Below are 55286 nucleotides of genomic sequence, written 5' to 3'. Positions count from 1 at the left end.
CATCTCGTTCTCGCTCTCGTTCACTTCTGGACCCGCTCGACGTGGACCGCGTCGACCTGCGCGACGCGGACGATGGCCTCCGGCGCCCCGGCCGGCCCGACCACGATGTCCGTGGAGCACCCGCCGAACGGCCCGGGGTCGCAGCGGTGGACCTGCTCGCCGCCCGCGGGATCCGTCACCGTCACCGAGGAGACCGTCGCGGCCTCCACGCGCACCGTGGCGTCCGCGGGCACGATCAGGGTCGTCGGCCCGGGCCCTTTGGCGAGGTTCACCACGGGCGTGCCCGGGGCCGCCACGGCCCTCGTGAGGTCGATCGTGGTGTCTCCGACCGCCTGCAGGTAGTTCGCGCTCGCGGCCGGTGTCGCGGACAGAGTGCCCCCGGAGGTGACGCTCGCGTCCAGGCGGACCCCGGGTGACGTCGGCAGCAGCGCGGCCAGCGCGGTGAGCGTCGCCAGCAGGATGCCGAGGAAGATCAGGAAGCCGCTGCGGCGGCGGGCGATCCCCGCGATGAGCACCGTGATCCCGAAGACCAGCGTCGCCGCGGCGAGGGCGGCCGTCAGGGCGTAACCGGGCAGGCCGGTGAGCGGCCCCCAGAGCGCGCCGGTGACAGAACCGGCCACCAGCGCCAGGCCGACCGACAGCCAGCCGATCGCGGCCCCGACCCGCGGGTTCGCCGCGCGATAGGCCACGCGCCGGGACTCCGCCTCGGCGTTCGCGGCGGCGGCCTGCGCCCGGAGCTGGGCCGAACGCTGCGCCTTCACCGCGCGCATGTCTTCGGACAGCCGCTGCTTCCACTGGTCGTGCTCGGCCTTCCACTGCGCCTGGCGGGCGCGCCAGTCGGTGACCTCCTGCGGGGTCGCGCCGGCGCCGGGCGCGGGAGGTGCGGTCGGCTCGGCGATGGTGGCGACGGTGGGCGTCGCCGGCGGGGCGGAGCTCGCGCTGGTGGCGGAGCTCGCGGGGGCCGTGCTCGTCGGGGCGGCAGCGGCGGGTGAGGAACCCGCACCCGGCGCCGGCGCCTGCTCGGCCGTCGCTGCACCTCCCGTGCTCCCGGTCCACGAACGGCCGCCGGCCCGGTTGCTCGCGAACACGATCACCGTGGTGGCGGCCCCGAGGACGATCAGCGTCCAGACGACGCGCCCGACGGTGTCTCCCCAGCCCGCGTCGTGACCGAACCACCACACCCCGTCCGACCAGGGCAGCAGCGAGAGGACGACCAGCACCCCGATCGCGACCATCGGGGGCTCGAACTCGCCCTCGAAGAGCCGCTGCAGGTGGATGCGGCCGTCACGGTCCGGCAGCAGCGCCCAGGCGAGGGCGTAGAACAGGATGGCGGGCGCGCCGAGCAGCGCCGCCACGACCAGGATGCCGCGGACGATCAGGGGATCGATCCCGATGCGGTACGCGATGCCCGCGCAGACGCCGCCGATCCAGCCGTCGGTGCGCGTGACGCCGAGGCTGCGCATCCAGTCGAAGAAGCGGGTGCCGCGGCCGGAGAGGCCGGTCTGCGGTCCGCCGTACGGGGCCTGCGGGCCGCCGCGGGTGCCGCCGTCCGGCGGCGGGGTCGTGCTGTCGTTCACCATGACTCGATCGTGGCGCGCGGCGACATCCCGTCGCTATCCGGGGACACCCTGACCGCACCCTGATTCCCGTCGTCCGCGCTGTGCGGGAGGAGCCGGTTCTGCTTGGATTCCAGGTATGGCCACCACTCCCGCGACCCCCTCCGGCCGGGCGAACCCGGGGCGCATCCCGCGCCCTCCGCTCGCGCGCCCGCGCGACTGCCTGGTCGGCGGGGTGAGCGTGGCGCTGGCGGACCACCTCGGCTGGCCGGTCACGGCGGTGCGCTGGATCTTCGTCGGCACCGCGCTGATCGGGGGCGCCGGCGTGCTGTTCTATCTGTGGCTGTGGGCGCTGACGCCGCTGCGGGACGCGCCGGTGGACGATCCGGACGAGCGGGTCACCCGCCGGGTGAACGTGCCGTGGGTGCTCGCCGGGGTCGGCGCCGCGGCCGGGGTCGCCGCCGTCGTCCTGGTCGCCGCCGACGCGCAGGGGTCCGCCTTCGGCGCGGTCCTCACCTCGGTCCTGCTGCTGGTCGCCGCGGTGATCTGGGACCAGCTCGTGGACGACCAGAGCCTCATGCCGTCGCCGCTCGCGCCAGCGACCTTCCGGCTCGCCGCCGGCGGGTTCCTCGTCGCCCTGGCCCTCGTGCTCAGCGGGATGCAGGCCGGGCGCTCGTCGGGCTCCCTGTGGCTCGCCATCATCGGCGCCACCTTCGCGGGCGCGGCCGTCCTGGTCGCGCCGTGGGCGCTGCGGCTCTGGCGCGAGCTGATCGCCGAGCGCACCGCACGCGTCCGCGAGGAGCAGCGCGCCGAGATGGCAGCGCACCTCCACGACTCGGTGCTGCAGACGCTCGCCCTCATCCAGAACCGCGCCGGAGCCTCCAGCGAGGTCGGCCGGATCGCGCGCGCCCAGGAGCGCGAGCTGCGCGACTGGCTCTATGCGGAGGGCGCGGACGGCGTGGCGCCGGAGGCCTCCGACCTCGCGACGGAGCTCCGAGAGGTGGCCGCGGCGCTGGAGGTCGACCACGCCGTGCACTTCGACGTCGTGAGCGTGGGGGAGCCCGTGCTGCGGGCGCCCGCCGAGCTGGCGGCCGCCGCCCGGGAGGCGATGCTCAACGCGGCCAGGCACGCCGGCGGCGACGTCTCCGTCTACGTTGAGTCCGGCGCAGGCGCCGCCGACGTGTTCGTCCGGGACCGCGGCCCCGGCTTCGACATCGCCGCGCTGCCGGAGGGTCGGCTGGGCGTGCGCGAGTCGATCGTCGGGCGGATGCGCCGGGCAGGAGGCCACGCCACGGTGACCTCGCGCGAGAGCGGCACCGAGATCCACCTGACCGTCGAACTGCCCGCCGAGCGAGAATGAGACCATGACCGACGACACCGCAGCGCGCCCGATCACGGTCGTGATCGTCGACGACCACTCGATCTTCCGCTCCGGGCTGCGCTCCGACCTGGACGACCGGCTCCAGGTGGTCGCGGAGGCGCAGGACGTCGACGGCGCCGTGGAGACGATCCAGCGCACGCACCCGGACGTCGTGCTGCTCGACGTGCACCTGCCGGGCGGCGCGGGCGGCGGCGGCGCGGAGGTGCTCCGTCGCACCGCCGCGGAGCACCAGCGCACACGCTTCCTCGCCCTCAGCGTCTCGGACGCGGCCGAGGACGTGGTGGGCGTGATCCGGGGCGGGGCGCGCGGCTACCTCACCAAGGGCAGCTCAGGGCGGCAGGTCAGCGACGCGGTCGTGGCGGTCGCGGGAGGCGACGCCGTCTTCTCGCCGAAGCTCGCGGGCTTCGTGCTCGACGCGTTCGGCGCGGCGGCGGGGGAGCAGGCCGAGAGCACCGACGAGCTGGACCGGCTCTCCGCGCGCGAGCGCGAGGTGATGCGGCTGATCGCGCGGGGGTATGCGTACAAGGAGGTCGCCGCCGAGCTGTTCATCTCGGTGAAGACCGTCGAGACCCACGTCTCGGCGGTCCTCCGCAAACTCCAGCTCTCCTCCCGGCACGAGCTCACGGCGTGGGCGCTGGAGCGGAAGCTCCTCTGAGCCGCGGCGTCGCGCAAGGGGGCCGAGGCGTTTTTGCGAGGTGCTGTGGCGTCCCGTACACTTGGGTGCGGTGGTTGAATCCGCCAAGCTTTTCTGCGCCTATTTTTCGTAAATGCCAGGAGGGTTCTTCCGGGTTCACGATCCTTAGGGCGGTAGCTCAATTGGCAGAGCAGCGGTCTCCAAAACCGCAGGTTGCAGGTTCGATTCCTGTCCGCCCTGCAAACCGGCATCCCGGATGCCGGTCCACGAAAGGTGTAACGAGGTGGCCCGAAAGGTAATCGACGAGCCGAGCGAGGAAGTCGTCGCCAACGCCAAGAAGGACCGCGCCGCGAGGCGCAACCCCTTCGCGCGGATCGCCCTGTTCATCCGGCAGGTCATCGGCGAGCTCAAGAAGGTCGTCACGCCGACGCGCAAGGAACTGCTGAGCTACACCGGCGTCGTGCTCGTCTTCGTGGTGATCATGATGGCGATCGTGTCCCTGCTCGACTGGGTGTTCGGTCTCGGTGTGGTGTGGGTCTTCGGGCATCCGAAGTAATCCGCGCCTCCCGACCGGCCGCACGGCCATACCGACAGAAATGGAATGAATTCAGTGTCTGAGACGAACCGCGACGACGTCGACTGGGCGACCGCTGCCGAGCAGTCCTCCGAAGACGACGAGGCGCAGACGGGCAATGTCCTGGAGCGCGACGAGGAGTCGTCCGACCCCGCCGAGCACGAGGCGCTGCACATCGTCGCCGAGGACGGCACCGAGATCGACCTGGACGCGGTCCTCGACGCGATGGCCGAGGCCGTCGACCCCGAGGCCGACCGCGCCGTCGACGAGGCCCTCGAGGTCGACTCCGCCGAAGAGGCCGAGGCCGCCGAGGAGGCCGTCGAAGACGAGGACGAGGCCGCTTCCGACCCGTACGAGGCGTTCCGCGCCGAGCTGCGCGCCAAGTTCGGCAAGTGGTACGTCATCCACTCCTACGCGGGCTTCGAGCGCCGCGTGAAGTCCAACATCGAGAACCGCATGGTCTCGATGAACATGGAGGACTTCATCTTCGAGGTCCAGGTCCCCATGGAGGACGTGGTCGAGATCAAGAACGGCCAGCGCAAGATGGTCAACCGCGTGCGCATCCCCGGCTACGTGCTGGTGCGCATGGACCTCAACGAGGACAGCTGGTCCGTCGTCCGCCACACCCCGGGCGTCACCGGCTTCGTGGGCAACGCCCACAACCCGACCCCGCTGCGGTTCGAGGAGGCCTTCTCGATGCTCAAGAGCCTCGTGCAGGTCGAGCAGGCCCCGGCCAAGGGCGCCGCGAAGGGGCAGAAGGCCGCCGCGCGCGTCATCCCGGCCGAGGTCGACTTCGAGATCGGCGAGACCATCACCATCAAGGAGGGCTCGTTCGCGGGCCTGCCTGGCTCGATCAGCGAGATCAAGCCGGAGAGCGGCAAGCTCACCGTGCTCGTGTCGCTCTTCGAGCGCGAGACCCCGGTCGAGCTCAGCTTCGACCAGGTCACGAAGCTCTGACGGGAATCTTTCAGAGCATCCCCCAGTTTTGACATGACACCGGGTCTCGGAAGGGCCGAGAAACCGGGAGAGCGACGTGGGCCTCGCGCCCACCTGCTCGAATAACAAAGAAGGAAGAGACATGGCACCGAAGAAGAAGGTCACCGGTCTGATCAAGCTTCAGATCAAGGCCGGCGCCGCCAACCCGGCCCCGCCGATCGGCCCGGCCCTGGGTCAGCACGGCGTGAACATCATGGAGTTCTGCAAGGCGTACAACGCGGCCACCGAGGCGCAGCGCGGCAACGTCATCCCGGTGGAGATCACCGTCTACGAGGACCGTTCGTTCACGTTCATCCTCAAGACCCCGCCGGCCGCAGAGCTGATCAAGAAGGCCGCGGGCGTCCCCAAGGGCTCCGGCGTGCCGCACACCACCAAGGTCGGCAAGCTGACCAAGGACCAGGTGCGCGAGATCGCCGAGCAGAAGATGGTCGACCTCAACGCCAACGACATCGACGCGGCGTCGAAGATCATCGCAGGCACCGCCCGTTCGATGGGCATCACGGTCGAGGCGTAAGCCCGACCTCCCCGTCACCCCAGACATCACCGTGGCAGAGCCGGCCAGGCTCGCACCACATTCTCGTTAGGAGAAATCTCATGGCACAGAAGTCCAAGGCCTACCGGGCCGCGGCCGACAAGATCGAAGCCGGCAAGTTCTACACCCCCACCGAGGCCGTCACCCTCGCGAAGGAGACCGGTTCCGCCAAGTTCAACTCGACCGTCGAGGTCGCGCTGAAGCTCGGCGTGGACCCGCGCAAGGCGGACCAGATGGTCCGCGGTACCGTCATTCTTCCTCACGGTACCGGCAAGACCGCGCGCGTCATCGTGTTCGCGACCGGCCCGGCGGCTGAAGCCGCCATCGCCGCGGGCGCCGACGAGGTCGGCGGCTCCGACCTGATCGAGAAGGTCGCCGGCGGCTACACCGACTTCGACTCGGCCGTTTCCACCCCGGAGCTCATGGGCCAGGTCGGCCGTCTCGGCAAGGTGCTCGGCCCGCGCGGCCTGATGCCGAACCCGAAGACCGGCACGGTCACCCCGGACGTGGCGAAGGCCGTCTCCGACATCAAGGGCGGAAAGATCGAGTTCCGCGTCGACAAGCACTCCAACGTGCACTTCGTGGTCGGCAAGGCGGCCTTCACCGCCGAGCAGCTCGACGAGAACATCAAGGCCGCCCTCGACGAGGTCGTCCGGCTCAAGCCGTCCGCCGCGAAGGGCCGCTACATCCAGAAGGGCGCCGTGTCGACCACGTTCGGCCCCGGCATCCCGCTGGACGTCAACGCGATCTGATCGCATCGTTCCCTCGACGGGCCGGCACCGCTTACGCGGTGACCGGCCCGTCGTCGTCTGCTCTGCGGAGCGGGGGATGGCTACGCTGAGGGGATGACCGTCGTGATCCGTCCCGCGACCGCCGCCGACGCGCCGGCCCTCTCGGCCGTCGCCGCCGTGACCTTCCCGCTCGCGTGCCCGCCGCACACCACGGAAGAGGCCAAGGCCGCCTTCGTCGCGACCGTGCTGTCGGCGGAGCGGTTCGGCGAGTACACGACCGACCCCGCGCGCCGGGTGCTCGTCGCGGAGGATGCCGACGGCGCTGTCATCGGCTACACGATGGTGAACCTCGGCGAGCCGGCCGACGCCGACGTGCAGGCCGCGGTGCGGGTGCGTCCGACCGCCGAGCTCAGCAAGTGCTACGTCCTCCCCGGTCATCACGGCGCGGGCGTCGCCGGCCGGCTGATGGCGGCCAGCCTGGCGGTGGCGGCGGAGGCCGGGGCCGCGGGCATCTGGCTCGGCGTCAACGAGGAGAACGCGCGCGCCCAGCGCTTCTACGGCAAGCACGGCTTCGAGCGCGTCGGCTCCAAGCGCTTCCTGGTCGGGGACCGGCTGGAGGACGACTGGGTGATGGAGCGCGAGCTGGTCAGCCTTCCGCGACCTTGAGCACGATCGCACCCTTGGTGTGCGCGTGCTCGAGCGCACGGTGGGCCTCCGCGACCTCGTCCAGCGGGAAGATCCGGTCGACGTGCACGCGCACGCTCCCGGACTCCAGGAGGCGGGCGATGACGGCCAGTGTGCTCCCGTCCGGCGCGCCGGTGTAGCCGGTCGTGCGCACTCCCGCGGCGCCGGCGGCCTCGGCCAGCCCGGGGTCGATACCGGCGGGGACGTGCAGCACGAGCAGGCCGCCCGGCCGGATGAGCGCGAGCGCGCGGGTGGGGCGCTCGCCTTCCGGGGCCGGGTCGATCACGACGTCGACGGTGTCGCCGAGCCCGGTGGGGTCGTACCCGGTGGCGTCCTCGTCCACCACCTCGGCGGCGCCCAGCGAGCGCAGCCAGGCGTGATTCGCGCTCGGCGTCGTGGCGATCACGTGGGCGCCGAAGTACGCGGCGAACTGGATCGCGAAATGCCCGACGGCGCCGGTGCCGGCGTGCACGAGCACACGCTGGCCCTCGTGCGCCTTCGCCAGCTCCACCACCATGCCCCATGCGGTCAGCGCGGCGTGCGGGGCCGCGGCGGCCTCGATGTGGGAGAGCGTCGCCGGCTTGCGCACGAGGCTCACGCTCGGCACCGAGACGTACTCCGCGTAGCTGCCGCCGAAGCGGGGGACCATCACCATCCCGAACACCTCGTCGCCCGGGCGGAGCGGATGCGCGGCGAAAGGCGACTCCACGACCACCCCGCTGAAGTCGTGGCCGAGCACGGCCGGGAAGCTGTGGATGGCGCCGAACGCGCCGCTGCCCGAGCGCGTGGAGGCGTCGAGCGGGTTGACGCCCGCCGCGACGACCTTGACCAGGAACTCCGCATTCACCCGGTCGGGCGTCGGGGCCTCCCCGATTCGGAGGGCGGTCGGGTCGCCCGCCGCGTCGAGCAACGCGGCGCGCATCGTGTTCGGCATTCGTGATCCCCTCGTCGCGTCGCCGCGAGCGGTGCGGCTGCACCCAGTCAAACGCGCGGAGGTCTCGTGGGTGTTTCGGGCGGGTCACCGCGTGTGAACAGTCTGTTTCCCGATCCGCTCAGGGTGCGTCGGCCCGGCTCAGGACGTTCGCAGGGATGCGCCGGTTAGAATCCCTCGACCCGAATCATCCCCGAGGAGCACCTGTGCGACGACTGCTGCGTATCGTGCGCCAGCCGTTCGCCCTGCCCGTGCTCGCGGGCGGCTGGCAGCGGGTCGTCCCCGTCCTGCTGGCGATCGGGACCGTGTGCGTCCTCAGCGGTCTGACGATCATCTGGGCCGCTCGGCTCACCGTGCCGTACCCGGTCTACGTGAGCGAGCTCGGCGCGGTCGGTGCTCCCACCGCGTTCCCGTTCAAGGTCGCGCTGCTGCTCATCGCCGCGGGCGGCTTCTCCGTCGCGCTGGCGAGCGGGCACGTGCGGTCGTCCGTGCGCGCGTTGAACCGATGGGCTCCGGCCGCCAGCCTCGGCTTCGCGGCGCTGTGCTTCGTCCTGGCCTCCCAGGTCACCTGCACGGCCTACTGCCCGGTGCCGCTGGTCGATCCGGCGTCCACCCTCCAGGACCTCGTGCACACCGTCTCGGCCGTGGTCGGCTTCGCGGCGGCGTGCTTCGCGATGCTGCAGGTCGCGTTCGCCACCGGCCTGCCCCGCGTCGCGCGGATCTCGCTGGCGAGCTGCGTCGCGGTCGCCGTCATCACGATCGTCGGCGGGATGCTCGCGCTCGTGCACGTCGCGACCGACATCGGTGCGTGGCTGGAGCTCGTCGGAACCACGGTCGCGATCGCGTGGATGGCGGCGTACGCCCTCGCGCTGGCGCGGACCCCCGCCGGAGACCGCGGGTCGCTGGACGCGCCGGAGCTCGCGGAGACCGACTCGTCGGATCAGGAGGCGATCGTCGGCTGAGCCTGAGCCTGAGCCTGCGCCTGAGCATGAACCTGGGCGACCGGCCGGGCCGTCGCCTCCCGCAGCAGGTCGATCAGGTCGCCGGCCAGCGTCACGAGGCGGGCGATCTCCCCCTCATCGCGGTCGACCCACTGGCACTGCGGCTCGTCGTGGATCGGCACGAACCGGTCGTGCTGCTCCCACACGAACAGCGTCCGCTCGGCGCCGAGGACGTACTGCTGCCACCAGATCTGCCGGAGGTAGTGGCGCGGGATGCTGTTGAACGGCTTGTTCGTGGTCTTGATCTCGGCGAGCTCGAGCCGGCCGCCGGTGCGCAAGACCACGCCGTCGGGCGTCGCGAGGTGGCGCCGGTCGCGCTCTGCGTGGAAGAGCAGGTCGGAGGGCTGGATGCCGTGGGTCGCGGCCACCCAAGCGGCGATCTCCGGCTCCCGGCTGCGGCCGTGCTGGGTGAAGACGTTTCCCGAGAAGCCGGAGCCGTTGAGCTTGTCGTAGACGGCCGCGCGCAGCGACTGGGGCGTCGAAAGCTTGGCGACGTCGGTCGCGGTGATCCCGCGGCTGCGGGCGCGCAGCCAGCCGACGCGGTCGCTGGACGAGGCGACGACCCTGGCCAGGTGCCCGGTCGCTCCGGGGACGGCGGGGACGACCGGTCGGGGGGCCGGGGCCGAGGAGCTGGGCCCGAGGTCCGCCAGCACGCCCGGCCGGTAGAGGTCGGCGGTGCGGGTGGCGGAACGGTCGAACACGTCATCCATTCTGCCTGGGACGGCGGACTCCCGCTGTCAGCCCACGCCCGCTTTGCCGCCCCGGGGTGCCTCGCTCAGCCCACGCCCGCGGCGCCGAGCTGGCGGCGCGCCTCGTCGATGGTGGCGAGCGTCGACACGGCCTCGTCCAGCGAGTGCAGCGGCGACTCGGTGCGTCCCTCCGCGATGTAGCGGGCGAGCGCGGCGGCTTCGTACGACATCCCCTGGCGGTAGGGCCGGCCGTACGGGTCGCGCCACTCGGCGGAGACCCGGCCGTCGGAGCCCACGACGCGGAGCCCGCTCGGACCCCAGAACGGGCTGTCCAACTCGATCCGTCCGTCCGTGCCGCTAATGGTCGCGAGCGACGGTGTGCCGGCGCGCAGGCCCGTGCTGAGCAGCGCCTGGCCGCCGCGGGCCGAGCTGAGGATGAGCGCGACCTGCTCGTCCACGCCGGTCGGGGCCAGAGTGCCGGTCGCGATGATCCCGGCGGGAGCGCCGAGCGCGAACGACGCCCACGACACGACGTAGACCCCGAGGTCGAGGAGGGCGCCGCCGGCCAGCTCGGGATTCCACAGCCGCCCGGCCGGGTCGAAGGGGGCGTTCCCGCCGAAGTCGGCGGTGACCACGCGCACCTCGCCGAGCGCGCCGGCGTCGAGGAGCTGGCGGACGATGTCGGTCTGCGGGAGGTAGCGGGTCCACATCGCCTCCATGGCGAAGACGCCGGCCTCCCTGGCTGCCGCGGCGATCCGCCTGGCCTGGTCCGCGTTCGCGGCGAGCGGCTTCTCGACCAGGACGTGCTTGCCCGCCGCGATCGCGAGGAGGGCGTGCTCCAGGTGCTCGCTGTGCGGTGTCGCCACGTAGACGACGTCCACCTCCGGGTCCGCGACCAGCGCCTCGTACGAGTCGTACGCGCGCTCGACGCCGTGCGCGGCAGCGAACGCGGCGGCCCGCTCGGCCGACCGCGACCCGCAGGCCACCATCCGCTGCGTCGTGTGCACGTGCAGCGCGTCCGTGAAGTCGGCCGCGATCCCGCCAGGCCCGATCACGCCCCAGCGCAGTGCGGGCGCGTCGGCCGGGTCCGGAAAGCGGGGCGAAGGGAGGACGCTGAGTTCGCTGGCCATGGCACTAGTCTGCCGGTCGAACGAACTGGCAGGACACGCCGCCTCGCACGATGCGGAGGCGGCGTGTCCTGCCAGGTGGATGGGTCAGACCGGCTGCGGGTTCGAGACCTCGGGGGCCTGGCGCGCGCCCGCGACGGGCGCGGCCCAGCGCACGCCGTTCGCGAGGACGCGGCGGACCTGCGGGTGGAAGTACACCGGGTACTCCTGGTCGCCGGGCGAGAAGTAGAAGATCTTGCCGCGGCCGCGGGTGAACGTCACGCCGGAGCGGAAGACCTCCCCACCGGTGAACGAGCTGATGAACACCAGGTCGTCCGGCGTCGGGATGTCGAAGAACTCCCCGTACATCTCCTGCGCCTCGATCACGATGGGCTGGTCGACGCCCGCCGCGATCGGGTGGGTGGGGTTCACGTTCCAGACCAGCTCGCGCTCGCCACCCTCCGGGTTGCGCCAGCGCAACGAGCAGGTGGTGCCGAGCATGCGGATGAAGATCTTCGAGAAGTGCCCGGAGTGCAGCACGATGAGGCCCATCCCGCCGAGCACGTGCTGCCGCACGCGCTCCACGACCTCGTCGGAGACCTGGTCGTGGGCGATGTGCCCCCACCAGAGCAGCACGTCGGTCTCGGCGAGCTGCTGCTCGCTCAGGCCGTGCTCGGGGTCGGCGAGGGTCGCCGTGCGCACGACGACCTCCTCGCCGAGGAGCTCGGTGAGGCCGGCGGCGATGGCGCCGTGGATGCCCTCCGGGTAGATCGCGGCGATGTCGGGCTGGGTGGCCTCGTGGACGCCCTCGTTCCAGACGGTGACGCGCAGCGGGGTCGAGTTCTGGGCGGTCATGCTCATGCCTCCTGGGTCTCGGTAGCGGATGCGGTCGTGTCGGTGTCCCCGTCGAGGCCGGCCGTCGCCGGGCTCAGGCGCACCTCGGCGCCGATGCGGGCCGACTCGTACGCCGCGTCGATGACACGCGCGCGGTCGAGGGCGAGGGAGCCGTCCCAGTGCGACCAGTTCGCCTCGTCGGCGACGTGCTCCAGGAACGTCTCCACCACCGCGAGGTGGCCGCGGCCGGCGTCGGCCTTCACCGCGACGTCCTCGACCTCCTCGCCCTCGCCGGTGAAGATGGTCAGCTCGCCCGCGGGCGCGTAGTCGACGACGCGGAGGTCGGCGCCGCCCTCGGTGCCGTACAGCGTGATGCCGAACTCGTCGCCGGCTGGGCGGTAGGCGGCCCAGCTCGTCTCGAGCACGATGGACCCGCCGCCCTCCAGGCGCAGCAGCAGGCTGGCCAGGTCCTCCACCTCGTAGGCGGAGCCGACATGCTGCTTGTCGCTCTTCGCTCCGCCGCGGCCGCGCGCGCCGAGCTCGGAGTGGGTGACGGCGGAGACCGCGGTGACCTGCGGCTCGCCGAACAGGTGCAGCGCGTAGTCGAGCACGTGCACGCCGATGTCGATCAGCGGTCCGCCGCCGGCCATCTCGCGGTTGGTGAACCAGCTCCCGAGGGCCGGGATGCCCGCGCGGCGCAGCCAGATCGCCCGCGCGTGGTAGGGCCGCCCGATCTGGCCCGCGTCGATCGCGGCCTTCAGCGCCTCGATGTCGCCGCGGCGGCGGTGGTTGAACGCGACCTCCAGCACGCGGCCGGAGCGGTGCGCGGCGTCGACCATCGTCTGCGCCTCGGCGGCGGTGCGGGCGATCGGCTTCTCGCTGAGCACGTGGATGCCGGCCTCCAGCGCTCCCACGGCGATGGGGGCGTGCAGGAAGGTGGGGACGGCGACGCTCACGACGTCGAGGTCGCCGTCGGCGACGAGGTCGCGCCAGTCGCTGTAGCGGCGGGTCACGCCGTACTTCTCGCCGAGCTCGGCGCGGGGACCGTCCTCCATGCCGGCGATGGCGACGAGCTCGACGCCGGGGAGGTCGGAGTAGGCGGCCATGTGCTGCTGGCCGGCCCAGCCGAGGCCGACGACGCCGGCGCGGAGCGGGGTGGATGCGGTGGTCACTGCGGTCCTTTCGAGGGGTGATGGTGTGGGGCGGATCGGGCGCCCGGTGGATCGAATCGATTCGACGTTCCCGGGCTGCGGAAGTTGACGGTGGACGGTGGGCCGGTGGCGGCTCAGCGGGGCAGGGGACGGGAGGCGGCGCCGAGGGTGGCCTGGATGACCATGATGGCCGCCCCGATGGCGCCGCCGGTCTCGCCGGAGCGCGACTCGGTGATCGTGAGGTGCTGGGTGGCGAGCGGGGTCGAGCGCTGGTAGACGACCTCCCGCACGCCGGCGAGGAGCTGCTCGCCGACCCGGGAGAGGCTGCCGCCGACGACGACGAGCGACGGGTTCAGGAGGTTGACGCAGGTCGCGAGGACTTCGCCGAGGTCGCGGCCGGCCTGGCGGATGGCCTGCAGCACCTCGGCGTTGCCGGTGCGGGCGAGCGCCACGACGTCGTCGCTGGTCTCGGCGGGGATGCCCGCGGCGGTGAGCGCCCGCGCGATGGCCGGCCCGCTGGCGAGGGCCTCCAGGTCGGCGTCGCGGGCGCCGTGGCTCGGGGTTTCGCTGGTGAACGGCACGCGCACGTGGCCGAGGTCGCCCGCCGAGCCCTGCGCGCCGCGCTGCAGGCGGCCTCCGCTGATGATGCCGGCCCCGATGCCGGTGGCGACCTTGACGAAGAGCAGCTCGGACTGGTCGGGCCACGCGAGGGCGTGCTCGCCGAGGGCCAGGAGGTTCACGTCGTTGTCGACCAGCACGGGCACGTCGAAGACGCGGCGCACGTAGGCCGGGATGTCGAAGCGGTCCCAGCCCGGCATGATCGGCGGGTTGACCGGGAGGCCCGTCGAGTGCTCGACCGGCCCCGGCACGCCGACGCCCACGCCCACCAGGTCGCCGAGCGGGCGGGCGGTCGCGGCGTACAGCCGCTCGGCGGTCTCCAGCGCCCAGTCGAGCACGGCCTCCGGTCCGTCGGCGATGCTGAGCCGGCGGGACTCGCTGCTCGTGATCGTCCCGGCGAGGTCGGCCAGCGCGACGACGCCGTGGGTGGCGCCGAGGTCGACGGCGAGCACCACGCGCGAGTCGGGGTTGAACCGGATGCGCGCGGGCGGCCGGCCTCCCGTCGACACGTTGTCGCCGGCGGGGGCGACCAGTCCGGTGTCGGTGAGTGCGTCGATGCGCACCGCGATGGTGGAGCGGGCGAGACCGGTGAGCTCCGCGAGCTGCGCGCGGGTGCGCGGAACGCCGTCGCGCAGGATCGCCAGGAGGTCCGAGGCGTCGCCGGCGACGATGCCGGACGCCCGGGCACTGTCGGTCATGCAGGTATTGAACCACAGGGCTGGTCGACGGTCCAAAGCCCGACGGCGATGCGGCGACTTTTGATTGACAATCGGCAGAAGTCTCGCTTGAATGGGGAGGGCGCCAGCTCGCGCGCCGCCATCCCCAGCACAACTCGACGAGGAGAACCAGTGTCGACGTCAAACCTCTCCGTGCAGCTCTACACGGTCCGTGAGCTCCTGACCGAGGACACGGTCGGGACCCTCCGCCGGATCGCCGACATCGGATTCACCCAGGTCGAGCCGTTCGGCTTCCTCGACTTCGCGGACGGCCTCCGCCAGGGCTTCGCCGAGACCGGGCTCACCGCGCCCACCACACACCAGGGCTTCATCGGCCGCGACGACCTCGACACGGTGTTCGCCGCCGCCGCCGAGCTCGGCATCCAGACGGTCATCGACCCGCACGTGCCCGCCGAGCGCTGGCAGAGCGCCGAGGACGTGGAGGCCACCGCTGCGGCCCTCAACGCCGCCGCCCAGGTCGCCGCGAAGCACGGCGTGCGCGTCGGCTACCACAACCACGCCCACGAGCTGGAGAGCACCATCGAGGGCGCCACCGCGCTCGAGTACTTCGCGAGCAAGCTCGCGCCCGAGGTCGTGCTGGAGGTCGACACCTACTGGGTGATCGTCGGCGGCAAGGACCCGGTGGAGCTGCTCACGAAGCTCGGCGACCGCGTCGTCGCCCTGCACATCAAGGACGGCCCCGGCACCACCGAGACCAAGGATCAGGTCGCCGTCGGCCAGGGCTCCGTGCCCGTCGCCGACATCATCGCGGCCGCTCCGAACGCCCTGCGCGTCATCGAGCTCGACGACTCCCGCGGCGACCGCTTCCAAGCCGTCGCCGACAGCTACGCCTTCCTCACCTCGGAGGCCTTCGCGTGACCGGCACCGGAAAGGTCGGCGTCGGCCTCATCGGCGCCGGCGTCATCAGCAACCAGTACCTCGAGAACCTCACCGCGTTCCCCGACCTCGATGTGCGCTTCGTCGCCGACATCGACCTGGACCGCGCCAAGGCCCAGGCCGAGAAGTTCGGCGTCCCCGGCTCGGGCACGGTGGAGGAGCTGCTGGCGGACGACACCATCGAGATCGTCGTCAACCTCACCATCCCCAAGGTGCACGTCGAGGTGGCGCTGCAGGCGCTCGCCGCCGGCAAGCACGTGTGGAGCGAGAAGCCGTTCGCGCTCGACCGCGCCAGTGGTGTGGCGCTCCTGGAGGCCGCCCACCAGAAGGGCCTGCGCGTCGCCACGGCGCCCGACACCTTCCTCGGCGCCGGTATCCAGTCCGCCAGGCGCATGGTGGAGAACGGCGGCATCGGCGCCCCGCTGACCGCTCTGACCCTCATGCAGAGTGCCGGCCCCGAGTCGTGGCACCCGAACCCGGACTTCCTGTTCCAGGAGGGCGCCGGCCCGCTGTTCGACATCGGCCCGTACTACCTCACCGCGCTGGTGCAGCTCTTCGGCCCGGTCAAGCGCGTGAGCGCCATCGCCTCCAAGGCGAAGGAGTCGCGCGTGATCGGCTCCGGCCCGCGCGCCGGCGAGTCGTTCCAGGTCACCGTGCCGACGCACGTGAGCGCGCTGTACGAGTTCGAGAGCGGCCAGACCGCGCAGTCGATCTTCAGCTTCGACTCCAAGCTCGGCCGCACCCAGTTCGAGGTCGCGGGCCTGGAGGCGACGCTCGTCGTCCCGGACCCGAACACCTTCGAGGGCGACCTCCTGGTGCACGGTGCGGACGGCGTCGAGACGCTGCCCTCGACCGGCACCACCAGCGGCCGCGGCATCGGTGTCGTGGAGCTGGCCCGGGCGATCCGCGCCGGCGTCCCCGAGCGCGCCTCGGGCGAGCAGGCCTTCCACGTCCTCGACGTGATGGTCGCGACCATCGAGGCCGGCGAGTCCGGAGCCCCGGTGGACGTCACGAGCACCGTCACGGTCGCCCCGGCACTGCCGGAGGACTGGGACCCGCGCGCGGCGACCCTGGCCTGATCCTCGGCATCGACGGACGAACGGAGCAGCGTGAGCAACGAGTCGGGTGGACTGAGCCGGCGGGACGAGAGCACGGCCGGAGCGCGGCTGCGGGTGGCGATCGTCGGCGGCGGCTTCATGGCGGAGGTGCACTCCCGCGCCGCGCGCGCCGCGCGCGCCGAATTGGCGGGCATCGTCTCGTCCTCCCCTGAGCGCTCGGCCGCCGCGGCCGAGCGCCTCGGGATCGGCCGGGCGTACGGCTCGCTGGAGGAGGTGCTCGCCGACGACACGATCGACGTCGTCCACGTGACGACGCCGAACGCGCTGCACGCCTCGCAGGCCGCTGCGGTGCTCGCCTCCGGCAAGGACGTCGTGTGCGAGAAGCCGCTGGCGACCACCGTCGGTGACGCGGAGGCGCTGGTCGCCGCCGCGGCCGGGCGCACGGCGACCGTGCCGTTCGTCTACCGTTTCCACCCGATGGTCCGGGAGGCCCGGGCCCGCTTCGCCTCCGGCGCCGCGGGTCACGTGCTCACCGTGAACGCCTCCTACCTCCAGGACTGGCTGCTGGCCTCCGGCGACGACAACTGGCGCGTCGACTCCGAGCAGGGCGGCCGCTCCCGCGCGTTCGCCGACATCGGCTCGCACCTGGTCGACCTCGTGGAGTTCGTCAGCGGCGACCGGGTGGCGCGCCTGTCGGCCAAGAAGCGCACGGTTTTCGCCGAGCGCGCCTCCCACGCCGGCATCACGACCGAGGACGCCGCCGCGGTCGTCATCGAGACCGAGTCGGGCGCCATCGGCACCCTGCTCGTGTCGCAGGTGGCGCCCGGCCGCAAGAACCGGCTGTGGCTGGAGATCGCGGGCAGCGCCGAGAGCGTGGCCTTCGACCAGGAGCAGCCGGAGACGCTGTGGGTGGGCCGCCGTTCCGGCAGCCTCCTCGTCCCGCGCGACGCCGACCAGCTCAGCGCCGACGCCGCGCGGCTCTGCGTGGTGCCGTCCGGGCACCCGCAGGGCTACCAGGACGCGTTCAACGCGTTCGTCGCCGACAGCTACGCCGCGGTCGCGGGGGAGACCCCCGACGGACTGCCGCGCTTCGAGGACGGCCTGCGCGCCGTCCGGATCACCGACGCCGTGATCGACTCCGCCGAGTCGGGCACCTGGATCGAGATGGGAACCAACTGATGACTGACGTCGAGTCGGGGCGCACGCACCCGGTCACCCTGTTCACCGGCCAGTGGGCCGACCTCACGCTGGAGGAGGTGGCGAAGCACGCCTCCGAGTGGGGCTACGACGGCCTGGAGATCGCCTGCTCGGGCGAGCACCTCGACGTCTGGCGCGCCGCGGAGGACGACGCGTACCTCCAGGGGCGCCTCGACATCCTCGACAAGTACGGCCTGAAGGTCTGGGCCATCTCCAACCACCTCAAGGGCCAGGCCGTCTGCGACGACCCGATCGACTTCCGCCACCAGGCGATCGTCGGCTCGAAGGTGTGGGGCGACGGCGACCCGGAGGGCGTCCGCCAGCGCGCCGCGGAGGAGCTGAAGCTCACCGCGAAGGTCGCCCGCAAGCTCGGCGTGGACACCGTCGTCGGCTTCACCGGCTCCAGCATCTGGCCGTACGTCGCCCAGTTCCCGCCGGTCCCCGCCTCCGTCATCGACGCCGGTTACCAGGACTTCGCCGACCGCTGGAACCCGATCCTCGACGTGTTCGACGGCGAGGGCGTGCGGTTCGCGCACGAGGTGCACCCGTCCGAGATCGCGTACGACTACTGGACGAGCGTCCGCTCCCTGGAGGCCATCGACCACCGCGAGGCGTTCGGCTTCAACTGGGACCCGTCGCACATGATGTGGCAGGACATCGACCCGGTGGGCTTCATCGTGGACTTCAAGGACCGCATCTACCACGTCGACTGCAAGGACACCCGCCTTCGGCCGAAGTCCGGCCGCGCCGGCGTGCTCGGCTCGCACTTGCCCTGGGGCGACCCGCGCCGCGGCTGGGACTTCGTCTCGACCGGGCACGGCGACGTGCCGTGGGAGGACTCGTTCCGCGCTCTGGAGTCGATCGGATACACCGGCCCGATCTCCGTCGAGTGGGAGGACGCCGGGATGGACCGCCTGCACGGCGCCGCGGAGGCCGTCGGGTTCATCCGCTCACTGCTGTGGAAGCTGCCGACGGCGTCCTTCGACGCGGCGTTCAGCAACCAGGACTGAGGCCGGAGCGCCCCGCTAGGCTCACCCCCCGTGGACATCATCCGTGGCGAGGACTGGTACGGCCGCGACCTCGACCGCCTCGAGTTCGATGGCGTCGAGTTCATCGACCTCGACCTGACGGAGGTGCGCTCGACGGGCGCCACGTTCACCGCGTGTACGTTCCGCAAGGTCCGCTTCAACGTGAGCGAGCACACCGACAGCGCGTTCGTGAACTGCACGTTCATCGGCTGCAACTTCTTCGACGCGACGTTCCGGCGGTGCAAGCTCACCGGCAGCAGCTTCAGCGGATGCGAGTTCGCGCTGCTGAAGGTCGAGGGCGGCAACTGGTCGTTCGTCGACCTCGGCCGCGCCGAGCTGCGCGGGGTCGACTTCACGGGCGTCAAACTGCGGGAGGCCGACCTCGGCCGGGCGCGCTGCGCCGAGGCGACCTTCGCCGGCTGCGACCTGTCGGCGGCGACGCTCGCCGGCACCGACTTCTCCGCGGCGAACCTCGTCGGCAGCGACCTAACGGGCGTCGACCCGGCCGACGTCGGCCTCCGCGGCGCCACCATCGATCAGCGCCAGGCCGTCCTCCTCGCCGAGGCCGCCGGAATGACGGTCGTCGCGACCCCGAACTGAGGCCACGACATTCGTGACGAATGCCTAAACCGAAGCCTTGCCTGGTGAAACGGTCACACACCGATGACGACGTCCATTTTCACGCAGCCCTTTCCGCAACGACTGCACGTCGTGTGAAGAGCCAGGGAACGGCTGACCCCGCAAGCAGGAGGGCGGAGACGCCGAACGCCCACCCGAATCCCGCGTGGTCGCTGATGGCCCCTGCAGCGAGCGGACCGATGACCATGCCACAGTCGAGGGCCATGCTGGAAATGGCCAACACCCGGCCTCCGCTTCGGTCGCGCCCGATGACGTCCGCGACAGCGGCCTGCTGCGCCGGGTTCAGGACGCCTGCGCCGATGCCGGCGACGACCGACCAGATGCACAACATCACGATTGATGGGCTGAGCCCGATCAGAAGCTGAGCGAGTCCGCCGACAACGAGCCCGATGATGACCAGCGGCTTTCGTCCGACTCGGTCTGAGAGCGCGCCGGCGGCGTAGAGCGTCAGCGTGTTTCCGAGCGCGAACGCGCCCATCGCGAGCCCCGCAGCGAACGGTCCCGAGTGCAGGGTCGAGACGACCAGCAGCGGGATAAGGGTGGGTCGGGCTCCGATGTTCGCCCAGCCTGTGGCGAACGAAGAGCCGAGACTCGACACGTACCGGCGGTCCTTGAAAGCTTCCCGAAGCAGCATCGGCGGGGCTTTGCTCGTGCCATTCGTCCGGTGCCCATGCACGTTCCGGACACAGATCAGAATCACCAACGCACACGCCAGCAACAGGAGACCGTAGAGGACGAATGGCAAGCGCGCTCCGAAGCCGGCGAGGAGGCCGCCAACGACGGGACCGACGAAGTCGCCTAAAAAGAGCGATGACGTGAGAATGCCGACGGCGCGACCGCGAATCTCTTCCGGTGCAACGCGGATAAGCAGCGCACCCGCGGCGACGTTGAACATGACTGACCCAATGCCGCCAACGCTCCTGAACGCCAGCAGCTCCCCGTACGATGCGGCAAAGGCGGTGGTCAGTGTGGACGCCGCCAGCACGACGAGACCGGTCATGTAGACGGTGCGCTCGCCCCACCGTTCGATGAGGATGCCTGCCACCGGCGCGAACGCAATCCTTGCTACGGCGTACAAGCTCACGACGAGCGCGGCGCCGGTATTCGTGACTCCGAACGACACGGCGTAATGGGGCAATACGGGGGCGATCAGTCCGAAGCCCAGGGATACGAAGAACGACACTGCGATGAGCACCCAGAGCGCGAAGGGGATGGATGCCTTCGGCTCATCGGCCGAACGAGAACTCGTCCGTGAATCTACGGTCACGGAAATTCCTTTCGTTGCGCGGGCCGCACGCACCGCACAGCGCCCCAAACAATATCGGGGCGGCACGTCCGCAATCAACAATTTGCAATGGCGTTGCCAAAAATCCTAAATCTTCCTGTTACATTTCTTGGCTTTCTCCAGCCGGAGCGGGAACGGGCCGCAAACACATCGGCGCCCGCCCCCGGTGTCGCGGGGACGGGCGCCGAAGCGGTCGCGGTGTGCGCTACGCGACCTCGTTGACCTGGCCGTGCTTGATGTGGAGGCGGCGCTGGGCGCGCTTGGCCACCGCGGAGTCGTGCGTGACGACGATGACGGTGAGGCCGCGGTCGCGCCACAGGCCCTCCAGGAGGTCCATGATCTCGTCGCGGGTCTCCTCGTCCAGGTTGCCGGTGGGCTCGTCGGCCAGCAGCACGTCCGGGTTCTTGACCAGGGCGCGGGCGATCGCGACGCGCTGCTGCTGGCCTCCCGACAGCTCGGACGGGAGGTGGCTGCCGCGGTCGGCCAGGCCCACCGAGGCGAGTGCCTCGGCGGCGCGGCGCTTGCGCTCCTCCGCGCTGACCTTGAGCGGTGCGAGCGCGGTCTCCACGTTCTCCTGGGCCGTCAGGGTCGGGATCAGGTTGAAGCCCTGGAAGACGAAGCCGATCTCGTTGGCGCGGATGCCGGTGAGCTTGTGGTCGCCGAGCTTCGACAGGCTCGCCGGGCCGAGCTCCACCGAGCCGGTCGTCGGCCGGTCGAGCGCGCCGAGCATCTGCAGCAGCGTCGACTTGCCTCCGCCGGTCGGACCCTGGATGGCGACGAGCTGGCCGTCCGGGATCTCCAGGGTGACGTCGTCGAGGGCGACGACCTCGCGGCTGGACTGGCGGTACTTCTTGGTGACGTTCGTGAGGGTGTACACGACTGCTCCTTCTTGTGGTCTGGGGCGGCTCAGGCGACCGAGCGCAGGGCGGCGGCGGGACGGAGACGGGAGGCGCGCCAGCCGCCGATCGCACCGGCGAGGAGACCGCCGAGGATGGCGAGCGCCACCGCGCCGACGATGATCCACACCGTGATCGGGGCGTGCAGGGCGATGTCGGCCGTGGTCTGGGAGGCGGCCCGGCGGACGCCGGCGAACGCGCCGCCGCCTCCGGTCCCGCCGCCGCCGAAGCCGCCGCCCCCGCCGAAGCCGCCGCCACCGCCGCCGAAGCCGCCGCCGCCCGCTCCTCCGGTGCCGACCCCACCGGTGCCCCGACCGGCGGCATTGGCGAAGCCGGAGCCGATGCCGCCGGTCAGAGTCGGGGAGATGATGTTGACGACCCACACGCCGAGGAGTCCGACGGCGACGCCGATGATGCCGCCGATGAGGCCCTGCACGATCGACTCGCCGGCGACCTGGCCGGTGATGCGGCGGTTGGACCAGCCGATCGCCTTCAGGGTGCCGAACTCGCGGGTGCGGCGGGTGACGCCGGAGATGGTGAAGAGGATGGCGATGAGGAACGCCGCCGCCAGCACGATCACCGAGAGCCAGGTGCCGAGGTTGGCGATGAGCTGGCCGGCGCTGCCGAGCGAGCCGGAGACGCTGGAGGCCAGGTCGGCCTGGTCGCTGACGGTCGCGCCGGGGAGGGCCTTGGTCAGGTCGGCCTTGATCTGGTCGATGTCGCTCGACGACGCGGCGGTGATATACACCGAGGAGATCTTGGAGGCCTGTCCCGAGAGCGTCTGCGCGACTCCGAGCGGGATGTACGCGTTCGCGGCGGTGGTGGAGTCCGCCCCGGTGGCGGAGACGATGCCGATGACCTTGAAGTCGGTTCCGCCGATGGTGACGGTGTCGCCGACGGCCTTGCTCGCGCTCTTGGCGTAGGCGGCGTCAAGGACCACCACGTCGGCGGACTTGTCGGCCGCGGTGAACGTGCGGCCGCCGGCCAGCGTCACGGACGAGAGCGGTCCGACCGACTTGCCGGCCGGGTCCAGGCCCATCACCGAGAAGGAGTCGACGGTGAACGAGCTGCCGCCCGCGCCGTCAGCGCCGCCGGTGGGCGCCGGCGTGGTCGCGGCGGAGCCGCCGGCCGCCTGGCGCTGCTCGCGGAGCTGCTGGAAGTTCGGGAGGGTGCCGTTGAAGCTGGTGTTGGTCAGCGAGAGCACCGCGGCCGCGGCCTGCACGTTCTGGACCTTCTTGGCCGTGGTCAGCGTGGAGGCGTCCATCACGGTGGCGCCGCGGGTGGGGGCCAGACGGGAGGTGTGCACCTGGCGGCCGGAGCCGGTGTCGGTCCCGGAGTTGGCGCCGAAGTCGAAGCGGGGGCCGCCGCCGGCGCCCTGCTGGCCGGTCGCGTTCTGCGCGGTGGCCGGCTCCGTGACGGTGATGTCGGTGCCGACGCCGTAGACGGACTGCAGCACGCTCGCCTGCGCGTCCTTCACACCGGCGGATACCGCGTTGACGATGATGACGAGCGCGATCGCGAGCGCCATGCCGATCGCGATGATGACCGTCTGCTTGCGGCGGTTGAGGAGCTCGCGCCGCAGGTATGTCCCGAACATTGGCTTCCATATCTCTGGGGAGGAAAGAGTGATTCAGGAGGAAGCTAGGGAAAGCGGTTTGCGGAGCACTATGGCATGGCTATGGATCTGCCGTGTGCCGCTTAGGGAGTTCACATCCGCCGCCGCGACGCCGGACCACTGACTCTCAGAACTCCCATAGGTTTCACCAAGACGCCGCCGATTCCGCTCCTCATAATGGGAAAGGTGACCATCAATGCCCGAGCCGCGTCCGGCACCTCCAGCCAGCCCCGTACCCTCCTGCGCCGAGCCGACGGCAGCTCGATCCGCGTCCTCGTCGTCGACGACGAGGCCACGCTGACCGATCTGCTCGCGATGGCGCTGCACTACGAGGACTGGGAGGTGAAGACCGCGTCCAACGGGCAGCAGGCCCTGCAGCTCTCCCGCGAGTTCAAGCCGGACGTCGTCGTGCTGGACATCATGCTGCCGGACATCGACGGCCTCCAGGTGCTGTCCCGGATGCGCGCCGACGGCAACGAGGCGCCCGTCCTGTTCCTCACCGCCAAGGACGCCCTGGACGACCGGATCGCGGGGCTCACGGCCGGCGGCGACGACTACGTCACCAAGCCGTTCAGCCTCGAGGAGCTCGTCGCCCGCCTCCGCGGCCTGCTGCGCCGGTCACGCGCAGCCGTCGCCGACCAGGGCGACCCGGTGCTGATCGTGGGCGACCTCGTGCTGGACGAGGACAGCTACGAGGTGCACCGCGACGGCGACCCGATCCAGCTCACCGCCACCGAGTTCGAGCTGCTGCGCTTCCTGATGCGCAACCCGCGGCGCGTGCTCAGCAAGGCGCAGATCCTGGACCGGGTCTGGTCGTACGACTTCGGCGGCTCCTCCAGCGTGGTCGAGCTCTACATCTCCTACCTGCGCAAGAAGATCGACGCCGGCCGCCCCCCGATGATCCACACCGTGCGCGGCGCCGGCTACATGGTGAAGGCCGCGCAATGACCGCTGCCCGCTCTGCGGGCGCCCCGACCTCCGGCCGTGAGCGCGCCCGGCGCCTCGGCCTCCGTCCGTTCCGCACCTGGACGCTGCGCAGCCGCGTGGTGCTGGTCGTCGTGGCCATGCTCGCGGTGCTCGGCACGGTGATCGGCACGATCAGCGTGCTCGCGCTGCAGAACTACCTCGTGGAGCGGCTGGACCAGCAGCTCACGAGCGCGCTCCTCCGCGGGCAGCACACCGCCGACCGCATCAATGCGGGCGGCCCGACCATTCCGGAGGCGCAGGGCGTCGTGACGACTCCCGGTCAGCCGACCGGCACGCTCGGAGCGGTGCGGAGCTCGACCGGCGGCCTGCTGTTCCCGCCGGTGATCCTGTCCGACCGGTCGTCGGCCTCGACGGACCAGCCGCTCGGGCCGAAGCAGGTCCCGATCAACGGCGCCGCGCTGCTCACGGTGCCCGCCGACTCCCAGCCGCGCACCGTCGACCTCGGCGCGTCCCTCGGTTCCTACCGGATCGCCGCCGCCCAGTTGGAGAACGGCGACAGCGTGATCATCGGCCTGCCGCTCAGCGAGGTGAACGCCACCACGCAGCAGCTCACGATCGTGATCGCGCTGGTCACCCTCGCGGGCCTGATCTTCGCCTTCCTCATCGCCAGCTTCGTCGTGCGCCTCGCCATGAGACCGCTCGCGCGCGTCACGGACACGGCCGAGCAGGTGGCGCACATGCCGCTCGACCGCGGCGACGTCGCCCTGTCCGTGCGCGTCCCCGAGGCCGACACCGACACGCACACCGAGGTCGGCAAGGTCGGCACAGCGCTCAACCGGATGCTCGGCCATGTCGCCTCCGCGCTGACCGCCCGGCAGGCGAGCGAGCAGAAGGTGCGCCAGTTCGTCGCCGACGCCAGCCACGAGCTCCGGACGCCGCTGGCCTCGATCCGCGGCTACGCCGAGCTCACCCGGCGCTCGCCGCACGAGCTGCCGCAGGACGTCACCCGCTCCCTCGGCCGCATCGAGTCGGAGGCCACCCGGATGACCTCGCTGGTCGAGGACCTCCTGCTGCTGGCGCGCCTCGACGAGGGCCGTGAGCTCGACCGCGACCCGGTGGACCTCTCCCTACTGCTGATCGACGCCGTCAGCGACGCGCACGCCGCCGGCCCCGACCACACCTGGCGCATCGAACTGCCCGAGGAGCCGGTGGAGGTGCTGGGCGACGCTCCACGCCTCCACCAGGTGGTGATGAACCTGCTCGCGAACGCGCGCGTCCACACACCGGAGGGCACCACGGTGGTCGCCGCGCTCGCCGTGGACGCCGCCACGCAGGAGGCCGTGGTCACCGTCTCCGACGACGGCCCCGGCATCCCGGAGACCCTCAGGGAGACGTTGTTCGAGCGCTTCGCCCGCGGCGACAGCAGCCGCAACCGGGCGACCGGATCGACCGGGCTCGGCCTGGCGATCGTCTCCGCGGTGGTGGAGGCCCACCGCGGCACGGTCACGGTGGCCAGCGAGCCGGGCAGCACGGTGTTCACGGTCCGGTTGCCGCTGGCCGTGGCGGCCGCCGCTCCGTCCGGGTCGCGCGCGGTGTTCGAGGAGGCTGCGCCGACACCCGAGCGCGCGCCGGAGTCCGAGCTCGCCCCGGACCCCGAGGTCGCTCCTGAGCCTGAGACCGCACCAGAGGGAGCGGACCGGGAGTGACCGGAACCGTCCTGCCCACGGTCGCCTACGGCGACCCCGCCGCCCCGCCCCTGGTGTTCCTGCGCGGCCTGCCCTCCGAGCCCGGCCGCGCCCGGGGCCTGGACGCGCTCACCGAGCGCGTCATCGTGAGCGGCCCCGCGCGCACGCACCGCGTGCACGCCGTCGGCCGGCCGGCGCGCCTCGAGCCCGGCGCCACGATGGCGGAGGTCGCCGACCTCTACGCCGCGATGCTGCGCAGCCGGTTCCGCGCGCCCGCGGCGATCATGGGGGTGTCGACGGGTGCGAGCATCGCCCTCCAGCTCGCCGTCGACCATCCCGATGTGGTGGGCTCCCTCGTCGTCGCGGCGGGGGCCGCGACGCTCGGCGCGAACGGCCGGGCCGCCCAGCGCCGCTACGCCGACCTCCTGAGCACGGGTGAGCCGGGCGCGACGTCCGAGCTCGCGCTCGCGACGATGGACTCCCCGCTGCTGGCCCCGGCCGTCCGGCTGGTGACCCGGCTGCTGCCCGGCCCAGCCGACCGGGACGGGCTGCGCGCCCTCGTGGAGGCCGAGGACGGCTTCGACGTGCGCGACCGGTTGTCGCGCGTCTCGGTTCCCGCACTTGTCGTCTCGGGCGGCCGCGACTTCTTCTATCCGCTGGCGCTCGCGGCGGAGACCGTCCGCGGGCTCCCGCGCGCCTCGCACGTGGTCTACCAGAACCGCTCGCACGCGGGCGTCGCCCTGCATCCGCGGTTCGGGCGGGACGTGGGGGACTTCCTGCGTGCCCACCGCGCAGCGCCCGACGAGCACGGGGCAGCGGATTTGCGTGCGACACGACCCATCCCGTACCCTTGACGGAGCCGAAGACCGCTGGTCGACATGTTCGCATGTCGAGAAGTTCCACTCAGGTGGGCGCCCGCGCAGGTGTGTGAAGTGATTCCCGCAGTTTCCTGCGAGTCGAGCTCCGTGCGTCTGCGCCGGAGCTTTTTTCTTTGCCCGCGGTCGAGGCGCACATCGTTTCCGCGGTGTGCGAGAAGACAACCGAGGAGTAGCCATGGCGAACAAGGAAGCCACGGTCGCCGAGCTCGAAGGACTGTTCGAGAGCTCGACCGCCGTTCTGCTGACCGAGTACCGCGGTCTCACTGTTGCTCAGCTCAAGACGCTGCGCAAGTCCATCAGTGAGCACGCGACGTACGCCGTGGTGAAGAACACGCTGACCAAGATCGCGGCCAACAACCAGGGAATCTCGTCGTTCGACGAGGAACTGGTCGGGCCGTCCGCGATCGCGTTCGTGCACGGCGACCCTGTCGCCGTCGCGAAGGCACTTCGTGACTTCACCAAGGCAAACCCTCTGCTGGTGGTCAAGGGCGGTTACTTCGACGGTAACCCGCTGACCGCAGAAGAGGTAGGCAAGCTCGCCGACCTCGAGTCCCGTGAGGTTCTGCTGGCCAAGCTGGCCGGCGCCTTCAAGGCCTCGCTGTTCGGAGCCGCATATCTGTTCAACGCACCGCTGTCGAAGGCCGTTCGCACGGTCGACGCGCTGCGTGAGAAGCAGGAGTCCGCTGCGTAAGGTCCGCAAGGATCCCGCAGCGGTGAGTCACCACACACACTAAGGAGAAAATCATGGCAAAGCTGTCGACTGACGAGCTGCTCGACGCGTTCAAGGAGCTCACGCTCATCGAGCTCAGCGAGTTCGTCAAGAAGTTCGAGGAGACCTTCGAGGTCACCGCCGCCGCCCCCGTCGCCGTGGCCGCCCCGGCCGCCGGTGGTGCGGGCGCCGCCGCCGAAGAGGTCGAGGAGAAGGACTCGTTCGACGTCGTCCTCGAGGCCGCCGGTGACAAGAAGATCCAGGTCATCAAGGAGGTGCGCGCCCTCACCAGCCTCGGCCTCGGTGAGGCGAAGGCTCTCGTTGACGGCGCGCCGAGCACCGTGCTCGAGGGTGCCAACAAGGAGGCCGCCGAGAAGGCGAAGGCTCAGCTCGAAGAGGCTGGCGCCACCATCACCCTCAAGTAGTCGACGCCCCATCGGGGCTTCTTCTACCGCTGGCTGAGACAGCCACGCGACTGACGAAACGCCCCCGTCCCTCCACGGACGGGGGCGTTTCGCCGTCCGCTAGGGTCGGTCGGGTGGACAGTGAGCAGGAGGCGCGCGTCGCCTACGACCTGGTGGCCGAGGATTACGCCAAACTGCTGGCGGGCGAGCTGGAGAAGCTGCCGCTCGAGCGGGCGCTTCTCACCGCGTTCGCCGAGCAGGTCGCGGGCGGCGGCGGGGGAGCGGTGGCCGACATCGGCTGCGGTCCGGGCCGTGTCTCCGGGTTCCTCGCCGGCATCGGGGTCGACGTGCGCGGCGTGGACCTCTCGCCCGGCATGATCGACGTCGCGCGGCGCGACCACCCCGGCATCCCGTTCGAGGTGGCGTCGATGGCGGCACTCCCGTTCCGCGACGGCGAGCTCGCCGGCGCCCTGGCCTGGTATTCGATCATCCACATCCCGCAGGGCCGGCAGGACGCCGTGTTCGCCGAGTTCGCCCGCGTCGTCCGGCCGGGAGGTCGGCTGCTACTGGCGTTCCAGGTGAGCGAGGGCGGCGACGAGGACGTGGTGCGCCTGCGGCAGGCGTACGGCCACGAGCTCGACCTCCGCACCCGCCGTCAGTCGCCCGCACGCGTGAAGAAGCGGCTGGCCGCGGCCGGGTTCGAGCTTGTCGCCGAGCTGACCCGCGAGCGCATCGCGCCGGAGAAGTCGCGGCAGGCTTTCCTGCTGGCTCAGCGCACCGTGGACTCCTCGGCGGCAGAGGCGGCAGCGGCCTCCTGAGCCGCGTGCGCCCGCACCCGGCCGCGGACCAGATACCAGCCCACGACGAACAGTGGCACCATGACCACGACGGCCGCGCCGAACGTGATCGTGCCCGTCGGCCAGTCGAACAGGATGAGCAGCGCGACGGTGGCGAGGAAGCCCAGCGTGAGATAGCTCGTGTACGGTGCCCCCGGCATCCGGAACGACGGCCTCGTCAGCCGGCCGGCCCGGGCGAGGGACCGCAGCCTGAGCTGGCAGATCACGATGACCCCCCAGGCCCACAGCATCGCGAGGGAGGTCAGGTTGATCCCGATCTCGAACGCGTCGCCCGGCATGACCAGGTTCAGGCCGACGCCGACGAGAGCGACGGCGCCCGTGATGAGGATGCCGCCGTAGGGGACGCCGCCCTTGTTCATCCGCAGCGCGAACCGCGGCGCCGCACCGCGCAGGGCCAGCGACCGGGCGATCCGCCCGGTCGAGTAGAGCCCGGCGTTGAGCGATGAGAGCGCCGCGGTCAGGACGACGAGGTTCATGATCGCGTCGGCTCCGTCGACGCCGATCGAGGAGAAGAACGTGACGAACGGACTCTCGTCCTTCTTGTAGGCGGTGTACGGCAGGAGCAGGGAGAGCAGCAGCACCGAGCCCACGTAGAACAACAGGATCCGCACCAGGATGGTGTTGATCGCGCGCGGCATCGTCTTCTGCGGGTCCTCCGTCTCGCCGGCGGCGGTGCCGATGAGCTCGATCGCCCCGTAGGCGAAGAGGACGCCAGGGACGACGAGGACGAGCGGCATCAGCCCGGTGGGGAAGAGCCCGCCGTGGTCGGCGAGCAGCGCGAAGCCCGGCGTGCGGCCGTCGACGGGAGTGCCCCACACCACGAAGGCGATCCCGATCACCAGGAACGCGACGAGCGCGACCACCTTGATCAGGGCGAACCAGAACTCCAGCTCGCCGAACACCTTCACCGACAGCAGGTTGAGCAGCAGCACCACCGTCAGGGCGAGCAACGCGAACACCCACTGCGGGATCTCGGCCAGCACGGGGACGTACTTGCCGAAGAAGTGCATGTAGAGGGCGACGGCCGTCACGTCGACGATGCCGATCATGCCCCAGTACATCCAGTACATCCAGCCGGTCACGAAGGCGAGCTTCTCGCCGAAGAACTCGCGCGCGTACGAGACGAATGACCCGGAGTCCGGGCGGTGCAGGATCAGCTCTCCGAGCGCCCGCAGGATGAGGTAGGCGAAGATGCCGCAGATCGCGTACACGACGAGGAGGCCGGGACCGCCGGAGTTGAGGCGGCCACCGGCCCCGAGGAAGAGTCCTGTTCCGATCGCGCCGCCGATGGCGATCATCTGGATGTGCCTGCGCTTGAGGCCCTTGTGGTAGGTGCCGTCGCCGGCCGGGTCGGGGGAGGTCATCCGGCGATTCAATCAGGTGATGTGTGAGATTCTGACGCGGCTTGATTTACATAGGCAAGCTATATATAATGGAGGCCGTGACCGAAACACTGCACACCCCGCTCGACACCGCCCAGCTCCGCCACACCCTCGGCGACCTCGTCGTCGCGAGCCATCGCCTCGCCCGGCTGGCCGCGCGCGTCACGGGCAGCACCGAGTCCCCGGCGACCTGGCGCACCCTCAGCGTGCTGCAGTCGGTCGGCGCGATGCGGCTTGGCGAGCTCGCGTCCCAGAGCCGGGTCTCCCAGCCGACGATGACCAAGCTGGTGCGCAACCTGGTGGACTCGGAGTGGGTCAAGCGCATCGCCGACGTCGACGACGCCCGCGCCTGGCAGATCGCGATCACCCCGAAGGGCGCCGCGGCGCTCCAGGACTGGCGGGACACCCTCTCCGCCGCCCTCGTGCCGATGTTCGCCGACCTCCGCGACGACGAGCTGGCCGCCATGCAGGCCACCGTCGAGATCATCGCGTCCCGCGTCGACCTGTCCGCAGCGACTTCGGCCGCCGTCGACGGCCGCTGAGGTATTCACCCCACCTTTCACTCTTCTCGCTCCACAGACTCAGGAGGCCTCACCCGTCCATGTCCCATCAGAAGCCCGACAACATCCTCAAGCAGCCGACCGCCGTCTGGGCCGTCGCGTTCGCGTCGGTCATCGCCTTCATGGGCATCGGCCTCGTCGACCCGATCCTCCCGGCCATCGCCGCGAGCCTGCAGGCGACCCCGACGCAGACCGAGATGCTCTTCACGAGCTACCTGCTGATCACGGGTGTGGCGATGTTCTTCACGAGCTGGATCTCCAGCCGCATCGGCGCCAAGCGCACCCTGCTGATCGGCCTGGCGCTGATCGTGGTGTTCGCGCTCGCGGCGGGGCTGTCGCAGAACGTGTGGTCGATCATCGGCTTCCGCGCCGGCTGGGGTCTCGGTAACGCCCTCTTCATCTCGACGGCGCTCGCGACCATCGTCGGCGCCGCGGCGGGCGGGACCTCGGCGGCGATCATCCTCTACGAGGCCGCGCTCGGCCTGGGCATCGCCATCGGCCCGCTGCTCGGCGGCCTGCTCGGGAGCTGGAGCTGGCGCGGGCCGTTCTTCGGCACCGCCACGCTGATGGCCATCGGTTTCATCGCCATCGTGGTGATGCTCAAGAAGAACCCGGAGAAGCCCGTCCCGACGAAACTCTCCGCCCCGTTCCGCGCCCTCGGCCGGCCGGCGCTCGGCTTCCTCGCCGCGGCCGCGCTGTTCTACAACATCGGCTTCTTCGTCCTGCTGGCGTACACGCCGTTCGCGCTGGCCGACCTCGGCGTCAAGGACGCGATCACCCTCGGCCTGATCTTCTTCGGCTGGGGCGTCGCGCTCGCGATCACCTCGGTCTGGGTCGCGCCGCTGCTCACGTCCCGGCTGCCGCGGACCCGCGTGCTCTGGCTCATCATGCCGCTGCTGGCGCTCGATCTCGCCGCCGCCGGCCTGCTGGTGGGCTCGCTGGTCGCGCTGATCGTCTGCGTGATCGTCGGCGGTCTGCTGCTCGGCATCCTGAACACCGTGCTGACCGAGTGCGTGATGGAGGCCACCGACCTGCCGCGCTCGGTCGCGTCGAGCGCGTACTCCGGCGTCCGCTTCCTCGGCGGCGCGATCGCCCCGCCGGCCGCCACGCTGCTGGCCGGCCTGTTCGCCCGGTCCACCCCGTTCTACGCCGGCGCGATCTCGGTCCTGATCGCCGCCGCCCTGGTGATGCTCGGCCACAAACACCTCAAGCGCGTCGACGGCCCGCACGAGACGCTGGAGCAGGAGGCCGAAGTGCTCGCTCTCGCCGACGCGGACTGATCGAGCCGCGCCGCCTGAGCGCGTCGCCCGAGCCGGGTTCGCCCTGAGCGCGTCGCTCGAGCCCCGTTCTCAGGAACGGCGACAGTAAACCCTGAACCGGTTCAAATGACGAAGAGCCGCCCTGTCCTAGTCAGGGCGGCTCTTCCCGTACGCGCCGAAGCGTCGGTACGGACGGACTGTCGGCGGTCGATCGTGCCTACCCGAAAGGCGCGATCGGCCAACGGCCGCATGACCCATTGTTTCAGATGATCGGACGCTGATCGTTCATATCCGGAGGGATTCGCCCAAATCCGCGAATTCTGCCGCCGTGTGTACGAACTCGCAGCGTTCAGCGGGGCGGCGCCGTCGACGTGCGCACCACCAGGTGCGCGGACGAGCGCACCGATCCGGCCCGCGGCTCGCCGCCGGCCAGCTCGTCGAGGAGGATGCGCGTCGCCGTCGCTCCTTGCTCGAACGGGCTCTGCGCCATCGTCGTGAGCCCGAAGCACGCCGAGAAGTCGTGGTCGTCGATGCCGATGACGGAGAGGTCGTCCGGCACGCGCAGGCCGTGGTCGCCCGCGGCGAGGATGGCGCCCATCGCCATCTCGTCCGAGCCGGCGAACACGGCCGTCGGGCGGGGACCGGGCCGGTCGAGCAGCCGGTTCATCGCCGCGCGGCCCTCCGGCAGGGAGAACCCGCCGGGGATGACCCACTCCGGCCGCACCGGCAGGTGCGCCGACCGCATCGCCTTCTCGAAGCCGCGCAGCCTCCCGACCGGCACGTTGCTGTTCAGGCCTTCCTCGTCTTCGCCGCCGAGGTGGGCGATATCGGTGTGGCCGAGGCCGATGAGGTGGTTGGTGGCCTCTTTGGCCGTGGCCTTCTCGTCGATGCCGACGCTGCGCAGGCCCTTGACCGGGCCGCCGACCACGATGGTCGGGTGCCCGAGCGACGCGAGCTGCTCGCGCTCGTCGGAGGTGAAGTCGAGGCACAGGGCCAGGAGGGCGTCCGTGCGCTTGCGGAGGATGCTGCGGTGGAAGACCCGCTCCCGGTCGCCGCGATGGCCGCCGAGATTGAACAGGATCATGTCGTAGCTGGCCGAGCGCAGCTCCGCGTCGACGCCCTCCAGCACCTGCGTGTAGAACCACCGGCTGACCGACGGCACGACCACTCCGAGCGCCAGGGTGCGTCCGCTGGCGAGCCCAGACGCGCTGGAGGACGCGACGTAGCCGAGCTCGTCCGCCGCGCGCCGGACTGCGGCCCGCGTCGTGTCGGACACGTTCGGGAGACCCCGGAGCGCGCGCGACACCGTCGCGGTCGAGACCCCGGTCGCGCGCGCGACCTCCTCGATGCCTGCCATGCCGCCCCCGTCAGGAGTCCTGGCCCGCGTGCGCCTCCTCCGCCCGCAGGCGCGCCGCCGCGATGCGGCGCCGCGCCTGCAGCAGGAGGATGAAGACGACCACGAGCACGAGCGAGACCAGAGCCCACGTGAGCGCGGGCTGGCCGGTGAGCTCGCAGGATGCGGTGATGATCACGAAGACGACCGCGAAGAAGCCGACGAACCCCAGTCCGAGGTCGACGAACTCCTTCGGGTCGTTCCTTCGCATCCGCTCAGCCCTTCACTCCACCGGCCGTGAGGCCCGCGACGATCCGGCGCTGGAAGATCAGCACCAGGATGATGAGCGGGACGGTCACGATCGTACCGGCGGCCATGATGGCCGTGTACGGCTCCTGGTGCGGCTGGCTCCCGGTGAACGACGCGATGGCGACCGTCACCGGCTGCGTCTTGTCGCTCGAGAGCTGGCTGGAGATCAGGAACTCGTTCCACGAGGAGATGAACGCCAGGATCGCGGTCGTGAACACGGCGGGCGCCGCCAGCGGCAGGATAATCTTGCGGAACGCCTGCGCCTGGGTGCAGCCGTCGATCCGGGCGGCCTCCTCCAGGTCCCACGGCATCTCGCGGAAGAACGAGACGAGCGTGTAGACGGTCAGCGGGAGGGCGAACGAGATCTCCGGGATGATCAGCGCCTGGTAGGTGCCCATCCAGCCGATGTTCGTGAAGAGCTGGAACAGCGGGGTGATGAGCGCGACGCCCGGGAACATGGACGCGGCCAGGATGATGCCGAGGATGATGCCCTTGAACTTGAAATCGAGGCGGGCGAGCGCGTACGAGGCGAAGATGCCGACCACGAGCGAGATCAGCGTCACGCAGACGCCGATGAAGAGCGAGTTCAGCAACGCCCCGGGGAGGTTGTTCCCGAGCTTGGTGGAGAGCGCCGTCACGTAGTTGTCGAGCGTCACATGCGTGAACCACGGGGTGTTGTCACTCGTGTACCCGACTTCGCGGAACGAGGTGACGACCATCCAGTAGAACGGGAGCAGACACCAGAGCACGACCACGAGCGCCTGGATTCCGGTGCGGATGCTCTGGTTCCTGTTGCGCTGCTTGGTGCGGTTCTTCGTGCGGGTCCGGGGGAGGGCGTTCGCCTCCGCGGTGGCCGATGCGGGGCCGGCGACGGTGGTCATCACTTTGCTCCCTTCGCTTGCGTCTCCTGCGTTCGGACCACGTTCGTGCCGAGGAACCGCACGAAGATGAACGCGACCAGGAAGATCAGGATGAACGTGATGGTGGAGAGGGCGGCAGCGCTGTTGAAGCCCTGCCTGATCTGATCGACCACGAGGATCGACAGTGTGGTCGTCGCATGGCCGGTGCCTCCGCCGCCGCCCGTGAGGATCTGCGGGAGGTCGTAGATGCGGAGCGCGTCGAGCACGCGGAAGAGGATCGCGACCATCAGCGCCGGCTTCAGCAGGGGCATCGTGACGCGCCAGAACCGCTGCCAGGTGCTCGCGCCGTCCATCTTCGCCGCCTCGTAGACGTCCTCCGGGATGATCTGGAGGCCGGCCAGGATGAGCAGCGCCATGAACGGCGTCGTCTTCCAGGTGTCGGCGATGATGACCGCGAACCGGGACGCCCATTCATCGCTCGTCCAGAGGATGTGCGTGCTGAGCACGGCGTTGGCGACACCGGCGACCGAGAAGATGAAGAACCACAGCTTCGCGGTGACGGCGGTGGGGATCGCCCACGGGATCAGGATGGCCGCGCGGACGAAGCCGCGGCCGCGGAAGGCGCGGTTCATGATGAGCGCGAACCAGAGGCCGAGGACGGTCTCCAGGATCACGGTGGTGACCGTGAAGAAGAAGGTGACCCCGACGGCGCTCCAGAAGGTGGCGCCGAGGTTGCCGGGCGGGCACGAGACCGTGGTCCCGTTCGGGCCGGCGCACTGCTGGAACAGCCAGTGGGCGTAGTTCTGGAAGCCGGCGAAGCCGCCCTGCACGAACAGGCCGGTCGCGGGATCGAGGCCCGCATCCTTCTGGAAGGACATCACGATGGCGCTCACGATCGGGTAGCCGATCACAACGGCGAGCAGGACGATCGTGGGGAGGATCAGGTAGAGGGCCCAGCGGCTCTGCTGGCGGCGGGTGTGCTTGATGCCTGCGCGCTGCTCAGGCGGCCTGTTCTTCGTTGCTGAGGGGGCGACGACGTTCGACGTTGACATGTGCTGCCTCCGGGAGGAAAGCGGGAAGTGTGGGGAGCCGGGCGGCGGGAGAGGTCCCGCCGCCCGGCGACCGTGATGGGCTCTACTGGCCCGCGCTCGCGGTCTTGATGGCAGCCGACATGTCCTTCAGCGCCTGGTCGACCGACTTGTCGCCCTTCAGGGCGGCGTAGGCGTTGTCCTGAACGGCCTTGGTGATGGCCGGGTAGAACGGCGACACGGGACGCGGGACCGCGTTCTCGATCGACGTCTTCAGGGTGGACAGGTAGGGCAGCTGGCTGTTCAGGCCCGGGTCGCTGTACAGCGAGGACAGCACCGGAGCGAGCGAGCCCTGCGTCACGAAGAACTTCTGGGTCTCTTCGCTCTGAAGGAACTGCAGGAAGGCGAACGCGGTCGCCTTGTGCTTGCTGTAGACGCTGATCGCGGCGTTGTGACCGCCCAGGCTGGAGACGCCCGGCTTGTCGGCGGAGACGCCCGGCAGCGGCGCGATGCCGAAGGTGTCCTTCACCGTGGACGAGCCGTCGGTCTTGGCCAGGTTGTAGACGTACGGCCAGTTGCGCAGGAACATCAGCTTGCCGGCTTCGAACGCCTGGCGGCCCTGCTCCTCCTGGTAGGTGATGGCCTCGGCCGGGATCTGGCCGTTCTTGAAGCCGTCCACCAGGCGGGTCAGACCCGCGTTGGCCTGCGAGCTGTCGACGGTGACGGTCTTGCCGTCGTCGCCGACGATGGTGCCGCCGTTGGTGTTGATGGCCTCGGCCACGTTCACCGTCAGACCCTCGTACTGGGCGAACTGACCGGCGTAGCAGCCGATGCCCTTCGCCTTGGCGATGTCGCAGTCCTTGAGCATCTCATCCCAGGTCTTGGGCGCGGCCGGGACCAGGTCCTTGCGGTAGTACAGGATGCCGCCGTCGGAGGTCTGCGGCGCCGCGTACTGCGTGCCGTTGTAGGTGCCCGACTTGACCGTCGGGGCCAGCAGCTTCGAGTTGTCCATCTTGAAGTTGCCGGTCAGCGGCTGCAGCCAGCCCTTCGCGGCGAACTCACCCGTCCACACCACGTCGACATCGACGACGTCGTAGTTCGGGTCCTTGGCCTGGAAGTGCTGCACGAGGTCGTCGTGCTGCTGGTCGGCCTGGTCGGTCTGCTCCTTGAAGGTGACCTTCTCGCTGGGGTGTGCTGCGTTCCACTTGTCCACCAGGGGTCGGACGACGTTGGAGTTGTCCTTGCCCTGCACGTAGGTGATGGGGCCTTTGCTGTCGAGGTTCGCGCCGGCGTCCCCGCCCGCGCTTCCGCCCGATCCTGAACCGCCGCCGGTGCATCCCGCAAGGGCGAGGCCAGCGATGGCGACCCCTGCGATCACGGCGAGACGTGCTGCTTTCATTTCACTCCTCGTTGAGCTAGTGGTGCTCTGGTGCTCTTGGTGCAGGCGCGGGTGCGCCCGGGCTCAAGGTACTCCGACGGATCACTCTGTGCAAGCGTTTACGTCAAGCGCTTGCATTGCGATTCGGTCACGGCTGTTCCGCCCGCGGACGGGGGTCGGGACCGCGGTTCGTGATGTGTGGCGCACGACGTCTGACCGTGGAGTATCATGCGCTGGACTGAAACGGGGTGCTCCATGCCGGAATCCACGATCGACGCCGCACTGACGCTGCTCGCGCAGGGCAGGGACGTCCTCCTCGTCGGCGACGACGGGTCGGGCAAGACCTGGTGCCTGTCGCAGCTCGCCGGGGCGCTGCGCAAGCGCGGGAACGACGCCGTGGTGGTGCCGGGACGCCTCGGCTCCGCCGCCGATCCGCTCGCGCCGTTCGCCGCCACGACGGTCCCGCTCGACGGGTGGGACGGCGCGTCGGCCGGGCGGCTCGTCGCCGCGTTCGCCGAGGAGCTGAACGGGCCGAGGAGCCGGCTCCTGGTGGACGACCTGGATGCGCTGGAGGTGCTGGCCATCGCGGCGCTCCGCGCCGTCCTCGACCGCACCGGGGCCAGGCTCGTGGCGACGGCCGGGCGCCGCTCGGTGGCGATCGGGGGAGTGCCGCGCCCGTTCGCCGACCTGCTCGCCGAGCGCGCGCCGGCGGATGTCGCCGTGCCGCCGCTGTCGTTCGAGGCGATGTCCCGGTTCGTCGCCGCCCGCCTGCGCGGCCGCCCGGACGCCGAGCTGATCGTCTCGCTGAGCGCGCACTCCGGCAGCAATCCGCGCGCCGCGGCCGCCCTCGTCGACGTCGCGGTCGCGTCGGGGGCGATCGGCCAGCGCGACGGGCTCTGGTCGGAGGTCGGCGCGCTCGAGGAGGCCTCCGCCGCCTCCGTCGTCCACGCGTTCACCGGGCGGCTCAGCCCGGAGGAGCAGAGCGCCCTGGAGCTGCTGGCCTGGGCGGGCCCGCTGCCGCCGCGCGAGCTCGACCGGCTCGTGGACCCGGCGATCCTGCTCAGCCTGAACCAGCGCGGGCGCCTGTCGTGGAGCCACGCGGAGGTCGGCCACGACGCCAGGGTCAGCCCGCCCGCGCTGTCCCGCGGGTTGCGCGAGCAGCTCACCCCCGAGCGGCGCTACCGCCTGGTCGAGACCGTGGAGCGCACGTTCGGCGCCGACTTCGTGCCCGACCGGGAGCACAGCGCCATCGACCCGTTCGTGGTGAGCGGGCTGGACAGCGACGACTACTGGCGCTGGTCGGCGGAGTTCGCCGGACAGGTGAAGGAGCGGGTGGCCGTGCGCGAGGCGGCGGCCCGCGCGCTGTGGACCGAGCTCCCGACGGTCGAGAACGCCTGCGCGTACTTCCGCACGCTGACCGTCCAGCGCCCTGCCGAGACGCTCGGCCGCATCTTCGCCGAGACGCGGTTCGGCGACAGGGACTCGGTCACCGCCCGCCTCCAGTTCTCGTTGTACGAGTTGCAGTGGCTGACCTGGACCGGAGCCGACGACCGGATCCCCGGCTGGCTGGACGGCCTCGGCGCGCGTCTCGGCGCGAAGGCGTCGTTCGTGCGGAAGGTGCACGAGACGTTCCGTCTGCACAGCGACGGCGTGCCGCTCACCTCCGAGCTCATCGCGCGGCTGAGCGCGCCGGGGACGAGCGATTACGAGCACACCTGGTCGACACTGCTCGGCGTCGCGCTCCTGCTGGAGGCCGGGAGCCCCGAGGACGCGCTGGAGCGGATCGACACCCGCAACGGCCTGGAGGAGGGCACCCTCGCCTCCATCCACCTCGACTTCCTGCGCACCGAGGCGCTGCTCGCGCTCGGCAGACTGGAGGACGCGGAGGAGTGGTCGCGGCGCTGCGCCGAGCACGCCTACGACCAGCTCAGCCCGCTCGGCTTCCAGTTCCACGCGCTCGGCGTCGCGCAGACCCTCGTCCAGCGCGGCCGGTTCGAGGCCGCCTGGCGTGCGCTGAGCACCGGTCTGAGGCTGGGCAGCGGCGGACCGTTCGCCGTCCCACAGCCTCCGCTGCTGCTGCTCGGCGCGATCATCCAGGCCCAGCTCGGCGACCTGGAACTGGCCGCGGCTCTGTTGGCCGAGGGCGAGCGCACCGGCACGCTCCACCTGCCGCCGCACCCCTCCCGCGCGGAGCTCGCCCGTGCCGCGATCCTGCGCGCCGAGGGCGACCTCACCGCCTGCGACGCGCTCCTCTGGGAGGCCGGGGCGGCGGAGGCGGCCCTCGGCCACCTGGCGACGGCGTGCATGTTCTGGACCGACCTGACCGCCGTGACGCTGGAGCAGGCGGCCGAGATCTCCGCGGTGATGGACCGCATCGACAGCCCGCTCCACCACGCGGTGTTCGACGTGAAGGTGGCGATGGGCACCGGCGACGAGCGGCAGATCGTCACCGCCCTCGACCGCTCCGGCGAGCTGATCGCCCCGCAGCTCGCCGCGGCGGCGGTCGACGCGATCGACCGGCTGCGCGCTGCGGCCGGACAGGAGCCGCTCGACGACGAGGGTCGCGCGGAGCTGATCGGCGACCACCGGCCGCGCTTCGACCAGGACCGCGGCGGGGAGCTCCTCTCGGACCGGGAGCGGGAGGTCGCCATCCTGGCGAAGGCCGGCCTCAGCAACCGCGACATGGCGCACCGGCTGTTCGTGAGCGTGCGGACGATCGAGAACCACATGCACCGCCTGCTCAAGAAGCTCGGGTACTCGAACCGGCGGCAACTCCGCGACGAGTGGAACCCCGACCTCTGAGCGGCTCGGCGGGGGACGCTCACGCGGCACTCAACGTGCTCGGCGGCCCCCGCACCCTGACATTCCGGCTGGTTCCATCGACGTACTCCCACTCACCCGGTCGGGAGGACAGCCACCCGGCAGGAGCACGCCATGTCAGACACCTCACCCGCACCCGTCAGCCCACCGACCCGGCCGCGCACGCGTCGCGCGTCCGCCCCGCAGCTCGTCCTCGCGGCGCTGCTCGCCGGCGTGGCCGTCGCGCTCGTCGTCCTGCTCGACCGGGCCATCCAGTTCGAGGCCCAGGTCTTCGCGCACGCCATCCCGGCCGTGCTCGGCGCCTCCGCCGTCCTCGGCGAGCACGCGACCCTCACGATCGGCGCCGGCGGCCCCCTGCTCTTCTCGATGACCGTCGGCCTCGCCTGCAGCATCGTGCTGCTGCTCGTTCCGTTCCTCCTCATCGCCGCGGCGCTGCTGTCGGCCGGCCGGATCAGCGTGCTGCGGGCGCTGCTGGCCGTCGCGGTCGGCGTGGTGCTGCTGGAGGCCGTGAACACGGCCCGCGTCGTGGTCATCGCCGCGATGACGCTCGACGACGGCGTCAGCGGATTCGGCTGGGGCCACACGCTGGTCGGCTCGGTCATCGTGCTCGCCGGCCTGCTGCTCAGCACCGCCGGAATGCTCTGGATCGCGTCCCGCGGTCGCAGGGGACAGGCGGTGACCGCGTGAGCCACCAGCTCCTCCTCGACATCTCGATCATCTTCTCGCTGGTCGCCGGCACGGTCTTCCTCGGCTATGTCGTCACGATCATCCTTCCGTTCCTGCGCCGCACGCCGGACGAGCACGGCGACCCCGCTGCCTTCGAGTGGCACTTCGTGGTGCCCTGCCGCGACGAGGAGGCCGTGATCGGCGAGACCGTCGGCTACCTCCGCGAGACCTTCCCGGAGGCCACCGTCTGGGTCATCGACGACGACTCCGAGGACGCCACGGCCGACATCGTGCGGCGCGCCGCCGCGGACCTGGGCGGCGTCGAGCTGATCCAGCGCCGCCGGCCGAACGCCCGCACGGGCAAGGCGCACGCCCTCAACCACGCCTGGTCGATCATCCGGGAGACCATCCCCGCCGAGCGCCGCGCGACGACCATCCTGGCCGTCGTGGACGCCGACGGCCGGCCCTCCGCCAACCTGCTGGAGGTCGCTGCCGGCCCCGAGCTGTTCGGTTCGGAGAGGATCGGCGCCGTGCAGGTCGAGGTGCGGATGTCCAACCGCGTCGTGACGACGCCGCTGGAGGGCCGCGGCCGGTTCGCGAACCTCCTCGCCCGCACCTTCGTGCGGATGCAGGACCTGGAGTTCCGCGGCCCGATCTCCGCCATCCAGATGAGCCGCCGCTACACCGGCACCGTCAACGTCGGCGGCAACGGCCAGCTCACCCGGCTCTCCGCGCTCGACGACATCGCCGAGGGCGAGGGCCCCTGGCGCGGGTCGCTCCTGGAGGACTTCGAGCTCGGCCTGCACTTCCTGCTCGGCGGCTGGAAGAACGCGTACACGACCGCGGCCTGGGTCGACCAGGAGGCGCTCTACTCTCTCCGCCGCTACATCGTCCAGCGCGCCCGCTGGTCGCAGGGCACCATGCAGTGCTTCCGCTACATCCCGAAGATCTGGGGCAGTTCGCGGCTCGGCAACCTCGGCGCGATGGAGCTCACCTACTTCCTGACGCAGCCCTGGGTGCAGGTGCTCGGCACGATCTTCTACCCGATCCCGGTCATCGCGATGATCGTCAACACGGTCACGAATCCCGCCGGCCTGATGGACTACCTCGCCCACGGCGGCGCCTGGCTGCTGGCGGTCTACGTCGTGATCGGCGTCGGCGAGTTCGCGATCTGGGGCTTCCTCTACCGCCAGCGCTGCGAGCGGGAGGCCGACCTCCGCACCGCGGCGGGCTGGGGGTTCGGCTACCTCGTCTACGTCTATCTGATCTATGTGGTCGCCTGGCGGGCCGTCATCCAGCTCGTCCGCCGGCAGACCGCCTGGGCCAAGACCATCCGCAACGCGGAGACGGTCGAGGCAGGACAGCTCGTCTCGCGGACGAGCTGAGCAGAGTTCCGGCGGTGTGCTCCGGGTGCCGCCGCCGGCACCGGCCCCTACGGGTGGGGGCCGACCCGGGAAGCCCCGGTCGATCGTCCACGGGTACGACGGCCGGGGCTTCTTCGCGTCCGCGAACGCTCCCCACGCTGAACGCTCATGCACTACTCATCGCCATATCCCACACCCGCAACGCCAGATTTCAGTCGGAAGAATCGAATCGTCGCACTCCGCTGCGGCACTCATCCGGAAGCTCCCGGTCACCCGCCGGGCTCCACCCGCGCTGAACACCCTCAGCACCTGAAAGGAACCCTCCATGCGAACCACCCGCACACTCTTCGCCGGCGCCGGCGCGATCGTCGCCACCGCGGCGGTCACCCTGCTGACGCCGCTCGCCGCCCAGGCGGCCGACCCGGCCACCAACGGCATCGTCCCGCTCACCGGTGACTTCTCCTCCACCTCGGCCCCGCTGCTCGCGCCCTACTCGGGCAACGTCAGTGCGAGTTCCCCGAAGGGACTCACCCTCTCCGGGGCGGGCGCCAGCCAGCTCATCAAGGCCGAAGTGCCGGAGGGCTGCATGCCGGCCGTCGCGCCGCTCGGCACCGTCAAGACCTGCGACACGCTCTCCGAGACCCTCGTCTTCGACTCGCCGGTGACCGATCCGATCATCAAGCTCTACAGCTTCGGTTGGGGGCGTGAGCTCTCCGATGGTGCGGAGACGAAGGGATACCTCGAGCCGCGGATCGTGCAGGTCAACGAGAAGCTCGCTCCCGCTGCGTCCCTCGTCGGCGCGGTCACGGGCGATGGCGCGAAGTTCCAGGGCAACGCCCTCACGCTGGACGCCTCCCGTCTGGTCGGCGCGAAGCAGAACGCGGGCTTCGGTGCGACCGTCCAGCTTCCCGGCTCCGTCTCCTCGGTGACGATCGGCTACGAGTACAAGACTGTGAAGACCGGGGGGCCGGTGGTCTCCACCGCGATGACTCCGCAGGGCGGGGGTCTCTTCCTGGACCTCGCCCGTGAGATCCAGCCCGTCACCGCGACCGTCACCGCCCAGGACGACGACGCCAAGACGGCGACGATCGGCGGCAAGGGCGAGCCGGGCGCGACCGTGACCGTGGATGCGCCGGGCGGCGCGAAGACCGCCACCGTCGGCTCGGACGGCACCTGGTCGCTCGCGGTGGACGGCCTCGCCGAGGGCCGCAACGACCTCACGGTGTCCCAGCCGGCGAAGGACGAGAAGGGCGCGACCATCACCTCGAAGGTCGAGCTCCCGGTGACCATCGACGCGCCGCCCGCGACCCCGCTGACCGCGCAGGTCGACTCCAAGGACGACGACGCGAAGTCCGCGGTGCTCTCGGGCACCGGCGCCCCCGGCGCCACCGTCACGGTGACCACGCCGACCGGTCCGAAGGACACCACGGTGGGCGCCGACGGCACCTGGACGCTGACCGCGACCGGCCTGGCCGAGGGCCAGAACGACCTGACGGTCACCTCGGCCGGCGAGACCGCCGACGTGACGGTCCTCATCGAAACGCCGGAGATCCCGGTGCTGCTGGGGCTGGCCGGCTTCGGTCTGCTCGGCGCGACCGGTGTCGTGATCGGCCGTCGCAAGCGGGCCGCGAAGAAGTAAGCGCCCCTCCCCGCTGCACAGCCCTGGCCGTCGACACCCGGTCGACGGCCAGGGCGCCACCCGCGCACCACCCACCCGTGAAGGAACACACCATGCCCCGGTCCACCCGTCCGCAGTCCACCCGCCCCACCTCCACCGGCCTCACCTCCGCCGCCCGCCCGTCCGCCTCCCTCGGCGATATCGCCGTCGTCCTCGGCACGCGGCCTGAGATCATCAAGCTCGCCAGCGTCGTCCGCGCCCTCGGCCCCCGGGCCCGCGTCATCCACACCGGGCAGCACTGGGACGACAGCATGGCGGGCCAGTTCTTCGCCGGCCTCGGAATCGGCGAGCCGGACGTGCAGCTCACGGCCATGAGCGGCAAGGGCCGTCCCGAGCAGATCGCGGAGGGCATCGCCGAGCTCACCGCCCACTTCCGCGCGCACCGCCCGGCGACCGTGATCGTGCAGGGCGACACCAACTCGACCTCCGTCGGCGCGCAGGCCGCCAGTTACCTCGACATCCCCGTGGTGCACGTGGAGGCCGGGCTGCGCTCCTACGACCGGGCGATGCCCGAGGAGCTCAACCGCCTGGTGGTCTGCGCTCTCGCCGAGCTGCACTGCGCCGCCACGATCGACAACCGGGACAACCTGCTCCGGGAGGGCGTGCCCGCCGAGCGGATCGCGCTCACTGGCAACACCGTCGTCGAGGCGACCATCGACTCCCTCGCCGCCGCTGTCCCGGCCGCGCGTGCGGAGTCCGGCCGGCCGGTCGTGCTCGCCACGATCCACCGTCCAGAGAACACCGACGACCCGGCGGCGCTCCGCCGTGCCCTCGACGGGCTGCGCCGCATCGACGCCGACGTGATCCTCTCCCTGCATCCCCGCACCGAGGCGGCGGCCACGCGGTGGGGGCTCGCCGGACTGCTCGACGCGTTCGACGTGCGCCGCGGGCTCGGCCACGGCGACTTCCTGGCCCTCGCGAGCGCGGCCGACCTCCTCGTCTCCGACTCCGGCGGCGTGCAGGAGGAGGTCACGGTCCTGAAGAAGCCGCTCCTCGTCGTCCGCCGTTCCACCGAGCGCCCGGAGTCCGTCGACGCCGGCTTCGCCCGGCTGGTCGTGCCGGGGGAGGACATCGCGGCGGTGGCGGCGGAGGTCCTCGCCGAGCCCGGGCTCGCCGCCCGGCTGGCCGCAACGCCGTCGCCGTACGGCGACGGTCGCGCCGGCGAGCTGATCGCGCAGGCGACCATCCGGATCGCCGAGCGGTCGGCCTCCGTGCTGCCCCACGCGGCCTGAACCCTCACCCTCGACCCGCGAACCACGGAGAAAACGACATGTACGGAAACGGAAACCCTTTCGGCCCCCTCGGCGGCGGCGGAGCCCTGCTGGGCGGCGGCGCACTCGCCTCGACCGGCTTCGACAGCGTGACCCCGATGCTGATCGCCGCCGCGGCGGTCGTCGCCGGCCTGTTCCTGCTGCGCTCGCAGTGGGTGCGGAGGGCACAGTCGGCCGAGGCCGCGGCGCTCGACGCGGCGTGACCGGCTGACACCGGACCGGAGGCGGGTGACAGGGCATGGGGCCTTTCACCCGCCTCCTTTTCTTTCCCGCGCCTTCCCCTCCCACCCCCAGGGGCCTCACGGGCTTTCCGGGCGTTCCTCCGAGGGCTTAACGCGCCCGGCGTCAGGGCTCCCGGACGCGAACTAGGCTTTCCGTGTGAGCGGAATGCGCGGCATGGGCGGTGGCGGCGGTCCCATGCGCTCGCGCGTCAGCGGCGGCGACGCCGCGGCGCAGCGGGCCCTGAACGCGGAGGCCCCACGCATCCCGCACCTGTTCCGCCGGATCGTGTCGCTGTTCTCCGCGCACAAGGCCGCGATCATCACGACGATGGTGCTGGTGCTGATCGGCGCCGCGCTGTCCGTCGTCCCGCCGCTGCTCACCCAGCGCGCCTTCGACGACGGGCTCTTCCCGAAGTCCGGCAAGCCGGACATGCCGGTGCTGATCGAGATCGTCGTGGTGATGATCGTCGTGTTCGTGGGCTCCGCGCTGCTCGGTGTCTGGCAGACCTACCTGACCGCCTCGGTCGGCAACAAGGTGATGGGCGCGCTGCGGGTCCGGCTGTTCTCGCACCTGCAGTCGATGGAGCTGAGCTTCTTCACCAAGACCAAGACCGGCATCATCCAGTCGCGACTGCAGAACGATGTCGGCGGCGTCGCGAACGTGCTCACCAACACGATGTCGAGCATCCTCGGCAACACGGTGACGGTGATCGCCGCGCTCGTGGCGATGCTGCTGCTCAACTGGCAGCTCACCGTGGTCGCGGTCATCCTGATGCCCATCCTGGTGATCGCCCAGCGCCGGGTCGGCCAGGTGCGGGCGCGGATCGCCACCCGGACGCAGGAGTCGCTGTCGGACATGACCGCGATCACGCAGGAGACGCTGAGCGTGTCCGGCATCCTGCTGTCGAAGAGCTTCAACCGGCAGCAGGCGGAGACGGAGCGCTACTCGGACGAGAACCGCACCCAGATCCGGCTGCAGGTGTCGCAGTCGATGAGCGGGCAGTGGTTCTTCGCGATGGTGAACATCTTCCTGTCCTCCATCCCGGCGATCGTCTACCTGGTCTCCGGCTGGCTCATCCTCGGCGGCGCGGCGGACATCACCGCGGGCACGATCGTCGCCTTCACGACCGTCCAGGCGCGGCTGCTCTTCCCGCTGCTCGCGCTCATGCGGGTGGCGCTCGACCTGCAGACCTCCGGCGCCCTGTTCGCCCGGATCTTCGAGTACCTCGACCTGAAGCCGGCCATCGCCGACCGGCCCGACGCGGTGCCGGTCGACCCGGGCCGCGACCTCGGCCGCATCGAGTTCGACCACGTGGTGTTCCGGTACCCGGACGCGCGGCCGGGGGAGCGCAACACCCTGGACGACGTGTCGTTCGTGATCGAGCCGGGCGAGTTCGCCGCGTTCGTCGGGCCGAGCGGCGCCGGCAAGACCACGGTGAGCTACCTCATCCCGCGCTTCTACGACACCACCTCCGGGCGCATCCTGTTCGGCGACACCGACCTGCGCGGGCTGCAGCAGGAGTCGCTGGTCTCGCACATCGGCGTGGTCAGTCAGGAGACCTACCTGTTCCACGCCTCCATCGCCGAGAACCTCCGCTACGCGCGGCCGGACGCGACGCAGGCCGAACTGGAGGCCGCGGCGAAGCGGGCAAACATCCACGAGACGATCGTCTCGTTCCCGGACGGCTACGACACGATCGTGGGCGAGCGCGGCTACCGGCTGTCCGGCGGCGAGAAGCAGCGCATCGCGATCGCGCGCGTGCTGCTGAAGGACCCCGAGGTGCTCATCCTCGACGAGGCGACGAGCGCCCTCGACACCATCTCGGAGCGGGTGGTGCAGCAGGCGCTGGACACGGCCTCCAGCGGGCGCACGACCATCGCGATCGCGCACCGGCTGTCGACCATCGTCGCCGCGGACGTCATCTTCGTCATCGACCACGGCCAGGTGGTCGAGCGCGGGACGCACCGCGAGCTGCTCGACCTCGGCGGCATCTACGCGCGCCTGTACCGGGAGCAGACCGAAACGGCGGTCCTCGACCCCGACTGACGCGACCTGCTCGACGTCTTTACGTGGCTCGCACCCATTGTTAGGCTGGGCTAACAATGGAGTCAGGGCAGACGAAAGTGGCGGTGGAGGTCGCGGAGCGGCCTGCGCGCTCCCGCCTGCGCCTGTGGTTCCTGCTCGGGCCGGCCTTCGTCGCCGCCATCGCGTACGTCGACCCGGGCAACGTCGCGGCCAACCTGACCGCGGGCGCGCGCTACGGCTACCTCCTGGTCTGGGTGCTCGTGGCAGCCAACGCCATCGCGGTCTTTGTGCAGTACCAGTCGGCGAAGCTCGGGATCGTCACCGGCCGCAGCCTCCCGGAGCTGCTCGGCGCGCGGCTCGGCACCGGGGCACGGCGGGCGTACTGGGCGCAGGCTGAGCTCGTCGCGGCCGCGACCGACATCGCCGAAGTGATCGGCGGGGCCATCGCGCTGAACCTGCTGTTCGGCCTCCCGCTGCCGCTCGGCGGCGGGATCGTCGGCGTCGCGGCGATCGCCCTCCTGGCCGTGCAGACCCGGCGCGGGCAGCGGCCGTTCGAGGCGGTCATCCTGGTGCTGCTCGGCGTCATCGCCGTGGGATTCCTGGCGGGGCTGTTCGTCAGCCCGGTCGACTGGAGGGCCGCGGCGGCGGGGCTGGTTCCGCGCTTCGACGGCGCGCCGACGGTGCTGCTGGCCGCGAGCATGCTCGGAGCGACCGTCATGCCGCACGCGATCTACCTGCACTCCGCGCTCGCCCGCGACCGGCACGGCACCGGCGCCGACGAGGGGCGGACGCGCACGCTGCTGCGGGCCACCCGGCTGGACGTCGTGCTCGCGCTCGTGCTCGCCGGGGCCGTCAACGTCGCGATGCTGCTTCTCGCCGCGTCGGCGCTGCCGGGAGTCGCGGGGACGGACACGATCGAGGGCGCGCACGCGGCGATCAGCGCGGCGCTCGGCCCGGCCATCGGCGTGATCTTCGCAGTCGGGCTGCTGGCGTCCGGGCTGGCGTCGACGTCGGTCGGCAGCTACGCGGGCGCCACGATCATGAGCGGGCTGCTGCGCGTGCGGGTGCCGCTGCTCGCCCGGCGCGTCGTCACGCTCATCCCGGCGGTGGTCATCCTGTCGCTCGGCATCGACCCCACCTGGGCACTGGTGATGTCGCAGGTGTTCCTGAGTCTCGGCATCCCGTTCGCGATGATCCCGCTGCTGCGGCTGACCGGGTCGCGCGCGGTGATGGGGGAGCGGACGGACGCCGGCTGGGTGCGGGTCGTGGGCTGGGGGGTCGCCGGGCTCGTCGTGGCGCTGAACCTGGCGCTGGTGGTGCTCACGGTGGTGCCGTAGAGAGCGCTCAGGCTCCAGCCTCCGCAACCCACACCGCGGCCGCCGCCGCGGCCCCGAGCACGACAGCCGCGTCGCCCACGTGCACGGTCACGTCGCCGGCGAACGCGCGGTGCTCGTCCACGGTCAGCACCGCGTCCAGGCGGACGCCGCGCTCGCCGAGGTAGCGGAGGACCGCCGGGTCGGCGTCCGAGATGCGCACGACGCCGAGCGGGATGCCGGGGGGAGCGGTCAGCAGTGGGACGGCCTCCGGTCGCCGCGGCGTGCCGTCCGCGGTCGGGATGGGGTCGCCGTGCGGGTCGCGCGCCGGGTAGCCGAGCCGCCGGTCGATGCGGTCGACCAGCACGTCCGAGACCGCGTGCTCCAGCACCTCCGCCTCGTCGTGCACCTCGTCCCAGCCGTAGCCGAGCTCCTCGACCAGGAAGGTCTCGATCAGCCGGTGCCTGCGCACCATCGCGAGCGCGCCTCGGCGGCCGTCGTCGGTGAGCTCGATCGCCCCGTACGGCTCGTGGACGACCAGGCCCTGGTCGGCGAGCCTCCGGATGCCGTCGGACACCGTCGCGGCGCGCACGCCCATCCGCTCCGAGAGCTGCTTGACCGTGATCGGGTCGGCCGCCCACTCGGTCGCCGACCAGATCAGTTTCAGGTAGTCCTGAGCCACGGGCGAGAGATCGGACACCGGCATGCTGGAAGTCTAGGCGGCGACCCGCAGCGCGAAGGAGCAGGGTAATACGGCGGCGGCGTCCGGACCGCCCTGTTACGGTGGACGGCGTGAAGTACGCAGAGACCATCATCGACTTGGTCGGCGACACTCCGCTCGTGAAGCTCAACAGGCTGACCGACGGAATCGCGGCGACGGTGCTCGTCAAACTCGAGTACCTGAACCCCGGAGGTTCGTCGAAGGACCGCATCGCCTCCCGCATCCTGGACGCGGCGGAGGCCGAAGGGCTGCTCAAGCCCGGCGGGACCATCGTGGAGCCGACGAGTGGCAACACCGGCGTGGGCCTGGCCCTCGTCGCCCAGCAGCGCGGCTACCGCTGCGTGTTCGTGCTGCCGGACAAGGTGGGCGAGGACAAGCGCAACGTCCTCACGGCCTACGGCGCGGAGATCGTGGTGACGCCCACCTCGGTGCCCCCGGATCACCCGGACTCCTACTACTCGGTGTCCGACCGGCTGGCGGCGGAGATCCCCGGGGCGTTCAAGCCCAACCAGTACTTCAACCCGAACGGCCCGCGCAGCCACTACGAGACCACCGGCCCCGAGATCTGGCGCGACACCGACGGCCGGATCACCCACCTGGTGGCGGGCGTCGGCACCGGCGGCACGATCACGGGCACGGGCCGCTACCTCAAGGAGGTCTCCGAGGGCCGCGTCCGCATCGTCGGCGCCGACCCGGAGGGCTCGGTCTACTCCGGCGGCACCGGCCGGCCGTACCTCGTGGAGGGCGTCGGCGAGGACTTCTGGCCCGGCGCCTATGACCCGAGCGTGGTGGACGAGGTCATCCCGGTCAGCGACGCCGACTCGTTCCACATGACCAGGCGGCTCGCCCGCGAGGAGGGCATCCTCGTCGGCGGCTCCAGCGGCATGGCCGTGGTGGCCGCCCTGCGCGCCGCGAAGGACCTCACCGCCGACGACATCGTCGTGGTCATCCTCCCGGACGGCGGCCGCGGCTACCTGGCGAAGATCTTCAACGACAAGTGGATGCGCTCCTACGGCTTCAGCGAGGTCCCGGACGAGGCCACCGTGCACGACGTCATCCGCACCAAGCGCGGCGACCTCCCGGACCTCGTGCACGCGCACCCGTCCGACACCGTGCACGACGCCATCGAGATCATGAACACGTACGGTGTCTCGCAGCTCCCCGTGCTGACGGCGGAGCCGCCGGTGGTCATGGGCGAGGTCGCCGGAGCACTGGACGAGCGCTCGCTGGTCGACGACGTGTTCGGCGGGCGCGCCAAGATGAACGACCCCATCGGGGCGCACCTGGGCGAGCCGCTGCCGCTGATCGGCGTCAACGAGTCGGTGACCGCGGCACGGGCGGCGCTCGCCGTCGCGAACGCGCTCCTCGTCACGGAGGACGGCAAGCCGGTCGCCGTGCTGACCCGGCAGGACCTGCTCACGTACCTGAGCGAATAATCGCTCGACCTTTCAGCCACCGCATCGAAGTAAGGATCCCGATGACCCACGGTTTCGCCACGCGCGCCATCCACGTCGGCCAGGAGTTCGACCCGACCACCGGCGCCATCATCCCGCCGATCTACCAGACCTCGACGTTCGTGCAGGACGGCGTCGGCGGCCTCCGGGGCGGCTACGAGTACGGCCGCGCGGGCAACCCGACGCGCACCTCGCTCGAGTCGCTGCTCGCCTCCCTGGAGGGCGGCGTGAGCGCGCTGTCGTTCGCGTCGGGTCTCGCGGCGGAGGACGCCCTGCTGCGCGCGGTGCTGCGCCCGGGCGACCACGTGGTGCTCGGCAACGACGTCTACGGCGGCACGCACCGGCTGATCAACCGCATCCACGGCGCCTGGGACGTGCGCAACACGACGGTGGACCTCGGCGACCTGGACGCGGTCCGCGCCGCGCTCGGGACCGACGGCACCCGCGTGCTGTGGATCGAGACCCCGAGCAACCCCCTGATGAAGATCAGCGACCTTGCCGCGCTCGTGGAGCTCGGTCACGCCGCCGGTGCGCTCGTCGTCGTCGACAACACCTTCGCGTCGCCGGCCCTCCAGCAGCCGCTGTCGTTCGGCGCGGACGTGGTGGTGCACTCCACCACCAAGTACCTCGGCGGCCACTCCGACGTGATCGGCGGCGCGCTGGTCTTCGCCGACGCCGAGCTCGCCGAGAAGGCGCAGTTCATCCAGTTCGCGGCCGGCGCGGTGTCGGCGCCGATGGACGCGTGGCTCACCGTCCGCGGCATCAAGACGCTCGACGTGCGCATGAAGCGGCACAGCGAGAATGCGCAGGCCATCGCGGAGGCGCTGGTCGGCCGTCCCGGGATCGACGCGGTGTACTACCCCGGCCTCCCGGACCACCCCGGGCACGACCTCGCCGCCCGGCAGATGAGCGGCTTCGGCGGCATGCTCTCCGTCGCGCTCAGCGGGGGAGCGGCCGCCGCCCGGAGGTTCGCGGAGTCGACCGAGGTGTTCCAGCTCGCGGAGTCGCTCGGCGGGGTGGAGTCGCTCATCGGTTACCCGTCGGAGATGACCCACGCGTCGGTGCGCGGCACCGAGCTGGAGGTCCCGGACAACGTGATCCGGCTGTCCGTGGGCATCGAGGACGTCGCCGACCTGCTGGCCGACGTCGAGCAGGCGCTGGCGCGCTAGGCCGGAGCCAGGCCGACCGCCTCCCTCACCGGCGCGAGACGCTCGGCGAACGGCTTCAGGCGCGCCTTCCCGAGGTTCTCGCGAGCGATCCAACGCGCGTCCGGATCGGCCGAGGCGGCGAGGCGTTCCAGCAGCGGCAGACCCGCGGCAGGGTCGGCGGCGGCGACCACGCTGATCGCATAGCCGAGGGCCTTTCGGAGGATGCGCGCCTCCTCCGTGCGCTCCGCTGCTGGACGGGCGAGCAGCGCGTCGACGGCCTCCCGGACGACCGCCACGGCGTCGGCCGCGTGCTGTGCGTCACGGAGCAGGGGCGGCTCGGCGACGGCGGCCACCGCGGCGCGCATCGGCAGCGGCTCGGCCGAGTGCAGCCAGACTCGGACGTGGCTCATGCCGGAAGGCCAGTCCACGGCGAGAACCCGCTGCATCCCCGTCGACGCGAGCTCACGGACGCGCCAGCGGTCGTCGCGGGCGGCCGTCGTGAGGAGGCCGAGGGCGTCGCCGGGAAGCGCGTCGCCGCCCGCCGCCGCACGGGCCGCCACAGCACCGGCCGCGAGTGCCGCGCACGACGGCAGGAACTCCTCCGTGCCGGCGGGGAGCCGCCCGGCCACGCGGGGCGGGGTCGCCAGCCAATCGGTCAGCACCGCCATCCCGGATGCGCGCGCGTCGTGCGGAGTCGCGGCGACGGTCTCAGCGAACCGTGCCGCCAGCTCCAGGTTGGCCCGTGGGCCGGGGAGCCGGCTGTCCTGCGCGAGCGCGGCCTCGATCGGCGCGCGTTCGCCTGACAGCGCGCGGCTCCAGGCCGCGGCGAGATCGGGGAAGGACGCTGCCATGCCGTGAGTCTGTGCCATGCCGTGGATGTGTGCCATCCCCTGAGGGCGGCGACGCGTGCAGCAGGATGGGAGCATGACCTCCATCCGCCCGGCGCGGCCCGACGACGCCGACGCCGTGCTCCGCCTGTTCGACGACGCGATCGCGTGGTTCGTCACGATCGGCAACACCGGGCAGTGGGGGACCACACCCTTCTCCGAGCGCCCGGAGCAGGTGGCCCGCGTGCGCGGCTGGGTCGCCGAGCCCGGCTCCTGGGTCGCCGAGCACCCGGAGGCGGGCGTCGTCGGCTTCCTCGCGCTCGGGGAGGCGACCGAGTACGTGCCGGCCGCGACCGAGCCCGAACTGTACGTGCGCGTCCTGATCGGCTCACGGGACCCGCGGGCGAAGGGGACGGGCCGGCGCCTGCTGGAGTTCGCCCACGAGGAGGCGCTCGCCGCGGGCGTCGGGAAGCTCCGCGTCGACTGCTACGCCGGCGGGACGGACGACCTGGTGCGGTTCTACGAGTCGTGCGGGTACACGCGCACCGAGACGTTCCTGGTGGGCGAGTGGCCGGGGCAGGTGCTGGAGCGTCCCGTCGCCCGGCGCGCCTGAGCCGCACTGGGCGGATTCACGGACTTCGGGGTATTGCTCCCTGAGGACCCCTCACACATAGTGGTTACCGTGAGGACTTTCGGGGTGGAGGAAGAACTCCTCTTGGTCGATGAACGCGGGCTCGCGACTCCGGTCGCCCCGTACGCGCTGGCGGACGCCCCCGCCGGCACCGAGCTGCGGCTCGGCGCCGAGATCCAGCAGGAGATGATCGAGACTCAGACGCTCCCGCGGCTCACCACGGACGAGCTGTACGCCGACATCGTCGAAGGCCGTTCGCTCGCCGACACGCTCGCCCGCCGGCACGGCGCCCGGGCCGTGGCGCTCGCGATGTCGCCCCTGCCGCTGCGCCCGCACCCCACACCGGGCCCGCGCTACGACGAGATGATGGTCAGGTACGGGCTCACCGCGAAGGGGACGCTGGTCTGCGGCTGCCACGTGCACGTCGCCATCCACTCCCGCGAGGAGGGCGTCGCCGTCCTCGACCGCATCCGCACCTGGCTGCCGGCCCTGCTCGCCCTGACGGCCAACTCGCCGTTCTTCGGCGGGGTGGACACCGGGCACGCCAGTTACCGGTTCGTCGCCTGGCACCAGTGGCAGAGCGCCGGGCCGACCGACGTGTTCGGGTCGGTGGAGGCCTACGACCGTTTCGAGAGGCTGCTGGTGGAGACCGGCGTCATCCTCGACAAGGCGATGCTCTACCTGGACGCGCGGGTCTCCCACAAGCAGCCGACCGTGGAGGTGCGCGTCGCCGACGTCTGCCTCGACGCGCGCGACACGGTGGTGCTGGCCGCTCTGGTGCGCGCCCTCGTCGACACCGCCGTCGGCGAGTGGCGCTCGGGCGTCCCGCCGCTGCCGACACCCTCCGCAGCCCTGCGGCTGGCCGAGTGGCAGGCGGCGCTGACCGGGGTCGGCGGCACGCTCCCTCATCCGGTGACGGGACGGGAGGGCACGGCGGTCGCCGCGCTCGACGCCCTGCTCCGGCACACGTCGCGGGCGCTGGAGGTCTACGGCGACCTGGAGCTGGTGCGCAGCGGGGTGGACCGGATCCTGCGCAGCGGAGGCGGAGCCGGCCGGCAGCGGAGCGCCCTCGCCCGGCACGGACGGATGCGCGACGTCGTCGCCGAGGCGGTCGCGGCGACCCACGACGCGGGCGACGAGGGCGACGGCCGTTTCGTCGCGTAGCAATCCCTTCCGCGGAAGGCCCGACGCGCTTACGCTTCGGACTAGAGATGGAGGGCCGGGACGTGGAGGCGGACATGACGGGGAAGGAACTGGCCCACCAGCACGCCGTTTACACCTACGGCACGCTCCCGCTCACCCTGATGTACAGCCCGACGGCGACCGCCGCCTGGGAGGTCTACTTCGGCGGCGACTACCTCGGGCTCGTCGAGGAGTCGCACATCCCTGGCGACCCGTGGCCCGCCTTCGTCGCCCGTCCTCCGGGCGAGGAGGAGACCGGCGACGGCATCCCGGCGCGCGACTGGCGCGTGGCGGTGGAGCTGCTGGCGGCGCGCGCGGGGCTGTGAGCCGCGCCCGGACCGCGCCCGACCGAGCACCGACGCGCTGCCGCCCTGCCGTCCGCGGTCAGAAGGCGAACTGCGCCCACTCGGCGCGGTCGAGGCTCACCCGCTCGCCGTGCCGCTCGACCACCCAGTGCGAGGGCGTCCCCGCCAGGTAGGTGCAGAGCACGGTCTCGCTGCTCCAGCCGTCCGCTGACCGGATCCATCTCACGAGATGGATGTCCTGGCCCGGTTTCGGCGCGTTCCCGATCGGCGTCTCGTAGGTCGTCACGCTGCACCCCTCCCCAGTTGTGCAGCCGGTCCCGTACCGTGCGGAGGCGCGCCTGACATCGCATCCGCCTGTTCGGGACTGGCTCCTTGGACTAGACCCTAGTGGGGTACAAGGCCGGGGGACAAGAGCATTCAGGTGAACGGGAGCGCACAGCTTCCGGACGGGTCAGACGCCGGGGTCGTCCTCGTCGTCCGCGGCCGCGTCGTCCTCTGGCTCGAAGACGCCGTCGGCGTCGTACGGGCCGCCGCCTTCGCCCTCCGCGAGGGCGTCGGTGTCGATGGGTTCGCCGGAGGGCGTCTCCGGCCAGTTCTCTCTCGCATCGGTCATGCCGCGATGGTAGGCCGTTCGCGGTGCTCGCAGTACCTCCCCTCTCGCTCCGACCAGCGCGTAACGTCGAGGCGGAGAGGAGAACGAACGATGGAATACACCCGACTGGGGTCGACGGGCCTCACGGTCAGCCGCATAGCGCTGGGCTGCATGAGCTTCGGCGACACGTCGCGCGGTTTCAACGACTGGGCGCTGGACGACGAGGGCGCTGCCCCGATCTTCCGGCAGGCCGTGGAGGCCGGCATCACCTTCTGGGACACGGCGAACATCTACGGCATCGGCAGCTCGGAGGAGATCGTCGGCCGCGCCGTCCGCGAGTACACGAAGCGCGAGGACGTGGTGCTGGCGACGAAGGTGAACTTCAGGATGCACGACGGCCCCGGCGGCGCGGGCCTGTCCCGCCGGGCGATCCTCGAGCAGATCGACGCGTCGCTGAAACGCCTGGACACGGACTTCGTGGACCTGTATCAGATCCACCGCTTCGACCCGCAGACGCCGGTCGAGGAGACGATGGAGGCACTGCACGACGTGGTCAAGGTCGGCAAGGCGCGCTACATCGGCGCCTCGTCGATGTGGGCGTGGCAGTTCGCGAAGCTCCAGCACGCGGCGGACCTCGGCGGCTGGACCCGGTTCGTGACCATGCAGGACCAGTACAGCCTGATGATGCGCGAGGAGGAGCGCGAGATGTTCCCGCTGCTGGCGGACCAAGGGGTCGGCAGCCTCCCGTG

At 71.2% G+C, this 55286-nt stretch carries 56 protein-coding genes and 1 tRNA gene (2 of these 57 only partly in view); 36 read left to right on the top strand and 21 right to left on the bottom strand.

Annotated features, from left to right (window positions below; all coding sequences use genetic code 11):
* Positions 1-24, bottom strand: partial view of a hypothetical protein gene (locus ABIA36_RS04270; RefSeq protein WP_369961025.1) — the start only. The gene continues 471 nt to the left of window position 1, outside the view; the window shows 24 of its 495 coding nt (coding positions 1-24); its start codon is at positions 22-24; its stop codon lies off the left edge, out of view.
* Complete coding sequence (locus ABIA36_RS04265; RefSeq protein WP_369961024.1) at positions 21-1580, bottom strand: PspC domain-containing protein; 1560 nt, start codon at positions 1578-1580, stop codon at positions 21-23. The genes ABIA36_RS04270 and ABIA36_RS04265 overlap by 4 nt, the downstream gene beginning before the upstream one ends.
* Before the next feature lie 115 nt (positions 1581-1695).
* Between ABIA36_RS04265 and ABIA36_RS04260 the strand changes: the two genes are divergently transcribed.
* The 8 genes from ABIA36_RS04260 (at position 1696) to ABIA36_RS04225 (ending at position 7070) form a co-directional block, all read left to right on the top strand.
* A complete protein-coding gene (locus ABIA36_RS04260) occupies positions 1696-2916 on the top strand; it encodes a PspC domain-containing protein (RefSeq protein ID WP_369961023.1) in 1221 nt (406 codons plus the stop codon).
* A gap of 4 nt (positions 2917-2920) precedes the next feature.
* On the top strand, positions 2921-3592 hold the full coding sequence (locus tag ABIA36_RS04255; RefSeq protein ID WP_369961022.1) for a LuxR C-terminal-related transcriptional regulator: 672 nt from the start codon (positions 2921-2923) through the stop codon (positions 3590-3592).
* A gap of 146 nt (positions 3593-3738) precedes the next feature.
* Positions 3739-3811: transfer RNA gene (locus ABIA36_RS04250), tRNA-Trp, on the top strand.
* A gap of 43 nt (positions 3812-3854) precedes the next feature.
* Positions 3855-4127, top strand: a complete 273-nt coding sequence (gene secE, locus ABIA36_RS04245) for a preprotein translocase subunit SecE (protein WP_369961021.1) — start codon at positions 3855-3857, stop codon at positions 4125-4127.
* 54 nt (positions 4128-4181) lie between these two features.
* Positions 4182-5102 (top strand): transcription termination/antitermination protein NusG, encoded by a 921-nt coding sequence (nusG, locus tag ABIA36_RS04240; RefSeq protein ID WP_369961020.1) that lies wholly within the window; start codon positions 4182-4184, stop codon positions 5100-5102.
* A gap of 121 nt (positions 5103-5223) precedes the next feature.
* On the top strand, positions 5224-5655 hold the full coding sequence (gene rplK, locus ABIA36_RS04235) for a 50S ribosomal protein L11 (RefSeq protein ID WP_185278482.1): 432 nt from the start codon (positions 5224-5226) through the stop codon (positions 5653-5655).
* Positions 5656-5735: 80 nt separating this feature from the next.
* A complete protein-coding gene (gene rplA / locus ABIA36_RS04230; protein ID WP_369961019.1) occupies positions 5736-6425 on the top strand; it encodes a 50S ribosomal protein L1 in 690 nt (229 codons plus the stop codon).
* 93 nt (positions 6426-6518) lie between these two features.
* Entirely contained in the window at positions 6519-7070 is a 552-nt protein-coding gene (locus tag ABIA36_RS04225) for an N-acetyltransferase family protein (RefSeq protein WP_369961018.1), read from the top strand.
* On the opposite strand, the gene ABIA36_RS04220 is transcribed toward ABIA36_RS04225, so the two are convergent.
* A complete protein-coding gene (locus ABIA36_RS04220) occupies positions 7051-8022 on the bottom strand; it encodes an NADP-dependent oxidoreductase (RefSeq protein ID WP_369961017.1) in 972 nt (323 codons plus the stop codon). The genes ABIA36_RS04225 and ABIA36_RS04220 overlap by 20 nt on opposite strands.
* Before the next feature lie 203 nt (positions 8023-8225).
* Between ABIA36_RS04220 and ABIA36_RS04215 the strand changes: the two genes are divergently transcribed.
* On the top strand, positions 8226-8981 hold the full coding sequence (locus tag ABIA36_RS04215) for a DUF998 domain-containing protein (RefSeq protein WP_369961016.1): 756 nt from the start codon (positions 8226-8228) through the stop codon (positions 8979-8981).
* Here the strand turns inward: ABIA36_RS04215 and ABIA36_RS04210 are convergent.
* The 5 genes from ABIA36_RS04210 to ABIA36_RS04190 all read right to left on the bottom strand — a co-directional run bounded on the left by ABIA36_RS04210 (position 8960) and on the right by ABIA36_RS04190 (position 14116).
* Entirely contained in the window at positions 8960-9721 is a 762-nt protein-coding gene (locus ABIA36_RS04210) for a YqaJ viral recombinase family protein (RefSeq protein ID WP_369961014.1), read from the bottom strand. The two genes, ABIA36_RS04215 and ABIA36_RS04210, sit on opposite strands and share 22 nt — an antisense overlap.
* Before the next feature lie 74 nt (positions 9722-9795).
* Complete coding sequence (locus ABIA36_RS04205; RefSeq protein ID WP_369961013.1) at positions 9796-10839, bottom strand: Gfo/Idh/MocA family protein; 1044 nt, start codon at positions 10837-10839, stop codon at positions 9796-9798.
* An 84-nt stretch (positions 10840-10923) separates the two neighbouring features.
* Positions 10924-11670 carry a ThuA domain-containing protein gene (locus ABIA36_RS04200; RefSeq protein WP_369961012.1) on the bottom strand — a complete coding sequence of 249 codons (747 nt, stop codon included), beginning with the start codon at positions 11668-11670 and terminating at the stop codon, positions 10924-10926.
* Between the two features lie 2 nt (positions 11671-11672).
* Complete coding sequence (locus ABIA36_RS04195) at positions 11673-12821, bottom strand: Gfo/Idh/MocA family protein (RefSeq protein ID WP_369961011.1); 1149 nt, start codon at positions 12819-12821, stop codon at positions 11673-11675.
* Positions 12822-12934: 113 nt separating this feature from the next.
* The gene (locus ABIA36_RS04190) at positions 12935-14116 is read right to left on the bottom strand and encodes an ROK family protein (RefSeq protein ID WP_369961010.1); all 1182 of its coding nucleotides are present in this window, start codon (positions 14114-14116) and stop codon (positions 12935-12937) included.
* Positions 14117-14266: 150 nt separating this feature from the next.
* Between ABIA36_RS04190 and ABIA36_RS04185 the strand changes: the two genes are divergently transcribed.
* The 5 genes from ABIA36_RS04185 to ABIA36_RS04165 are packed head-to-tail and all read left to right on the top strand — an operon-like array spanning position 14267 to position 18914.
* Positions 14267-15013 carry a sugar phosphate isomerase/epimerase family protein gene (locus ABIA36_RS04185; protein ID WP_369961009.1) on the top strand — a complete coding sequence of 249 codons (747 nt, stop codon included), beginning with the start codon at positions 14267-14269 and terminating at the stop codon, positions 15011-15013.
* Positions 15010-16110 (top strand): Gfo/Idh/MocA family protein, encoded by a 1101-nt coding sequence (locus ABIA36_RS04180; RefSeq protein WP_369961008.1) that lies wholly within the window; start codon positions 15010-15012, stop codon positions 16108-16110. Before ABIA36_RS04185 ends, ABIA36_RS04180 begins: the two co-directional genes overlap by 4 nt.
* A gap of 30 nt (positions 16111-16140) precedes the next feature.
* Positions 16141-17268 (top strand): Gfo/Idh/MocA family protein, encoded by a 1128-nt coding sequence (locus ABIA36_RS04175; RefSeq protein ID WP_369961007.1) that lies wholly within the window; start codon positions 16141-16143, stop codon positions 17266-17268.
* Positions 17268-18296, top strand: coding sequence for a sugar phosphate isomerase/epimerase family protein (locus ABIA36_RS04170; protein WP_369961006.1), 1029 nt, complete (start codon positions 17268-17270; stop codon positions 18294-18296). The genes ABIA36_RS04175 and ABIA36_RS04170 overlap by 1 nt, the downstream gene beginning before the upstream one ends.
* Positions 18297-18326: 30 nt before the next feature.
* Positions 18327-18914, top strand: coding sequence for a pentapeptide repeat-containing protein (locus ABIA36_RS04165; RefSeq protein WP_369961005.1), 588 nt, complete (start codon positions 18327-18329; stop codon positions 18912-18914).
* A 79-nt stretch (positions 18915-18993) separates the two neighbouring features.
* Here ABIA36_RS04165 and ABIA36_RS04160 read toward each other — a convergent pair whose 3' ends face one another.
* The 3 genes from ABIA36_RS04160 to ABIA36_RS04150 all read right to left on the bottom strand — a co-directional run bounded on the left by ABIA36_RS04160 (position 18994) and on the right by ABIA36_RS04150 (position 22731).
* Positions 18994-20220, bottom strand: coding sequence for an MFS transporter (locus ABIA36_RS04160; protein WP_369961004.1), 1227 nt, complete (start codon positions 20218-20220; stop codon positions 18994-18996).
* A gap of 223 nt (positions 20221-20443) precedes the next feature.
* Complete coding sequence (locus tag ABIA36_RS04155; protein ID WP_369961003.1) at positions 20444-21115, bottom strand: ABC transporter ATP-binding protein; 672 nt, start codon at positions 21113-21115, stop codon at positions 20444-20446.
* A 29-nt stretch (positions 21116-21144) separates the two neighbouring features.
* Positions 21145-22731, bottom strand: a complete 1587-nt coding sequence (locus ABIA36_RS04150; protein WP_369961002.1) for an ABC transporter permease — start codon at positions 22729-22731, stop codon at positions 21145-21147.
* Between the two features lie 195 nt (positions 22732-22926).
* Between ABIA36_RS04150 and ABIA36_RS04145 the strand changes: the two genes are divergently transcribed.
* From ABIA36_RS04145 to ABIA36_RS04120, 6 genes are all read left to right on the top strand, one after another.
* On the top strand, positions 22927-23697 hold the full coding sequence (locus tag ABIA36_RS04145) for a response regulator transcription factor (protein WP_369961001.1): 771 nt from the start codon (positions 22927-22929) through the stop codon (positions 23695-23697).
* Positions 23694-25382 carry a sensor histidine kinase gene (locus tag ABIA36_RS04140; RefSeq protein WP_369961000.1) on the top strand — a complete coding sequence of 563 codons (1689 nt, stop codon included), beginning with the start codon at positions 23694-23696 and terminating at the stop codon, positions 25380-25382. Before ABIA36_RS04145 ends, ABIA36_RS04140 begins: the two co-directional genes overlap by 4 nt.
* Positions 25379-26215 (top strand): alpha/beta fold hydrolase, encoded by an 837-nt coding sequence (locus tag ABIA36_RS04135; protein ID WP_369960999.1) that lies wholly within the window; start codon positions 25379-25381, stop codon positions 26213-26215. The genes ABIA36_RS04140 and ABIA36_RS04135 overlap by 4 nt, the downstream gene beginning before the upstream one ends.
* 199 nt (positions 26216-26414) lie before the next feature.
* Positions 26415-26930, top strand: a complete 516-nt coding sequence (rplJ, locus tag ABIA36_RS04130; protein ID WP_369960998.1) for a 50S ribosomal protein L10 — start codon at positions 26415-26417, stop codon at positions 26928-26930.
* Between the two features lie 53 nt (positions 26931-26983).
* On the top strand, positions 26984-27373 hold the full coding sequence (rplL, locus tag ABIA36_RS04125) for a 50S ribosomal protein L7/L12 (RefSeq protein WP_369960997.1): 390 nt from the start codon (positions 26984-26986) through the stop codon (positions 27371-27373).
* A gap of 113 nt (positions 27374-27486) precedes the next feature.
* The gene (locus ABIA36_RS04120; RefSeq protein WP_369960996.1) at positions 27487-28170 is read left to right on the top strand and encodes a class I SAM-dependent methyltransferase; all 684 of its coding nucleotides are present in this window, start codon (positions 27487-27489) and stop codon (positions 28168-28170) included.
* Here ABIA36_RS04120 and ABIA36_RS04115 read toward each other — a convergent pair.
* Positions 28122-29573, bottom strand: coding sequence for an amino acid permease (locus ABIA36_RS04115; protein WP_369960995.1), 1452 nt, complete (start codon positions 29571-29573; stop codon positions 28122-28124). The two genes, ABIA36_RS04120 and ABIA36_RS04115, sit on opposite strands and share 49 nt — an antisense overlap.
* 77 nt (positions 29574-29650) lie before the next feature.
* Here ABIA36_RS04115 and ABIA36_RS04110 point away from each other — a divergent pair, with 77 nt between their 5' ends.
* Complete coding sequence (locus ABIA36_RS04110; RefSeq protein ID WP_369960994.1) at positions 29651-30133, top strand: MarR family winged helix-turn-helix transcriptional regulator; 483 nt, start codon at positions 29651-29653, stop codon at positions 30131-30133.
* 59 nt (positions 30134-30192) lie between these two features.
* Entirely contained in the window at positions 30193-31431 is a 1239-nt protein-coding gene (locus ABIA36_RS04105; protein ID WP_369960993.1) for an MFS transporter, read from the top strand.
* Between the two features lie 328 nt (positions 31432-31759).
* Here the strand turns inward: ABIA36_RS04105 and ABIA36_RS04100 are convergent, their stop codons facing one another.
* The 5 genes from ABIA36_RS04100 to ABIA36_RS04080 all read right to left on the bottom strand — a co-directional run bounded on the left by ABIA36_RS04100 (position 31760) and on the right by ABIA36_RS04080 (position 36339).
* Complete coding sequence (locus tag ABIA36_RS04100; RefSeq protein ID WP_369960992.1) at positions 31760-32767, bottom strand: LacI family DNA-binding transcriptional regulator; 1008 nt, start codon at positions 32765-32767, stop codon at positions 31760-31762.
* Between the two features lie 10 nt (positions 32768-32777).
* A complete protein-coding gene (locus tag ABIA36_RS04095) occupies positions 32778-33014 on the bottom strand; it encodes a hypothetical protein (RefSeq protein ID WP_369960991.1) in 237 nt (78 codons plus the stop codon).
* 4 nt (positions 33015-33018) lie between these two features.
* Complete coding sequence (locus ABIA36_RS04090; protein WP_369960990.1) at positions 33019-33933, bottom strand: carbohydrate ABC transporter permease; 915 nt, start codon at positions 33931-33933, stop codon at positions 33019-33021.
* Complete coding sequence (locus ABIA36_RS04085) at positions 33933-34964, bottom strand: carbohydrate ABC transporter permease (protein ID WP_369960989.1); 1032 nt, start codon at positions 34962-34964, stop codon at positions 33933-33935. Before ABIA36_RS04085 ends, ABIA36_RS04090 begins: the two co-directional genes overlap by 1 nt.
* 82 nt (positions 34965-35046) lie before the next feature.
* Positions 35047-36339, bottom strand: a complete 1293-nt coding sequence (locus tag ABIA36_RS04080) for an ABC transporter substrate-binding protein (protein ID WP_369960988.1) — start codon at positions 36337-36339, stop codon at positions 35047-35049.
* A gap of 234 nt (positions 36340-36573) precedes the next feature.
* On the opposite strand from ABIA36_RS04080, the gene ABIA36_RS04075 reads away from it, so the two are divergent.
* The 8 genes from ABIA36_RS04075 (at position 36574) to ABIA36_RS04040 (ending at position 47701) form a co-directional block, all read left to right on the top strand.
* Positions 36574-39120: a LuxR C-terminal-related transcriptional regulator gene (locus ABIA36_RS04075; protein ID WP_369960987.1), complete on the top strand. Its 2547-nt coding sequence runs from the start codon at positions 36574-36576 to the stop codon at positions 39118-39120.
* Positions 39121-39252: 132 nt separating this feature from the next.
* The gene (locus ABIA36_RS04070) at positions 39253-39825 is read left to right on the top strand and encodes a hypothetical protein (protein WP_369960986.1); all 573 of its coding nucleotides are present in this window, start codon (positions 39253-39255) and stop codon (positions 39823-39825) included.
* Positions 39822-41189 (top strand): glycosyltransferase family 2 protein, encoded by a 1368-nt coding sequence (locus ABIA36_RS04065; RefSeq protein WP_369960985.1) that lies wholly within the window; start codon positions 39822-39824, stop codon positions 41187-41189. Before ABIA36_RS04070 ends, ABIA36_RS04065 begins: the two co-directional genes overlap by 4 nt.
* A 304-nt stretch (positions 41190-41493) precedes the next feature.
* A complete protein-coding gene (locus ABIA36_RS04060) occupies positions 41494-42807 on the top strand; it encodes a hypothetical protein (protein ID WP_369960984.1) in 1314 nt (437 codons plus the stop codon).
* 92 nt (positions 42808-42899) lie between these two features.
* Positions 42900-44078 carry a non-hydrolyzing UDP-N-acetylglucosamine 2-epimerase gene (wecB, locus tag ABIA36_RS04055; RefSeq protein ID WP_369960983.1) on the top strand — a complete coding sequence of 393 codons (1179 nt, stop codon included), beginning with the start codon at positions 42900-42902 and terminating at the stop codon, positions 44076-44078.
* A 38-nt stretch (positions 44079-44116) separates the two neighbouring features.
* Complete coding sequence (locus ABIA36_RS04050) at positions 44117-44320, top strand: hypothetical protein (protein ID WP_369960982.1); 204 nt, start codon at positions 44117-44119, stop codon at positions 44318-44320.
* 184 nt (positions 44321-44504) lie between these two features.
* Complete coding sequence (locus tag ABIA36_RS04045) at positions 44505-46385, top strand: ABC transporter ATP-binding protein (RefSeq protein WP_369962075.1); 1881 nt, start codon at positions 44505-44507, stop codon at positions 46383-46385.
* A 56-nt stretch (positions 46386-46441) separates the two neighbouring features.
* Positions 46442-47701, top strand: coding sequence for an Nramp family divalent metal transporter (locus ABIA36_RS04040; RefSeq protein WP_369960981.1), 1260 nt, complete (start codon positions 46442-46444; stop codon positions 47699-47701).
* Positions 47702-47708: 7 nt separating this feature from the next.
* Here the strand turns inward: ABIA36_RS04040 and ABIA36_RS04035 are convergent, their stop codons facing one another.
* A complete protein-coding gene (locus ABIA36_RS04035; RefSeq protein WP_369960980.1) occupies positions 47709-48383 on the bottom strand; it encodes a metal-dependent transcriptional regulator in 675 nt (224 codons plus the stop codon).
* Positions 48384-48469: 86 nt separating this feature from the next.
* Here ABIA36_RS04035 and ABIA36_RS04030 point away from each other — a divergent pair, with 86 nt between their 5' ends.
* Positions 48470-49834 carry a cystathionine beta-synthase gene (locus ABIA36_RS04030; RefSeq protein ID WP_369960979.1) on the top strand — a complete coding sequence of 455 codons (1365 nt, stop codon included), beginning with the start codon at positions 48470-48472 and terminating at the stop codon, positions 49832-49834.
* A gap of 41 nt (positions 49835-49875) precedes the next feature.
* Positions 49876-51021: a cystathionine gamma-synthase gene (locus ABIA36_RS04025; protein WP_369960978.1), complete on the top strand. Its 1146-nt coding sequence runs from the start codon at positions 49876-49878 to the stop codon at positions 51019-51021.
* On the opposite strand, the gene ABIA36_RS04020 is transcribed toward ABIA36_RS04025, so the two are convergent.
* Entirely contained in the window at positions 51018-51851 is an 834-nt protein-coding gene (locus ABIA36_RS04020; RefSeq protein ID WP_369960977.1) for a hypothetical protein, read from the bottom strand. The two genes, ABIA36_RS04025 and ABIA36_RS04020, sit on opposite strands and share 4 nt — an antisense overlap.
* Positions 51852-51924: 73 nt before the next feature.
* On the opposite strand from ABIA36_RS04020, the gene ABIA36_RS04015 reads away from it, so the two are divergent.
* From ABIA36_RS04015 to ABIA36_RS04005, 3 genes are all read left to right on the top strand, one after another.
* Positions 51925-52440, top strand: coding sequence for an N-acetyltransferase family protein (locus tag ABIA36_RS04015; protein WP_369960976.1), 516 nt, complete (start codon positions 51925-51927; stop codon positions 52438-52440).
* Between the two features lie 69 nt (positions 52441-52509).
* The gene (locus ABIA36_RS04010; protein WP_369960975.1) at positions 52510-53622 is read left to right on the top strand and encodes a glutamate--cysteine ligase; all 1113 of its coding nucleotides are present in this window, start codon (positions 52510-52512) and stop codon (positions 53620-53622) included.
* A 74-nt stretch (positions 53623-53696) separates the two neighbouring features.
* Positions 53697-53966 (top strand): hypothetical protein, encoded by a 270-nt coding sequence (locus ABIA36_RS04005; RefSeq protein WP_369960974.1) that lies wholly within the window; start codon positions 53697-53699, stop codon positions 53964-53966.
* 58 nt (positions 53967-54024) lie between these two features.
* Here the strand turns inward: ABIA36_RS04005 and ABIA36_RS04000 are convergent, their stop codons facing one another.
* Both ABIA36_RS04000 and ABIA36_RS03995 read right to left on the bottom strand, forming a co-directional pair.
* A complete protein-coding gene (locus ABIA36_RS04000) occupies positions 54025-54231 on the bottom strand; it encodes a hypothetical protein (protein WP_179607925.1) in 207 nt (68 codons plus the stop codon).
* A 165-nt stretch (positions 54232-54396) separates the two neighbouring features.
* Positions 54397-54558, bottom strand: a complete 162-nt coding sequence (locus ABIA36_RS03995) for a hypothetical protein (RefSeq protein WP_369960973.1) — start codon at positions 54556-54558, stop codon at positions 54397-54399.
* A gap of 90 nt (positions 54559-54648) precedes the next feature.
* Here ABIA36_RS03995 and ABIA36_RS03990 point away from each other — a divergent pair, with 90 nt between their 5' ends.
* Positions 54649-55286, top strand: the 5' portion of a protein-coding gene (locus tag ABIA36_RS03990; RefSeq protein ID WP_369960972.1) for an aldo/keto reductase. 331 nt of this gene lie beyond the right edge of the window; the window shows 638 of its 969 coding nt (coding positions 1-638); its start codon is at positions 54649-54651; the stop codon falls past the right edge of the window.

It is taken from the genome of Leifsonia sp. EB34, assembly GCF_041260585.1.
Lineage (GTDB): Bacteria > Actinomycetota > Actinomycetes > Actinomycetales > Microbacteriaceae > Leifsonia.
This window is presented reverse-complemented; position numbering and strand designations above follow the sequence as displayed.

Excerpts from the sequence above, each read along its gene's own strand:
- ABIA36_RS04105 (WP_369960993.1), top strand. The coding sequence starts at position 30,193 with ATGTCCCATCAGAAGCCCGACAACATCCTCAAGCAGCCGACCGCCGTC.
- ABIA36_RS04095 (WP_369960991.1), bottom strand. The coding sequence starts at position 33,014 with ATGCGAAGGAACGACCCGAAGGAGTTCGTCGACCTCGGACTGGGGTTC.
- ABIA36_RS04140 (WP_369961000.1), top strand. The coding sequence starts at position 23,694 with ATGACCGCTGCCCGCTCTGCGGGCGCCCCGACCTCCGGCCGTGAGCGC.
- ABIA36_RS04015 (WP_369960976.1), top strand. The coding sequence starts at position 51,925 with ATGACCTCCATCCGCCCGGCGCGGCCCGACGACGCCGACGCCGTGCTC.
- ABIA36_RS04035 (WP_369960980.1), bottom strand. The coding sequence starts at position 48,383 with ATGCCGGTGTCCGATCTCTCGCCCGTGGCTCAGGACTACCTGAAACTG.
- ABIA36_RS04075 (WP_369960987.1), top strand. The coding sequence starts at position 36,574 with ATGCCGGAATCCACGATCGACGCCGCACTGACGCTGCTCGCGCAGGGC.
- rplJ (WP_369960998.1), top strand. The coding sequence starts at position 26,415 with ATGGCGAACAAGGAAGCCACGGTCGCCGAGCTCGAAGGACTGTTCGAG.
- rplK (WP_185278482.1), top strand. The coding sequence starts at position 5,224 with ATGGCACCGAAGAAGAAGGTCACCGGTCTGATCAAGCTTCAGATCAAG.
- ABIA36_RS04255 (WP_369961022.1), top strand. The coding sequence starts at position 2,921 with ATGACCGACGACACCGCAGCGCGCCCGATCACGGTCGTGATCGTCGAC.
- ABIA36_RS04090 (WP_369960990.1), bottom strand. The coding sequence starts at position 33,933 with ATGACCACCGTCGCCGGCCCCGCATCGGCCACCGCGGAGGCGAACGCC.
- ABIA36_RS04150 (WP_369961002.1), bottom strand. The coding sequence starts at position 22,731 with ATGTTCGGGACATACCTGCGGCGCGAGCTCCTCAACCGCCGCAAGCAG.
- ABIA36_RS04060 (WP_369960984.1), top strand. The coding sequence starts at position 41,494 with ATGCGAACCACCCGCACACTCTTCGCCGGCGCCGGCGCGATCGTCGCC.
- rplA (WP_369961019.1), top strand. The coding sequence starts at position 5,736 with ATGGCACAGAAGTCCAAGGCCTACCGGGCCGCGGCCGACAAGATCGAA.
- ABIA36_RS04260 (WP_369961023.1), top strand. The coding sequence starts at position 1,696 with ATGGCCACCACTCCCGCGACCCCCTCCGGCCGGGCGAACCCGGGGCGC.
- ABIA36_RS03995 (WP_369960973.1), bottom strand. The coding sequence starts at position 54,558 with ATGACCGATGCGAGAGAGAACTGGCCGGAGACGCCCTCCGGCGAACCC.
- ABIA36_RS04220 (WP_369961017.1), bottom strand. The coding sequence starts at position 8,022 with ATGCCGAACACGATGCGCGCCGCGTTGCTCGACGCGGCGGGCGACCCG.
- ABIA36_RS04025 (WP_369960978.1), top strand. The coding sequence starts at position 49,876 with ATGACCCACGGTTTCGCCACGCGCGCCATCCACGTCGGCCAGGAGTTC.
- ABIA36_RS04085 (WP_369960989.1), bottom strand. The coding sequence starts at position 34,964 with ATGTCAACGTCGAACGTCGTCGCCCCCTCAGCAACGAAGAACAGGCCG.
- ABIA36_RS04115 (WP_369960995.1), bottom strand. The coding sequence starts at position 29,573 with ATGACCTCCCCCGACCCGGCCGGCGACGGCACCTACCACAAGGGCCTC.
- ABIA36_RS04070 (WP_369960986.1), top strand. The coding sequence starts at position 39,253 with ATGTCAGACACCTCACCCGCACCCGTCAGCCCACCGACCCGGCCGCGC.
- ABIA36_RS04190 (WP_369961010.1), bottom strand. The coding sequence starts at position 14,116 with ATGACCGACAGTGCCCGGGCGTCCGGCATCGTCGCCGGCGACGCCTCG.
- ABIA36_RS04080 (WP_369960988.1), bottom strand. The coding sequence starts at position 36,339 with ATGAAAGCAGCACGTCTCGCCGTGATCGCAGGGGTCGCCATCGCTGGC.
- ABIA36_RS04020 (WP_369960977.1), bottom strand. The coding sequence starts at position 51,851 with ATGGCAGCGTCCTTCCCCGATCTCGCCGCGGCCTGGAGCCGCGCGCTG.
- ABIA36_RS04205 (WP_369961013.1), bottom strand. The coding sequence starts at position 10,839 with ATGGCCAGCGAACTCAGCGTCCTCCCTTCGCCCCGCTTTCCGGACCCG.
- ABIA36_RS04145 (WP_369961001.1), top strand. The coding sequence starts at position 22,927 with ATGGGAAAGGTGACCATCAATGCCCGAGCCGCGTCCGGCACCTCCAGC.
- ABIA36_RS04050 (WP_369960982.1), top strand. The coding sequence starts at position 44,117 with ATGTACGGAAACGGAAACCCTTTCGGCCCCCTCGGCGGCGGCGGAGCC.
- ABIA36_RS04005 (WP_369960974.1), top strand. The coding sequence starts at position 53,697 with ATGACGGGGAAGGAACTGGCCCACCAGCACGCCGTTTACACCTACGGC.
- ABIA36_RS04040 (WP_369960981.1), top strand. The coding sequence starts at position 46,442 with ATGGAGTCAGGGCAGACGAAAGTGGCGGTGGAGGTCGCGGAGCGGCCT.
- rplL (WP_369960997.1), top strand. The coding sequence starts at position 26,984 with ATGGCAAAGCTGTCGACTGACGAGCTGCTCGACGCGTTCAAGGAGCTC.
- ABIA36_RS04265 (WP_369961024.1), bottom strand. The coding sequence starts at position 1,580 with ATGGTGAACGACAGCACGACCCCGCCGCCGGACGGCGGCACCCGCGGC.
- wecB (WP_369960983.1), top strand. The coding sequence starts at position 42,900 with ATGCCCCGGTCCACCCGTCCGCAGTCCACCCGCCCCACCTCCACCGGC.
- ABIA36_RS04045 (WP_369962075.1), top strand. The coding sequence starts at position 44,505 with ATGCGCGGCATGGGCGGTGGCGGCGGTCCCATGCGCTCGCGCGTCAGC.
- ABIA36_RS04200 (WP_369961012.1), bottom strand. The coding sequence starts at position 11,670 with ATGACCGCCCAGAACTCGACCCCGCTGCGCGTCACCGTCTGGAACGAG.
- ABIA36_RS04225 (WP_369961018.1), top strand. The coding sequence starts at position 6,519 with ATGACCGTCGTGATCCGTCCCGCGACCGCCGCCGACGCGCCGGCCCTC.
- ABIA36_RS04170 (WP_369961006.1), top strand. The coding sequence starts at position 17,268 with ATGACTGACGTCGAGTCGGGGCGCACGCACCCGGTCACCCTGTTCACC.
- ABIA36_RS04100 (WP_369960992.1), bottom strand. The coding sequence starts at position 32,767 with ATGGCAGGCATCGAGGAGGTCGCGCGCGCGACCGGGGTCTCGACCGCG.